Raw genomic sequence first — 57,671 nt, 5'->3', positions numbered from 1 at the left:
ATCGTGAGTTTTTACTTACTGAAAACCAGTCAACATTTATTCCTGCAGGTTCGACTCATATGCTGGAAAATCCAGGGAAGATAGCTCTTGAAATCCTTGAGATTCAGTCTGGTTCATATTTAGGTGAAGATGATATTGTTCGTCTAAAAGATCATTATGGAATTTGATTAAACGGGGAAAATGATGGAATTATTAACCTGCTTTAAAGCGTATGACATTCGCGGCAAGTTAGGCTCTGAACTTACGGAGGACATCGCATATCGTATTGGCCGTGCCTATGGTGAGTATCTTAAGCCTAAAAAAATGGTTGTTGGAGGCGATGTTAGACTAACTAGTGAATCCCTTAAACTTTCCCTTGCCAAAGGATTACAGGACGCTGGTACTGATGTTCTTGACATCGGATTATCAGGTACAGAGGAGATCTACTTTGCTACATCCTATCTCGGTGTTGATGGGGGAGTGGAGGTAACAGCCAGTCATAACCCAATTGATTATAATGGCATGAAACTCGTGCGTGAGAACTCAAAGCCAATCAGTGGTGATACTGGGCTAAGGGAGATCCAGCGTCTGGCCGAAGAGAATAATTTTGCTATAAACTCATCACAGCCTAAAGGTACTTATCAATCGATTTCAGTATTAGATGCATATATTGATAAATTATTGAGCTATATTAATCTTAATAATATTAATAGAACGCTAAAATTAGTTGTTAATTCTGGAAACGGCGCAGCTGGCCACGTTATAGATGCCCTCGAGAAGCGGTTTATAAAACAGAATGTTCCTGTTGAATTTATAAAGGTGCACCATGAGCCTGATGGTACCTTTCCAAATGGTATACCTAATCCATTATTACCAGAGTGCAGAAAAGATACCACTGACGCTGTCATAAAGAATAAAGCTGATATGGGGATTGCATTTGATGGTGATTTCGATCGATGCTTCCTATTCGATAATATGGGTAACTTTATTGAAGGATACTATATTGTTGGTCTTTTGGCTGACGCATTCCTTGAAAAGAATCCAGGATCTCGTATTATTCATGATCCGCGTTTAAGCTGGAATACAATTGATATTGTAAATAAGGCGGGCGGCATTCCCGTGATGTCCAAAACAGGTCATGCTTTCATTAAAGAACGTATGCGCGCAGAAGATGCGATATACGGTGGAGAAATGAGTGCCCACCATTATTTCCGCGATTTTGCCTATTGCGATAGCGGGATGATCCCATGGCTCCTTGTTGCCGAGTTGCTTTGTATCAAAGATAAAACGCTGAACCAATTAGTTAATACACGGATGCAAGCTTACCCAGCTTCTGGAGAAATCAACAGCTCCCTTAGCGATCCACAGTCTGCGATCAAACGGGTTCTTGAACGCTATCAGGGGGAAGCCCTTGATATCAACCATACTGATGGTATAAGCCTTGAGTTTGCGGAATGGCGCTTCAATCTACGTAGTTCTAACACTGAGCCTGTAGTTCGCCTAAATGTAGAGTCCAGAGGTGATGTTACTTTAATGGAAAACAAAACTGCAGAGATTTTGGCATTATTAAGGGCTTAAATTTTAAATTCCTAAAGGTGCTTTGCAATTATGGAGCACCTTATATATTTTGCATGTTGAATTATAAATATACGATGGGTTTTTATGCGCGATTTAAATGTTGGTATTGTTGCTGATTGGTTTATAACTTATGCTGGTTCAGAAAAAGTTGTAGCTGAACTTATTAAATCCTATCCAGAATCGCACTTGTATTCTGTTGTGGATTTTCTCTCCTCTGAAAATAAAAAACACTTTCAGAATAAAGAAATAACCACAACATTCATTCAACGCCTACCGAAAGCGAAGAAAAAATATCAAACATATCTTCCTTTGATGCCAATAGCAATTGAGCAACTTGATGTATCAAAGCACGATGTCATTCTTTCAAGCAGCCATGCTGTTGCTAAAGGGGTTTTAACTGGTCCTGATCAACTCCATATTAGTTATGTTCATTCCCCTATAAGATATGCTTGGGATCTTCAGCATCAGTATCTTCGAGAAGCAGGTTTAGATCATGGCTTAAAGGGAATAATTGCAAAATTGATTCTGCATAAAATGCGTATGTGGGATTATCGAACTGCAAATGGCGTTGATCATTTCATTGCTAACTCTCAATTCATCGCGCGCCGGATTAAAAAAGTTTATGGGCGTGAAGCTGATGTCATTTATCCGCCTGTTGACGTCAATCGCTTCCTTCTGAATGAAGATAAAGAAGATTATTTCTTTACAGCATCACGGCTTGTCCCTTATAAGCGTATTGATCTGATTGTTGAGGCTTTCAGTCACATGCCAGATCGTAAACTCGTCGTCGTTGGTGATGGCCCGGAGATGCAAAAGATAAAGTCTAAAGCCACGGCTAACATTGAAATTCTGGGTTATCAATCTAATGAGGTCATGCAAGAGCATATGAGGAATGCTAAAGCATTTGTTTTTGCTGCAGAAGAAGATTTTGGAATTACTCCAGTTGAAGCACAGTCTTGTGGGACGCCTGTAATTGCGTTTGGAAAAGGTGGTTCACTTGAAACAGTAAGACCATTTGGTGTAGACAATCCAACAGGTATCCTTTTTGACAAACAGGATGTAGCTTCAGTCATTGATGCTGTGCAAAAGTTTGAAACGATGCAAGATCAAATTCTTCCAAATGATTGCCGCGCGCATGCGTTAAAATTTTCTACCGAGCGCTTTAATCAGGAAATTGCTGAATACGTTAATTCTAAATATTCGGAGTTTATTGAAACTAAAAAAATCAATTATTAATAAATGCAGAAAAACTAAACAATTTCATATCGGTTGGCTTTTATTGCGTTAATGGTGCTGTATGTAAGAGTAGAATATCATAATTTTCAATGGGTTATGTTTTTTATTCTTCATTTGTTAACACTTTTACACTATACGTCATACAGGCTTTGAGCTAATATAAACATCACATTTAAACTGCGAACGTGTCGCAGTGACCACACCAGACAGGAGTAAGTAATGTCCAAGCAACAGATAGGGGTTGTTGGTATGGCGGTGATGGGCCGAAACCTTGCGCTCAACATCGAAAGTCGTGGCTATACCGTCTCTGTTTTCAACCGCTCCCGTGAAAAGACTGAAGAAGTTATTGCTGAAAATCCAGGCAAAAAATTAGTCCCTTATTTCACAGTGAAAGAGTTTGTTGAATCTCTGGAAACCCCTCGACGTATCCTGTTGATGGTTAAAGCCGGTGCCGGCACTGATAGTGCAATTGAATCGTTGAAGCCATACCTGGAAAAAGGTGATATCATAATTGATGGGGGTAATACATTCTTCCAGGATACTATCCGCCGTAATCGCGAACTCTCTGCTGAAGGGTTCAACTTTATCGGGACAGGTGTATCCGGCGGAGAAGAAGGGGCATTGAAAGGCCCTTCAATTATGCCTGGTGGTCAACAAGAAGCTTATGAACTGGTTGCGCCAATTCTTAAACAAATTGCGGCTGTAGCGGAAGACGGTGAGCCTTGCGTAACCTACATCGGGGCTGATGGCGCGGGCCATTATGTTAAGATGGTTCACAATGGTATCGAATACGGCGATATGCAACTAATCGCTGAAGCCTATGCATTGTTGAAGGGTGGTTTAAATCTTTCCAACCAGGAATTAGCGGAAACTTTCACCAAATGGAATGAAGGTGAATTAAGTAGTTATCTCATTGATATTACAAAAGATATCTTCACAAAGAAAGATGAGGCAGGTAACTATTTGGTTGATGTCATTCTTGACGAGGCCGCGAATAAAGGCACTGGTAAGTGGACAAGCCAGAGCTCTCTTGATTTAGGTGAACCATTGTCCCTTATTACGGAATCAGTTTTCGCTCGCTATATCTCGTCCCTTAAAGAGCAGCGTGTTGCAGCGTCTAAAGTATTGACGGGCCCACAAGCTAAACTTGCCGGTGATAAAACAGCATTTGTTGAGAAAGTCCGTAGAGCATTATATTTAGGTAAGATCGTTTCTTATGCTCAAGGTTTTTCTCAGTTGCGAGCAGCCTCGAATGAGTATCATTGGGATCTTAACTACGGAGAAATTGCTAAAATTTTCCGTGCAGGGTGCATCATCCGCGCTCAGTTCCTCCAGAAGATCACCGATGCATATAATCAGGATGCAAAAATTGCTAATCTGTTATTAGCTCCTTACTTCAAACAGATTGCTGATGATTATCAGCAGGCATTACGTGATGTTGTAGCTTATGCGGTGCAAAATGGTATCCCTGTTCCGACATTCTCAGCCGCCATCGCTTATTATGACAGTTATCGCTCTGCAGTATTGCCAGCAAATCTAATTCAGGCTCAGCGTGATTACTTCGGCGCACATACTTATAAGCGCATTGACAAAGACGGTGTGTTCCATACTGAATGGATTAACTAAGCCAGTAAAGTTTTACTTTCTAAGCCCTGTTTTTACAGGGCTTTTTTTTTACCTATGACTAATCAGTTATTACATTTTCTTCGAAAATGGTTTTTTTAAATTTATAATCCTGTCATAATAAGTTTCTTATAATAATAAACCTCAAGTAGGTCGCTAATGATTTATGTTAATGGTCGTTTTCTTACTCAAAAACTTACCGGTGTGCAGCGATTTGCTTATGAAATGAGTCTTAGGTTATCAAAATTGAGACATGATGTTGTGGTATTGGTGCCTGATATGTCAGCCATTGATAAAAGCTATAACATTTCAAATTTTAGTATTAAAGAAATCAAGGGGGGGAGAGGTCATTTTTGGGAACAATTTACATTACCGCTTTTTCTAAAAAAACAAAAAGATTGCGTGCTAGTCAATTTATGCAATAGTGGTCCTTTGTTTTTCAAAAGGCAGATTGTAACGCAACATGATATTACTTATATACGTTATCCTGAAAGTTTTTCATTCGGTTTCAGGCTGTTATACTCATTGTTCACTCCTGTTTTACTAAAGAATTCAAAATTAATAGTGACTGTCAGTGATTTTTCGAAAAGTGAGCTATTAAATTATTATAATTGTGATGCGAGTAAAATTCACATTATCCCGAATGCTGTAAGTAATGTTTTTTTTAAACCAGATGATAGTATGGTTAGGGACAATGAAATATGTGGAGGTGATTACTTTTTGACCGTATCTTCGGTTAATCATCATAAAAATATTCATGGTCTTATTGAAACTGTACTATCTGCAGATTTAAATATAAATTTGAAGATAATAGGTGACAGGAACACGGTATTTAATTGTGTAAATATCAAAACTGATGACCCAAGAATAGATTTTTTGGGGCGTGTACCTGATGAAGAATTAATTGCCTTATACAGAGGCGCAAAGGCTTTTATTTTTCCATCATATTATGAAGGGTTCGGTATACCTCCACTGGAAGCCCAGTCATGCTCTTGTCCGGTTATTTCCTCAAATAGAGCGTCTCTTCAAGAGACTTTGGGGGATAGTGTGTTGTACTTTGACCCAGACTCAAAATATGAGCTTATCAAAGCGATCATTAAATTAAATAATAACGCTGACGAACGCAACCTGTTGATTGATAAGGGTAAGTCTAATGTAGAGAGGTATTCATGGGAACGTTCTGCTGAAAAGCTGAATATACTTATTGCTAAAATTTATTAATTATACACTATGGTTCGTATCGAACTTAATTAACTGCCAACAAATTTATTTTACTCATGATAATGTTAATTGTTTTAGCTAATTAACATTTATTGTTAACTCCACTTGCTTTGACCTCAAACTGCCAGCATTTGCTAATCCTGCCCCTTTTTTTACTTTTACCACACCTGCTTTTGACGGTACCCTTAAAATTTCCGTTATTCTATCAACATCTATAATATCCTTGTTTTATGTAATGGTATCTGCCGTTGCTAATACACGTTTATCTTTTTGTCTTTTTACCTACTGAATTTAGTGGGGAGTGAGGCAGTGAGATTTTAATTCATACCTGCATAACTTATGGAAACTATTCGTAATTTATTTTTTTATTCTAGCGTGTTGACGGTGTGATTTTTTTAGACTTTTCTTATTAAGGGGAAGGTGCATCTATGCTGATGCAAACGCTTCCAATGAACTCCCAATAACTCTGGGCCTGGATTGCTCCTGATACGAAATTTTGAGGATTCTTAAATGGTTACTCAAGTGCTACTCACACAAAAAGCAGTTGCAGCTATACAATTTGCAATTCTTGGGAAAAACACCTATACGACGGCTTCCACCTATGATGCCGTAGCAGGCCAGTTTCGTACGGGGGCGATTAGCCAAGAACAATATATTTCTAACCTGTTAGCATCCACAGCGGGTCAGACTTTGTATTCTGGCAAAACCGATCTTGAGATAGTTAAACTTGTCTATGCGTCCATTTGGGGAAGTACCCCAGCAGATAGTGTCGCCCAAACTTTTTTAACAGGCTCAAATTTAAACGCGGCTCTTAATAATGTAATTAATGGTGTTCTGAATTATACAGGATTCGATTCTGCGACGCTAACGGCACAAAATAGCTTTGATAATGCGCTGAATAAAGTCATGTACAAAGACTATGGCTCAGCGAACTGGAATACATGGAGCGTCGCTCTAAGTAGTAAGGAGCAAGTCGAAGCTGCGTACATTTCTTTAGTGGGACGTTCAGTTGACATGGGCGGGCTTGGCGACTGGACTAATTATCTTGCCACCGGTGGTAATACATATAGTTCATTACTGACAAAATTAATTGCTTCTTCTGAGTTTCAAAGCAAAGGTTCTAATTTAACTGGCGATGCCTTTATCACGCATGTTTATCAGGGAATTTACGGCGTCGCCCCTAGTGCAGCGGTTTTAGCGCAATACAGCGCTCTCGGCACCAATAAGGCAACCATTACCCAGGCAATTATCAACGATTTACGCGGTTCTACGGCTACAGATGCGGCAACTGTAACCAATCAGCATGCCTTTGAATATCAGATTGGTACCGGGTTACTTTATAAAACTAGCGCTGTCCTCAGCGCCAGCGCTACAGGCGGCAACGCCACTGGTACAGTCAATACCAATGCTAGCCATCAGCTCACTAATGCTGAAACTGCGGTTCTGACTAACGCGCAACTCAATGCTAACGTGGCGAGCACCGTTAACCTCAAATTCGCCGATCATTTGGCAAATCTAGAAATTAATGGTTCAAGCGCAGCCACTGTTAACCTGTCCGATAATGGGGTGAACCCTGGGGTAGACATCGTTGTTAACAACGGTAGCGTGATCCTTAATGCCAGTTCCGGCGCTGATGATGTTCTTGTGAGTAACCTTGTTAATATGACCACCGCCACGGCTAAGTTTAACCTCGGAACGGGTAACGATACGCTGAAGTGGGCCGGTAACTCTACTGGCGGGGCAAATACGGTGAGCACATCTGTCACCGCTGATGGTGGAGCTGGGATTGATACCATTTCGGCTAACTTTATTACGAAAAATGTCGTTATGGGTGGGACTATTCTAAACAGAACTGCGGTCATCACTTCTAACTCCGCGCAATTTAGTAACTTCGAAAAGCTGGACCTTGCTGGCTATATAGGGCAAGCAACTGTTAGCGCTAGTTCTACCGCTCAAGCCCATACATTCGATTTTGGTGTATTAACGGGTAATGCATCCACCGAATCAAGCTTGACTACTCTTCCTTCTAACGTTACTCAGGCAGCAACCTCAACCGTCGGTTCACAGGGATTTGTTCTGTCAGGTCTGGCTAATAACGTCCATGTGATAAATGCGGCAGGTGGTAGTGCTGCGCAACTTGAAGTCACAGGTAACGCGACTGCGGCAAGTAGTGTCGATATTACGTTTCGTCCAGGTATCACCGATCATTTCAATGTTAACTTCACCGCAACCAGTAATAGCGATATCAACGCAGGCTCGCTGGCCCTAAACAGCAGTGGCGCCACTGCGTTGACAACCCTGAATGTCGGCTCGGGTGGTACCGGTAGTTTCGCTAACGCCATCAGCTTGGCGGGAACCGGTAGCCAACTACAAACTATCAATGTCACCGGCGATCATTTGCTTAATCTGACGGTAGGCACAGGTTACGGCAACCTGGAGACTATCAATGCTTCGGCAAATTCCGCAGGATTGAATCTGGATGCTAATGTGGGGGGAACTGGTAAAGGAATCCTTTATCAACTTCTGACTATTCTTCCTGCTGCTGGTGTGACAACAACGATTATTAATCTGTTGGGGTTAGGTGGTGGGCATAACTTATCGGTTCAAGGAACTAGCGTTGCGGATACCTTTAAGGTTCTCGGTAACACCATTGTTTCAGGTGGTGACGGTGCGAACCTTTACCAATTGAAAGCAAGCACCGTCAACTCTGGTGTGACCATTTCAGATTTTAATAGCGGTAAAGATAGCATTTTTGACACTGCTTCAGGTCTGACTATTAACAATGATGCCACGCATACCCAGGTAGCTGATTATGGTGTACGTACGACTGATGTTGTTGACGCGTTGTTAGGTACATTAGTTGGTGGTGTGGTTGGCGGCGTTGTCGGTCTGTTAGGGCAAATCCTTGGTATTGGTGGGAATGGGGATCTTACTGCTAAGGTGGGTGTAGCGTCGGTTATCTGGACTGATAACTCCCACGAGGCTAGTAACTACCTGATTGTTGATAACAACAACAACCATACTCTGGATGCGAACGATACAGTAGTGTATCTCAACGGGCAAACCCATCAGCAGTTGGTTGATACTTTGCACTACGCTTGAGTAGCGTGATGTGATGGCTGTTTTATAAAAAAAGGGGGAGGATGCTCTTCCCCCTTTTTATTGTGATCTCTGTCGTATTTTTATTAACATTAATTTTCGCATGGATTATGAAAAAATATTTTTTTGGTAGCTTGATATTTTAGTGTTTTCCTATCTATATATTATAAATATCTCCAGCCTGAGTTGTTGGGATCTGATTGCTCTACTGTCGGTAGAGGTGTGGCTGAAGGTACACAAAAATAAGGGAAAAAGCAGTGGAGCACTATTTACCGCGCAATGAAATTGCGGACGTAATACGCACTCGCAGTAAAATATTCTGGACAGTCGGTGTTTTTACCGCATTCATTAATATCTTAATGTTAGTACCTTCGATTTATATGCTCCAGGTTTATGACCGGGTGCTACCCTCTGGTAATGAAATCACTCTGCTGATGCTAACCCTTATCATGCTGGCCATGTTTGGTATGATGGCATTGCTGGAGTACGTCCGTAGCATGGTGGTCATACGGATTGGCGCGCAGCTAGATATGCGTTTAAATACACGTATTTATACCGCAGCATACGAAGATAATCTCAAAAATAAATCTGCTGATGCCGGGCAAATGCTTAACGATCTTACTAATATGCGTCAGTTTTTGACCGGCAGCGCGCTTTTTGCTTTTTTTGATGCACCCTGGTTCCCGATCTATTTGTTGGTCATTTTTCTGTTTAATCCCTGGTTAGGGTTGTTTGCATTAATTGGCTCATTAATATTGATAGCGCTGGCCGTGGTGAATGAAATAGTATCAAAAGAACCATTGGCTGAAGCGAGTAAGCTTGCGCTGCAATCAGGAAGTCTTGCCAGCACCAACTTGCGCAATGCGGAAGTTATAGAAGCGTTAGGAATGTTGCCAAATATCAAGGGACGATGGTTTAGTTTACATCAACGGTTTCTGAACAGTCAGCGAGTCGCGAGCGAACGAGCTTCTCGTATCAATTCTATTACGAAATTTGTTCGTCTATCCTTGCAATCTTTGGTGCTCGGGCTGGGGGGCTGGTTGGCTATTGATGGTCATATTACCCCGGGAATGATGATCGCAGGTTCTATTTTGATGGGGAGAACGCTTGCTCCGATAGAACAAGTGATTAACGTCTGGAAAAGCTGGAGCTCGGCAAAACTATCTTATGGCCGGCTGGTGAAGTTACTGGATAGTAATCCACCCCGTGGCACCGGGATGTCTCTGCCGAAACCTGAAGGGGTACTGAGCGTAGAAAATGTATCGGCGAAACCGCCTGGCGCGCAGGGTGAGCCGGTACTACACGCAGTGTCATTTAATTTACAGGCGGGTGATGTGCTTGGCATTATTGGCCCTAGTGCATCCGGAAAATCGACCCTGGCACGATTATTAGTTGGGATTTGGCCAGTAAGTGAAGGAATTGTTCGGTTGGATGGCGCTGATATTTATCAGTGGAATAAAGATGAACTGGGGCCGCATATTGGCTATTTACCTCAAGACATTGAATTGTTCGCTGGAACCATAGCGGAGAACATAGCGAGATTTAATGACGTCGATGCTGAGAAAGTGATTGCTGCCGCGAAACTGGCAGGGGTACACGAACTGATTTTACGTTTCCCACATGGCTATGACTCAGTGATTGGCAACGGCGGGAGCGGACTTTCTGGAGGTCAAAAGCAACGTATTGGGCTTGCAAGGGCCTTGTATGGCGATCCCTCGTTGATTGTTCTTGATGAACCGAATTCTAATCTGGATGACGCTGGCGAATTGGCCCTTAATAAGGCTATTGCCTTTCTTCGGGAGCGGCAAAAAACGGTGGTACTGATTACGCATCGAACGAATTTGCTTTCAATGACCAGTAAGTTGTTACTATTGGTCAATGGTAAGGTTAACGCGTTTGGTACCACCCAACAGGTACTTCAGGCTTTGAATAATGCTCAGAGGACTCAGGCAGCACAGCAACAGGCAATGCATGCAGTTAATAGTGAATCGCATGACGGCAACGGGGTTACCCCTAAAACACAAATAAACTAAATAACGGCTTGCCAGATAAAAGCTGCAACTATCTGTTGTTAAAGGGGGGAATATGTCTTCTCAAGTGAATCAGTCTTTTAGTGGCGATGTGCCATCAGATTCTACTGATGAGCGGAAATATACGCGTTTTGGTTGGTTGGTGATCGCGATTGGTTTATGCGGTTTCCTGTTATGGGCAGCTTTCGCTCCTCTGGATAAGGGCGTTGCCTCTCAAGGGTCGGTAACTGTTTCAGGAAACCGTAAAACTATTCAATCTCCAACCAGTGGTATTATCAGCAATATCGCGGTTAAAGAAGGGGATAAGGTCAAGACCGGGCAGGTACTGGTTCAAATGAGCCAGGTGCAGGCACAGGCGCAGGTGGACTCCCTGAAGATCCAATATTACACAACACTGGCAACAGAGGGGCGTTTGTTAGCTGAAAGAGATAATCTGGATGCAATTAAATTCTCTGACGTTTTCAATGCTATCAAAGATAAGCCTCGTGCAGCGGAAATAATTGCCTTGCAGCAACAGCTTTTTATTTCTCGCCGACAGGCATTACGTAGTGAAGTCGATGGTTTTAGGCAGTCAATTGACGGTATCCGTTTCCAGCTCAAGGGATTACAGGATTCCAGGGCGAACAAACAGATTCAACTAAACAGCATCCGTGAGCAGATGACAAGTATGAAACAGCTTTCTGCGGAAGGGTATTTGCCGCGCAACCGTTATCTGGAGGCTCAACGTCAGTTTGCAGAGATCAGTAGCAGCATCGATGAGACGATAGGCAGGATCGGACAGCTACAAAAGCAACTGTTGGAGTCGCAGCAGCGTATCGACCAGCGGTATGCGGACTATCAGCGTGAAGTGAGAACGCAGTTAGCGCAAACGCAAATGGATGTAAATGATTATAAAAACAAACTGGATATGGCTAATTTTGAGCTAGGGAATACCGAAATTATTTCGCCAGTTGATGGTACCGTTGTTGGACTGAATATATTTACCCAAGGCGGCGTGGTGGGGGCTGGAGATCACCTTATGGATGTGGTACCCAGTGAAGCTGCGCTGGTTGTTGATGCTCAATTGAAAGTACAACTAATCGATAAAGTATATACCGGGCTCCCCGTTGAGCTTATGTTTACTGCTTTTAACCAAAACAGGACGCCTAAAATACCTGGTACGGTGACGCTTGTTTCTGCCGACCGTTTAATCGATAAAGCAAATGGGGAAGCTTATTATCAGATGCAGGTAACGGTCACTCCGGAAGGAATCAAAATGCTCCAGGGTGAGGAAATCAAACCAGGGATGCCAGTTGAGGTGTTCGTAAGGACGGGGTCCCGTTCGCTGTTAAGTTATCTGTTTAAACCAATTTTGGATCGTGCGCGTACTTCATTGACCGAGGAATAATCGTGATTTTCATGAAAAGGAAGATGATTAATCTCACCCTTAGTTCGATAGTGTGGGTGGTATCCTCACCGGTGTATGCATTGGGCATTCTGGACGCCTATTCGCTAGCGCTGGAAAAAGACCCGACATTTCAGGCGGCGATTAAAGAAAAGGAAGCCGGGGATGAAGCAAAAAATATTGGACGAGCAGGGTTATTACCAAAAGTCTCTCTCAATTATCAGAATGCGCCACGTAATTGGCAGACTCAAAAATATCAGACGAGTGATATTTTTGGCAATGTTAGCGATGTGACTAAACGACAGCAGTACCGCAGTTATGCGGGTTCCGTGACCCTAACGCAACCTCTATTTGATTATGAGGCTTATGCGAAATATAAAACCGGAGTCGCACAAAGTTTGATGGCTGACGAAAAATATCGCAGTAAATACCTCGATCTTGCAGTCCGGGTCATTTCGGCTTACGTCAGTGTTGCATACGCCAAAGATCAAATTGCACTAGCTGAGGCGCAAAAGGCAGCCTATAAAGAACAACTTGCGTTGAATGATCGCCTGATGTCCGCTGGTGAGGGCACTGTGACGGACGTTGCTGAGACTCAGGCACGGTATAGTCTTGCTGAAGCTCAGGTCATCGAGGCTCGAGATGTCTTAGACTCAGCTCAGCGGGAGCTTGAAGTCATCATCGGAATTCCTCTCGATCAGTTAGATGCATTGCAGACGTTACGGCAGGGTAAATTCCAGGTCTCACCGCTACGTTTTACAGCATTCGATGATTGGCAAAAACTAGCCATGGAACGAAATCCACAACTAGCTTCATCACGTCATGGTGTGGATGCCGCGCGTTATGATGTTGAACGCAACCGGGCTGGTTTTATGCCACAAGTTCAGCTATATGCATCACACTCGGAAAATGATTCAAGCAGCGACAATACGGTAAATCAGAAATATCGAACCGACAGTGTTGGGGTTCAGGTATCAATGCCAATTTATTCTGGCGGGGGAGTTGCAGCCTCGACGAGGCAGGCTGCGGCGCGTTATGGGCAGGCTAAGTATGAACTGGACGCCCAGGTCGGTTCGATTATGAACGACCTTCGTAAACAGTTTAATCAGTGTATTAGTAGCCAGGCTAAGCTCAGGGCCTATGAATTGGCTGTAAAATCTGCGACGACGCAGGTAGAGGCTACACGGCAAAGTGTGCTCGCCGGGCAGAGGGTGAACGTTGATGTGCTTAATGCGGAGCAGCAACTCTATGCTGCACAGCGAGATTTAGCAGAAGCTAAATACACTTATATTAAGGCTTGGATTACGTTGCTTGGAGATTCGGGTACGCTGAGCGAAAAAGATATTATGCAAGTCGCGGGGTACTTCCATCGTTCTTGAGTGAAACTGTGAAGTTCGAAACAGAAAGAGTGTAAAATAGTTTGTTTTTTGCATCTCTGAAACCCGTATCGATACTACGCTTCAATCTGTATGCTCACATGAAGGGGACTTTTAAGACCCGTCCCCGTCTTGACTTCACTATTCGCAAAGAGTAAAACGCCAGCAGTATCCATCATTACTGTGGCGATTTGCCATCACCCGTTAACTGTAGAAGTGTTGCTCTATGAAAATTACTATTTCCGGTACAGGCTATGTTGGTTTATCGAATGGTGTTCTGATTGCCCAGAACCATGAAGTGGTCGCTTTGGATATCATTCAGGCCAAAGTAGATTTGCTTAACCAGAAAATTTCACCTATAGCAGATAATGAGATCCAACAATATTTAACGGAAAAAAAGCTTAATTTTCGTGCAACAACAGACAAACTCGATGCGTATCATGACGCTGATTACGTTATTATAGCTACGCCGACAGATTATGATCCCAAGACAAATTACTTCAATACGTCTTCTGTTGAGGCTGTCATCCGTGATGTGACTGCTATCAATCCGAAAGCTGTTATGGTTATAAAATCAACGGTCCCAGTTGGTTTCACTCGTGGCATAAAAGAGCGCCTTGGAATTGAGAATATCATTTTCTCGCCGGAGTTTCTCCGCGAGGGACGGGCTTTGTACGATAATTTATATCCATCGCGAATTGTCATTGGTGAGCGTTCTGCTCGTGCTGAGCGATTCGCAGACCTATTGAAAGAAGGTGCGATTAAGAAAGACATTCCGACCCTTTTTACTGATTCAACTGAAGCTGAAGCTATTAAGCTCTTTGCTAATACTTACTTAGCACTACGTGTTGCCTATTTTAATGAGTTAGACAGCTACGCTGAAAGCCAGGGGCTAAACAGTAAACAAATTATTGAGGGTGTATGTCTGGATCCGCGAATTGGTAATCATTACAACAATCCCTCTTTTGGCTATGGTGGGTACTGCTTACCGAAAGATACCAAACAGTTGCTGGCGAATTATGAGTCGGTACCCAATAATATTATTTCGGCAATTGTTGATGCAAATCGCACGCGGAAAGATTTTATTGCAGACTCCATCCTGGCGAAAAATCCGAAGGTTGTTGGTGTGTATCGGTTAATTATGAAGAGCGGCTCTGATAATTTCCGTGCTTCCTCTATTCAAGGTATAATGAAAAGAATAAAAGCGAAAGGTATACCTGTAATTATTTACGAGCCAGTGATGAAGGAAGATGAATTTTTTAACTCGCGTGTTATTCGCGACCTTGATGTTTTTAAGCAGGAGTCGGATGTAATTATCTCTAACCGCATGGCAGAAGAATTGGCGGATGTGAAAGATAAAGTGTATACGCGAGACCTGTTTGGTAACGATTAAATTTTAATAACGGCAGGTGGTTTGCAAAATTACCTGCCTTAATTTTTATGATGAGAAAAACGCAGCATCATTATGTGCTGAAATAAAATACTAATGCTACCGTGGCATTTACGAGACTATCTCTGTATTCTACATCGAAAGATATCCCTGTCGAATTAGAAGTATATAACGTTGAGGAAACTACTACTCTGATTACACTATGGGCTGTTAATATACCGCAATCGGTGGATTGCGGTAAAAACAGAAGATAAGAAATTATCAAATTGCGTAGTAGTCTTTATACCACTCCACGAAGTTTTTCACGCCTTGCTTGACCGTAGTTTGCGGCCTGAAACCAACCAGATCATACAGCGGTTGAGTTTCAGCGCTTGTTTCCAGAACATCGCCTGGCTGCATCGGCATCATGTTTTTCTTAGCTTCCATACCCATAGCTTCTTCAAGCGCGGTGATGTAGTCCATTAGTTCAACCGGCGAGCTATTGCCAATGTTATAGACCCGATAGGGGGCAGAACTGGTGGCCGGAGACCCGGTTTCTACCGTCCAGTCCGGATTTGGCTGCGGAATGACATCCTGAACACGAACAACAGCTTCAACTATATCGTCAATATAGGTGAAGTCTCTTTTCATTTTTCCGTAGTTGTATACGTCGATGCTTTGACCTTCGAGCATGGCTTTTGTGAACTTGAATAATGCCATATCCGGACGTCCCCATGGGCCATAGACGGTAAAAAACCGCAGACCGGTTGTTGGAATTCCATAGAGATGCGCATAAGTATGCGCCATCAATTCATTAGCTTTTTTGGTTGCCGCGTAAAGCGATACTGGGTGATCTACCGAATCATCGGTTGAGAACGGCATCTTACGATTTAAACCATAAACGGAACTGGATGACGCGTAGACCAGATGCTCGATTTTAGTATGGCGACACCCCTCAAGGATATTCAGGAACCCCATCAGGTTGGCGTCAGCATAAGCGTGCGGGTTTTCCAGTGAGTAGCGTACGCCGGCTTGCGCGGCAAGGTGGATTACGCGATTAAATTTCTCTCTAGAAAAAAGCTGCTCCATGTTAACCCGATCGGCGAGATCAATTTTGTGAAAACTGAACAAAGGCGTTTTCAGAAGATCCAGGCGGGCTTGTTTGAGGCTCACATCGTAGTAGTCATTCATGTTGTCGATCCCGACAACCTCATGACCAGCTTCCAGCAGGCGTTTACATACATGGAAGCCGATGAAGCCAGCAGCGCCAGTGACTAAAAATTTCATTTATATCCTCCAGGATCATGATGTCCCACTACTTATAGGCGCCTATTTTACACAGGGGGGAGGTAACGATCATCTTGTTTACTGGTTGGCTTGGAAAGGATGGGGAGAATAACATTTAAAGCTAAACCGCCCGGTAAAGCGCACGCCATGTCCAATTATGAGAGTGAAAATTATTCTCATTGGTGAGCAAGTTTTCTAAGTTGTAACAAACGTTTAAATGGCATTGTACTTACCTGGTGTATGTATCTTCTTTGCCAGTCAATCCTGCTTTTTCGCTTTTAATCTTATAGGCCGGGAGTATACTATGCTGCTGTTTCATTCATATGGTATTCGCTTGAGAAGCTCACATTGCAACTTTCTGATTTTATTACCATAATAGACAAGTATACCACTAACATTAATGATGCTGCCGAATGGGGCAACTCACTTAAAGTTAAGCATCTCCGTTGCCAGGTCCGTTGTCTGAAATGAGACTAACCTGATGGCAAGTTGCCTCTAAAGCAGAGAGAGTGACCGCTCTCAGATTGAGCTCAAGAATGATGCTTGAGATAGAGCGAGTTCATAGGCTCTTGCGGTAGCATTTAGATTGTAATGCATTGAAGTTTATGAAGATTTATAAAATTCTAGACTTGTTCTGCGCGCTTTGGTTGCGATAGCCAATGGCGGTAGCGTGTCTCTGATTGGTGAGATAGATGGCTGAAGCAGGTCAAAATGAGAAAGCTAATCATTTGTGGCCGTATAGTTCCCCCCGTAACATACTCTAAATGATGGTGTATAGTACGCTATTATGTGGAACTGCGTATGGTTGCTGAGAAGGGTTTATCCATACAGTGGGTTAAAAGGCAACGGCCGCTTTTGGTAACTATATAATAATTATGTTGATATTATAGCTATGCACTATTTCCTCCGAGGTAATAATGGTGAGTATGGTTGCGTGGTCGATTTCAAAAAAATGAGTGCAAATAATGAAGTTTAAATTAGGATATTTATTTGATCTACTTGTTGTGATAACTAATAAAGATTTAAAAGTTCGCTATAAAAGTAGCATCTTTGGATATTTATGGTCTATTGCAAACCCTTTATTATTTGCGATGATTTACTATTTTATTTTTAAAATGGTAATGAGAGTACAAATTCCAAATTATACCGTTTTTCTAATCACTGGATTGTTCCCATGGCAATGGTTTGCAAGTTCAGCAACCAATTCATTGTATTCATTTATCTCCAACGCGCAGATTATTAAGAAAACAGTATTTCCACGCTCGGTTATCCCTTTGAGCAATGTAATGATGGAAGGGTTACATTTCTTGTGTACAATTCCTGTAATTGCAGTATTTCTTTATATTTATGGTATGTCGCCATCGCTTAGTTGGTTCTGGGGCATTCCGCTACTGGCGATCGGTCAAATTATTTTTACATTTGGATTTGCTCTAATTTTCTCAACGCTAAATTTGTTTTTCCGTGACCTGGAGCGATTTGTCGCTTTAGGTATTATGTTGATGTTCTACTGTACCCCGATACTCTATAATTCCGATATGATCCCGCAACAATTTACCTGGATCATTGATTATAATCCACTGGCTAGCATGATTATGGCCTGGCGAGATCTGCTTATGAATGGCAACCTGGATTATGTGCATATCACTTATCTATACTCATCAGGCATGGTTGTATTGCTGCTAGGGGTGTGGGTCTTTAATAAATTAAAATATCGATTTGCAGAGATTTTGTGATGACAGCTGTTATTGAATTTTGCAATGTAACAAAAGAGTATCCTCTATATCATCATATTGGCTCTGGCATTAAAGATCTGTTTTTTCATCCGCGTCGGGCCTTTAATTTGCTAAAAGGTCGCAAATATCTGGCGATCGAAAACGTGTCATTCACCGTTAATAAGGGTGAATCAGTTGCATTGATTGGACGCAATGGCGCAGGCAAAAGTACTACCCTTGGTCTCGTTGCTGGTGTGCTAAAGCCAAGTAAGGGCGAGGTTAAAGTTGTCGGACGCGTGGCTTCGATGCTGGAGTTGGGAGGCGGTTTTCATCCGGAACTGACCGGGCGCGAAAATATCAAACTTAATGCCACCTTACTGGGGTTACGCAGAGCAGAAGTAAACAAGCGGCTTGATAAAATTATCGAGTTCTCAGAGCTAGGCGAGTTTATTGATGAGCCTATTCGCGTATACTCTAGTGGCATGCTGGCGAAACTAGGCTTTTCAGTAATTAGTCAGGTTGATCCAGATGTATTGATTATCGACGAAGTCCTTGCGGTTGGTGATATCGCATTTCAACGCAAATGCATTGAAACAATCAATGAGTTCAGAAAACGTGGGGTAACAATCCTGTTTGTTAGCCACAGCATGAAAGATGTCATGCAGATTTGCGATAAAGTTGTGTGGGTTGAAAATCATCGGTTGAAAGCGATCGGTGAGGCAAGCTCAATTGTTGATGAATATGTAGCCTCAATGGCTTGATGGAAAAACTAATGCAGAAGAATGTACTTATTGTCGGCGCAGGATTTTCAGGCGCGGTTATTGGTCGCTTATTGGCTGAAGCTGGTCATCAGGTGACGATTATTGACAGCCGGCCGCATGTTGCTGGTAACTGCTATAGTGAGCGAGATAGTGAAACCAATGTTATGGTTCATACTTATGGCCCTCATATTTTCCATACTGACAATGCTGAAGTTTGGGAGTACATCAACCAATACACGGAAATGATGCCGTATGTGAACCGGGTGAAGACGACGGTCAATGGGCAAGTCTTTTCCTTACCAATCAACTTACACACAATTAATCAGTTCTTCCATACTACGTGCTCCCCAACCGAAGCGCGTAAATTAATTGATGAGAAGAGTGATAAAACGATAGAAGAACCTGCAACATTTGAAGAGCAGGCACTGCGTTTTGTCGGCAAAGAACTATATGAAGCCTTTTTTAAAGGTTACACCATCAAACAGTGGGGAATGTCTCCGTCGGAGCTCCCGGCTTCAATTCTTAAGCGTCTGCCTGTACGATTCAATTATGATGATAACTACTTTAATCATAAATATCAGGGAATGCCAAAAGACGGCTATACGGTAATCGTTGATAAGATATTAGATCACAAAAATATTACTGTGGCTTTAAACACCCAGTATGATGAGACCACTCGTGGCGAATATGATCATGTATTTTATAGTGGCGCGCTGGATGGTTTTTATAAATACGATATGGGGCGCTTGGGCTATCGTACCCTGGATTTCGATGCTTTCCGAACCGAAGGTGATTATCAGGGATGTGCGGTAATGAATTATGGTGAGCAAAAAGTGCCTTACACTCGTATTACTGAGCATAAATACTTTGCTCCATGGGAGAGTCACGAGAAATCAATCTGCTACCGCGAATTTAGTCGAGCATGTGAGCCTGAGGATATTCCATACTACCCAATTCGACAGGTAGGTGAGATGGCCATGCTGCAAAATTACCTCGATCGCGCTGAAAAAGAAGCAAATATTACCTTTGTTGGTCGTCTGGGGACATACCGCTATCTTGATATGGACGTAACTATTGCTGAAGCTCTGGAAACGGGAAGAACTTATCTTAAGTCATTAGAACAGAATTCAGTGATGCCTGTATTTACGGTTAAAGTCAGATGAATGTAGCTGCTCTAATCGTCACTTATAATCGGTTAGAAAAGTTAAAAACAACAATTGAGGCAACGCTGGCGTTGCCTTTTCAGTATATAGTTGTGGTTAACAATGCATCAACCGATGATACTCAAGCCTATCTTGATTCTGTTTGCGATGAGCGAGTTAAAGTTTTACATCGAGAGGTGAATGATGGCGGGGCTGGCGGTTTTAAATACGGAGCGCAATGGATAACGCAAAATTTGAACACTGATTGGGTTCTGTTTTACGATGACGATGCATATCCGAATCATAATTTTGGCGTTGCGTTTCAGGCCCTTGACCTATCAATTGAAAATGTTTATGTCTGCACGGTGGTGGATACTTCAGGCAATTACTGCAAAATGAATATACCCTGGAAGAAAATTCCTAATGGCATTTTGGGTAATATAGCTTACAGAGCTAATTCTGCACGTTTTATTCCTGACGGCCATAAACAAGAGACCGTGGTGAGTGTTTCATTTGTAGGGATGTTGATTAGTCAGGAAACACTAAAGAAATCTATATCGTTTATATATGATGAGCTTTTTATCTATTATGACGATGTTTACTTTGGTCATCATCTGGTTCTACAGCATACACCTATTATATACCTTCCTGAATTATGTATTGTCCATGATATTGATACTACGAATAAATTAATTGCGCCATGGAAATTATATTATTTAAGCAGAAACCTTATCTTGTCCCGTAAAATATTCCAGGATGATTCGCCTTTCACCTTGTTTGATGTTTCATTAAGATTATTGAAGTATATATTCACAGCATTGAAACATGACAAGCGGAAAGAATGTATGATTAATGTCTATAATGGAATCAAGGATGGTTTCTGGAAGCCAAAAGGTAGAGGTGCATAATCCGCTATGAAGAAGAAGTTATGCTATTTTGTAAACTCTGCCTGGTATTTTGAGCTTCATTGGCTAGAAAGAGGAATTGCTGCTTTAGATAATGGATATGATGTCTATGTTATTGCTAATTTTTTAGATGATGCAATTTCAGATAGACTTTCTGCATTAGGATTTCACTGTATCAATAGTCAAATTAATGAGAAAAGCATCAATCCATTTGCTTTTATCAAAGGCTTTTTAAATGCCTCGAAGATATTGAAAACGATTAATCCTGACATCCTTCATTGTATTACGATTAAACCCGGCATTATAAGTTGCCTGTGGGCAAAATATCATAAAACTAAACTTGTTTATAGTTTTGTAGGTTTAGGGCGGGTATTTGAAAGTGAGCAACTCATTTTTAAAATATTGCGTTGGCTGGTGCTTAGATTGTATCGATACTTGTTCTCAAATGTCGATTGTAAAATCATATTTGAACACCGAGAAGATAAAAGAAAAATACTTTCTCTGCTAGGAGTCAAAGAGGAGAAGGCAAAGGTCATTGACGGCGCAGGTGTTAATACCAGTTATTTTTCTTACCAGCAAGAGCCGAAATTGACACATGGAACAATACTTTTTGCCAGCCGCATGCTACACAGTAAAGGATTACTTGACCTCATTAAGGCGAAAAGAATCCTAAAGTTAGAAGGGATAGATTGTACCATCCACGTAGCAGGTATTCTCGTTGAGAATGACGACGATGGAATTACCTTGGGGCAAATAGAAAAATGGCACGCAGCGGGAGATATTGTCTGGTTAGGTACTCGAGATGATATTAGAGAATTGATTGCTGGGGCAAATATTGTTGCTCTTCCTTCTGTATATCCCGAAGGTGTACCACGAATTCTGCTTGAGGCTGGTGCCGTAGGTAGAGCTTGTGTTGTCTATGATAATGGTGGGTGTAACTCACTAATTAAAGACGGCTATAATGGTTATATAGTTGAACGCAAAAATGTCAAAGAACTGGCCGCGAGAATTAAAGCATTGATAAATGAAGATGATGACAGACAGAAAATGGGTATCAATGCCAGGGAAAATATTGTCAATCATTATACATCAGAAATTGTTATTGATAAAACATTACAAGTATATGAAGAACTGTTCCAGCGCTGAAAAATAATGATACGGTTAGGTCTATGAATAATAGTATTTCGTTACAGTCATCAGTATTCCCTGATATACACCACCGTGAAATTAGCGCTCTGTATTTTTTATCTGATAATGTATCTACATGCGTTAATGATGCAGGGTACGTTAGGGTATTTAAGAATCAAGAAGTTTGTTTTGATACTTTTTATAATTCATTTGATCTCCAAAAATGGTCTAAATACACAACGGTTAATCAGCTTGGTTTTAAAATTGATGTTGTTGGTAGAGGTATTGCCACTATTTTCTTCAAAAACCATGATGTATTAAAGAAAGTCTTTCAGCGCGAAGTTGAAGGGGCAGTTACAATAGATAATCTAGAATTAAGTGAATGTCTTGACGGTAGGCTTTATTTTTACTGGTCGTCAATTGATGATAGTGAAATCAGGAGTTTTTCTTTTACTACATATGGGGCAGTAGAGAATTTTGGTAAGTTAGCGATTGTCATCACTACTTATAATCGACAGGCAGCATTATTATCGACATTGTCGAGATTTGAGGAGAACTTATTTGCCGATAGTGTCGGTCAGTCAAAATTTAATGTATATGTTATAGATAATGGGTGCAATTTAGATTTAGAGCCAGGACCTAATGTTACCTATATAAAAAATAAAAACATGGGGGGGGCCGGTGGTTTCACCCGCGGTTTATTTGAGGTGAAAAAGAACAATAAAGAAACTTATTGTATCTTTATGGATGATGACGCATCCTGTGAAATTGAAAGTATCAAAAGAGCATATTGGTTCATGTGTTTTTCAAAAAACGATGAACAGATGATTGCAGGCAGTATGCTATATGAGGATAAACCTCAGACAGTATACGAGGCCGGCGCTATTTATCCTTACAAGCAGATACGAATGCGGCCCTTAAAAAACGGTGTTGATGTTTCAACACCAGGCGGGCTTGATGTGTTTAATCAAGAGGACGGACAGGCCAATTATGCCGCATGGTGGTTCTGCGCTTTTAAAGTATCAGCGGCAAAACACTATGCTTTTCCGTTCTTTGTCCGTGGCGATGACATTTTATTCGGAGTAATGCACGCCTACCCGATCGTGACTCTCAATGGCATTGCATCGTGGCAGATGAATTTTAATCAAAAATATAGTGCATTAGTTGAATATTTAAGCGTCAGAGGGTTGCTGGTCCCGGCGTTTGTATACCCGTCGCCAAAGAAAAGAAGACAGATAGCTTTTTGGATATTAGCAAAAGTGCTTTTACTATGCTTTTCCTACCGATATTCTTCGGCCGAGGCTATCATCGAAGCTTATTTAGATGTGATGAAAGGTGGTGATTTTTGGATTGACGATCCTGATGCTGAAAAAGCTCGTAGACGGATTAGTGAGTTGTCGAAAGATGAACGCCCAGGAGAAGTAGCGGATGGCAAGGCCGTGAAAAAAACGGACCGTAATGGACCTGAGCCTAAATGGGCTAAGATACTCAGGCTGTTTCTTCTCAATGGTCATTTGGTTCCTAAGTTTATCACGTCTGGAAATAGTGTACGAATACCGAACACGGAAATTCATCCGACAAAACAGGTTTTTTTGAATACTGAAGTTTACTATGAAACTACTGACGGTAGTTTTATCGTACTGAAACAAAATAAATTACGCTGTGCTAGATTGATAATTAAAACACTATGGGTCATTAGCAAAGGGTACTTTACTTATAATGCTGTTGCAGAAGAGTATGGAAATAAGATTTCATACTTTACATCTGAGACTTTTTGGAAAAAATACTTTATTTAAATATTGACTGCTTTGGTCTTTATTCTTAATGATAATGTTGTTACAGTTAATTATTTCTTCTTACGGGTAAGAATCAGAGTTATATTTATACGAAAGATATAAATTTTGATTTGGTTAGGTTATAAAATCTAGCCTGAAGTTAAATATATTCATACAAGAGACAGTAATGAGCGACATGATAGTTTGTGATACTCGACAATCGAAGGTTATACCAAAATTGTCTATTATTGTACCAGTCTATAATACCTCTGGTTTTGTGGAGAAGACTTTATCTTCATTTGATAAAAATGGTAATGATCAAGTAGAAATTATCATTGTAAATGATGGTAGTACTGACAATAGTGTCGAAGTTGTTCAGCAGTGGCTTGATACCTATAAAGGTAATGCAGTTTTCATATCCCAGGAAAATAAAGGACTATCCGAGGCCAGAAACACGGCCTTACGCTATGCGAATGGCCAATATATTTCTTTCTGCGATAGCGATGATTGGTTAAATGAAAAAGCTGTTCTGGATTCGCTGAAGTTTGCTAAGTCTGACGATCTTGATATTGTATTATATCGTTCATACGTGTATGACAACCAAACTAAAGATTCCTACCCATTCTATGATGCGGCGACGTGGGATTATATTTTAGGCGGTGAACTTAAGAAGACTGTTAATATTGCAGCATATCCGCAAATTCTCAGCCTTGAACCAAATACGAACAACCGTATCCTTAAGAAAGAGTTTTTTGACAAGTATATAACTATCTTCCCAGTGGGTATTCATTTTGAAGATGTTACCCCGCATATTGTAAGTCTGGTTAACGCAACAAAAATTGGTATGATAGATACTGTCGGCTATTTTTACCGAGTTAATCGCGAAGGGAAGATTACAGATCAAAAAAGCGAAAAGCGATTTGATATCATTAAGACAGCGAAAGAGTTATTGCAAAAGCCTGAAGTTACGGGCCTCAATGCTTATCAGCAATATTGTGTGATGTCGCTAATATTCAAAATGATTTTCTGGTGTGGACGATATACAACTCTGAGCGACAGACGGCGTTACTTCCAGCAAGGTGTGGATCTATTTTCGGCATCGAATCCGGTTGTGCGTTCGCGTTTAAAAACATCCTTAGGCTTTGCGGAACGTAACAGAGAGTTCATTCTCATGTTGGCGTTTTTCAATGGTGCTACGGATTTCCTCACTGAGTACAGTACTGGTAAGCAAACGCTGTCAACAAAATTTAAATTGTTGAAGGCTATTTCAACTGCAAACATTGATGTCAATAAATTGATCTTCAAAAAAGCTTTGCGTTTTGCAAAAAACAAGTTCGGAAAACGGGTAGTGGGTTAACAAAATGATCAATAGAACACAATTGAATGCATATCTAAATAAACTACCTTCAGCAATTAGCCATGATGAGCTGGCACAACATAAGCATATTATCGAGCGCAGTTTTTTTGGCGTAGATTTGTTTTCTTGCGAAAGTGATGTTTTGGCTTTTGTGGGGACTTATACCGGTCTTGAAATTCTGGTCGCATTCTATAACAGCAAGCCGCGCGCGATTATTGTTGTTGAATCTAATGCAAGCAAATTTAAGCGTATTCAGGAACTATTAAACAAAAACCCTGAACTGAAAGATCGTGTCTATCTGTTTGATAATTTCTCGAACCCCGAAATTAATGAATTGATTGGAGAGCGGCACGTTAGTGTACGTATTTCTCTTCCGGCATTTAGTCGGGCAGCTTTGGAATATGTCACTGCGCAGTGGAAACTTGACCATATTTGTGGTGAATTCAACCAATATGATATTGACCCATTGATTGTTTATCGCCAATGCGCGCGTGCGGCGAATACTTTTTACTGGCGTATCCAGGATCAACACCAACCTCTTACGGGTAGCCGCCAGAAGTATGAGTATGAAGTTTCAGTCGTCGTACCTGCATATAATATCAGCGCCTATATCGACCAGTGCATAGAGTCACTGGCTAATCAGTCCATTGAGAATATTGAGATTTTAGTCGTCGATGATGGTACGCCGGATGATTCCGGTGAGAAAGCTGACGCTTGGGCGGCGAAATACCCAGGTAGAGTGAAAGTCATCCATAAAGTAAACGGTGGTTGCGCGACAGCGCGAAATGCCGGCGTTAGCCAGGCCAAAGGCCAATATATTGGTTTTGTTGACGGCGATGATTGGTGCGATCTTCAGATGTATGAAGATTTGTTCCGTGCAGCGGTGATGAAAAATGCTGATATTTCCCAGTGTGGCTATAAAGAAGCTTACGAGACTGGTGAAATAGTCAAGTTCCCACTGGACATCAATCTCACTCGCCTAGATTTGTTACGCGAACGCCCAACGATGTGGCGTCGTATTTACTCTGCCGACATGCTGAAAAACAAAGGCATTTCTTTCCCTGAGCATATTCGCCGGTTTGATGATTTACCTTTCCAGTTTGAGACTTTTTTAAACGCTAAGATTATTGCTAATATACCTTTTGATTATTACTATTATCGTCAAGGGCGCTTAGGTCAGGATATTTCTGTGCGGGATGACCGACTTTATGTTCATTTCCCTATTTTTGATTGGATCTACAGTCGTAACTCAGATACGTTCAACTATGATGAAGAACGTAAATTATTTGAGTTAGAACTCGATGTCCATTTCTGGGCGTGGAGTGTGATTGAAGCCAAATTCAAGGATGAGTATTTTAAACAGGTCCTGGCACAAATTTTCGTATCCAAAAAGATTCTGTCAAAATTTGATATGCTGGTAATAGCCAAAAATAAAGGAAGAGAAAGATTTATGTTTTATTTAAAGCTATTAAAAGCTAAAACATTTTAACTTTTCTGTGTTACTAAAAGCCGCGAAAGATTTCTTTCGCGGCTTTTTTTTACAATTCGCTGGCTCTCATATTCAACTTGTCGCCAACTAAGGATGCGATTTTGGTTGAAGGTTTATCAACAAATGTATAGCCCAGCCATGAGATAAGCACGCAACATAATAAACTGACTAATGTGCTTATTATACTAGAAAATTGGTTAGTAATACCTGCATCATGCAAATAAACAAATAAAGCCGTTCCAATACTCATGATAATAGGGATATGAAACACATATAAGGAAAATGAGATCTTACCCAGAAAAGTAAACACAGGTCTGGACAGGTAATTTGAAAGTTTTGATGATGTATTCGCTATTAATAATAAAACTACTGCTGCGATTGAATGACAGAATGTGGCTAAACCTTCTTTACTAAAACCTGTGAGTTCATTTAAGAAGTTAATTTCAATTGTCCAAGGATTTTCTGTTGCAAGTACAATTGTTAATATACTGGCTGGAAGAAAAAACTTAGGTTCAAGCTTTATGTTATATACCAAAATAGTACCGCCAATGATAAATAGTATCAAATAGCAGCCAAGTGTCGGTTCAATCAGATAGATAAGTATTGCTGATATAATGATGTGGGCACCTTTTTTTTTGACAAAAAATAATGCGGCATAGAGATACAGAAAGAGTGATCCCATTAACTCTATTTTAATCGTCCAGAGGGGTCCATTATAGGATGTATCACCTATGTAAGCAGAATACAGACCATTGTATATAGCGCCAGTTAGTGTGAGTTCTGATTGATAGTTAGATTTTAACCACTCGTGTCCACCTACGATGGCCGCCATGTCGACATTATGGAAGCCAATCGTATTTTGTAAAACAACAGCCAGAATGACTGAAGCGAGTACCAGTGGGGTAAGTCTAAAGTATCTTTTTATAAAACTTTCTTTAAGATAAGAAATGTCGTTTTGCCGCTTATAAAAGCCAATGAGCAACACATAGCCACTCATCACGAAAAATAGACAAACTGAGAAGTTTCCATCCAATATTCTTCGATATATCTGCCACCATACTGAGTTTTGCGAATATAATCCATTTGGCGATACCAGCACCCCCATAAATACATCCATATGGTAAAGAACGACGACAAGCGACGCGACTCCGCGGAGTCCGTCGAGATGTTTATAATGTTGCAAGTGAGACCCCGTAGCCTGTTTGGCTTTATTTTTGTTGTGATTCCATAATCAACGCGTCAAGTAGGAGAACCTGACGGTATTTGTTTATATTACCACACTGATGTTAACTGATAGTTATTTTTTTGTTGTTGTGATCGGTTTCACGATTGTGGATTTAACATTAAATTTGCTTAAGTATGTGAAATTAAGCCCGGAGTGCAGCTCTCATCATGCCGAATAAATTATTTTTAAACGCTTTCATTATCCAGGATCAATGGAGTGATATTTGTCAGTGAGATTCAGTGTGTTAAAATAGCAACATTACAATGCACAATAATAAGTTGCTTTATTTCGGAGTTTGCATGAGTGCTTTTTTTAGATGTTTAGAGTATTTAAAAACCAGACGTTTTTTATATTTTATACTGTTTTTTCTGTCCCTTGTGTTGTGTTGGTTTGAACCTACAAACATATTTTTTACCACTTTTTTCTCTGTCTTTATTTTCTTACGTTTGATTTTTTGTATTCGTAATAAAATAATTAGAAATAGTCTGGTTGTTTTTGTTTCATTGATCACATTTCTGACTTATTTTATCTATCAAAAATATGGTGGACTATCTACCAGTATGGTTATGTCAACCTTCGGGGTAGGCCTATCCGTTTCATTAGGTACAGTGCAAACGTTTGGTCTCAAATTCCTTGTGGGTTTCCTTTTCATACTTTTTGCGCTCTCACTGTTATCGATTAAAATACCGAAGGCACGCTACTCCGTTAAAGAGCGCGTTGTTTTGACTATTAGTCTTATTCTTATTCTTTCAAAGCCCGTGATCGATGGTGTTAGTTTTTGGGGTACAAAATTCTTTATTAACAATCTCGAATATTCACCAACTTTTATTTCTCAGCCATACATCGATCAGTACAAGATTTTTTTTGGACCTCTTGTTTCCTCAGTGTCGATTATCGCTGAAAATATAGTTGATGATGTTAAATACAAAAAGATAGAGCATACAGAATATCCTGCTTATATTAAAAAAGAGACTGAAGGTAGCAAGAACATTATTTATGTCATCGGCGAATCATCGAACCCTGGACGCTATGGCATTTATGGCTATGGAAAAGATACTACGCCAAACTTATCGCAGATGGATAGAGATGGACAAATATGTGTCGTTAATAACGTTCACTCACCGGCTGCGCAAACACGACTTGCAGTACCGATGCTGGTTTCTTTTGAAACGCCCTTGCAGCGTGGCAACTTGTTTAAATTTAAGAATCTTATCGAGATGGCACAATTGCAGGGCTACCACACGTACTGGTTCGACTCTCAGATGCAAAACAACATGTGGAACAAGCCTTTCGGTTATCTGGCAAAATATGCTGAAGTACTGCAAACTCCGGAAGATAATAATACCCGTTTCCCAGTTAACGAGGGGCAGGATGAAAAGTTATTACCGGCAATCAAGCATTATTTTAAGCAATCGCAAGAGAGAAATTTTTACGTCATTCATTTGATGGGTAACCATTTGCCTTATTCTGACCGTAGAGGGGAAGCGGACAACCCAATGGTTGATGATTATGATGCGTCTATTTATAGCGTCGATGATACCTTAAAGAGTATTTTTACCCTTGCTGATACCTATCTTAAAGATTACAAGTTAGTTTATGTATCAGACCATGGGGAAGTTGTTGGTCAGGGGCATGGTTTCCCATCCAGCGATAATGAGATGTATAAAATTCCATTGCTGATGAATGATACCTCCTGGTGTGCGAAGGCTGAAAAATTGCGCAACAACAACCACTACTTCTCATCTGATTTAACCAAATTTCTGGTGTTAGAAATGATGGGCTATGCTGTTTCTGATGAGCATATGAAAGACGCGGTAAAAAATTCTGATTTCGTGCTGAATGAAAAAGAAGACGCTATTCGTTTCTCTGAATTAAGGGATGTGCCCTTACCGCAACATCCTTAATAGACGGTTAAAACATTGACTCTGGTTTAAATGGTCATCACATTAAACCAGAGTCAATTTTATGCAGGTAATGTTTTACTAATGTCGAGACTTAAGATTATCGATCACTTCCCCTAAATTCAGTCCCTGATCCTGCAGCAGCACCAGCAGGTGATACATCAGGTCAGAAGCCTCATTCTTCAGCTCAAACGTATCATGTACCGTTGCTGCAAGCGCGGTCTCCACGCCTTCTTCACCTACTTTTTGCGCAATACGTTTGGTGCCGCTGGCATACAGTTTCGCGGTGTATGAGCTCTCCGGGTCAGCATGTTTGCGTTCGGCCAGCAGTTGTTCCAGTTGATAGAGGAACAGCCATTGGTGTCCGGTTTCCCCAAAGCAGCTTGAAGTCCCTTTGTGGCAGGTCGGGCCTATCGGCTTGACCAACACTAACAGGGTATCGTTATCGCAATCGGGGGTGATGCTGACCACATTAAGAAAGTTGCCGGAGGTTTCACCCTTTGTCCACAGGCGCTGTTTGGTGCGCGAGTAGAAGGTCACTTTGCCGCTTTCTTGCGTTTTCGCCAGCGCGTCTTCATTCATATATCCCAGCATTAACACTTCGCCAGATTCAGCGTGCTGTATGATGGCCGGCATCATGCCGTCGGTTTTTTGCCAATCGAGCTGTTCACTCAACATACCCTGATCTCCACGCCCTGGGCTGCCAGGAACGTTTTTAATTCGCCAATATTAATAATCTGTTTATGGAACACGGAAGCGGCGAGGGCGCCATCGACGTTGGCGTCGCGGAAGGCCTCAAGGAAGTGCTCCATGGTTCCGGCGCCGCCGGAGGCAATTAACGGAACGTTACATACTTCACGGACCTTTCTGAGCTGATCCAGATCGTAACCGTTGCGCACGCCGTCCTGGTTCATCATGTTGAGGACGATTTCTCCTGCTCCGCGCTTTTGTACTTCCTGCACCCAATCCAGCGTCTCCCATTGGGTGACGCGAGTTCGACTCTCATCGCCGGTGTACTGATTAACGTGATATTTACCGGTTTGTTCATCTAACCAGGTATCGATACCTACCACGATGCACTGCACGCCAAAGCGATCGGCGAGGCGGGTGATTAACGTTGGATCCGCAAGCGCAGGCGAGTTAATTGAAATTTTGTCGGCGCCGAAGGAGAGGATCTGCGCTGCGTCTTCCAGAGACTTAATCCCGCCCGCGACGCAGAATGGAATATCAATCACTTCCGCCACGCGCGAAACCCAACTTTTATCGACTACCCGGCCATCGCTGGAGGCGGTGATATCGTAGAACACCAGTTCATCCGCGCCTTCATCGGCATAGCGTTTTGCCAGCGGCACAATATCACCGATAATTTCGTGATTGCGGAACTGTACGCCTTTCACTACCTGGCCGTCGCGGACGTCGAGGCAGGGGATTATCCGTTTTGCCAGCATTGGATAGCCTCCGTTACGTTGAATTTACCTTCCAGCAGCGCGCGGCCGACGATCACGCCGCGAACGCCGGTTCCGCGCAGCGCGGCAATATCGTTGAGACCGCCGATCCCGCCGGAAGACTGGAACGCCACCTGCGGATAACGCGCGCAGACTTCTTCATACAGTGAGACGTTGGAACCCGCGAGAGTGCCATCGCGGGAGATATCGGTACACAGCACATGTTGCAAGCCGACCGGCAGATAGCTTTCCACCAGCTCTTCCAGAGTGACGCCAGAGTTTTCCTGCCAGCCGCTCACCGCCACCTGTTTATTGCCATCGGCATCAATGCGTACGTCCAGCGCCAGCACCAGATGTTCCGGGCCAAAGCGTTTAAACCAGGCTTTGACCACTTCCGGCGATTTCACCGCCGTTGAACCGACCACTACGCGCGCCACGCCGGCGTCAAGCAGTGCGGCAACGTCTTCTTCCGTACGTACGCCGCCGCCGACCTGCACCGGTACCGTAACACCGGCGACCAGGGTCTTAAGCAGCGGAATCTGACGTTTTGCCGGGTCTTTTGCCCCGGTCAGATCAACCAGGTGCAATACTTCCGCGCCCTGGTCTGCATAGGATTGCAGGCGTGGTAACGGATCGTTGCCATAGTCGCGCTGCTGGCCGTAGTCGCCCTGATGCAGGCGTACCACGGTACCGTCAATTAAATCTAAAGCTGGAATGATCATTACATCTCCAGGAAATTTTTCAGCAGCTGCGCACCGGCGCTACCTGAGCGCTCAGGGTGGAACTGTACGCCAAAGAAGTTATCTTTCTGTACCGCCGCGGTGAAGGCCTCGCCGTAGTTGCATTGGGCGATAGTGTACGGATTGACCGGCATGGCGTAGCTATGTACGAAATAGAAATAGGCGCCTTCTTCAATGCCGCGAAACAGACGATCGCCGGCTTTGGCATACACCCGGTTCCATCCCATATGCGGCAGCGGCAATCCGTGGTCGGTCATTTTCGGCACGTCTTCATCAATAATGCCCAGTAACTCAACGCCGTTATTCTCTTCGCTGCGCGCACCGAGTAACTGCATGCCGAGACAGATCCCCAGCACCGGCTGGGTACAGGCTTTAATCAAGTCAATGAGCTCGCGTTCGCGCAGCTGATCCATCGCAGCCTGCGCGGTGCCGACGCCGGGCAGAAAAAGTTTATCGGCGCGCAGAACAACATCCGGCTCGCGGCTGACCACTGGCTCATAGCCGTGGCGGCTCACCGCAGATTTCACCGAGTTGAGGTTGGCGCACCCGGTATCGAGGATCACCACGTTCATCACAATACCCCTTTTGAAGATGGCAAGGTGTCGCCCTGAACCCGAATGGCCTGGCGCAGCGTACGACCGAAGGCTTTGAACAGGCTCTCAACGCGGTGATGGTCGTTTTTACCTTTGGTTTTCAGGTGCAGCGTCACCGCCATGGTATAGGAGAGCGAGCGGAAGAAGTGTTCGACCATCTCGGTGCTCAGGTCGCCGACGCGCTGATAGGTGAAGTCAGCTTTATATTCGAGGTGCGGACGGCCAGAGATATCCAGCGCGCAGCGCGCCAGACACTCATCCATCGGCAACACGAAGCCAAAGCGGTTGATACCGCGCTTATCACCCAGCGCCAGCTTCAGCGCTTCGCCTAACGCCAGGCCGGTATCTTCTACGGTGTGGTGATCGTCGATGTAAAGATCGCCGCCGACGTTAATCTCCAGGCGAAAGCCGCCGTGGGTGGCAATCTGATCGAGCATGTGGTCGAAGAAACCAACGCCGGTGTGGATCTTGCTGCCGCCTTCACGGTCCAGCCAGACTTTAACGTCAACCTGGGTCTCTTTGGTGATACGTTCAACGTGAGCGTAGCGATCGCGACGGGTCAGCTGTTCGCAGATGGTCGGCCAGTTTAGCGTTTCACTGTTATAGCGCAGGCCGGTGATGCCCATGTTATCCGCTAACTCTATATCAGTGGCGCGATCGCCGATGACGTAACTGTGGGCTTTATCCATCACGCCGTCTTCCAGCCACGGCAATACCAGCTGGGTCTTCGGCTTGCGGCAGTCGCAGTTATCGCCAGGCATGTGCGGGCAGATCAGGACGGATTCAAAGTTAACGCCCTGCGAGGAGAAGACCTGCATCATCAGGTTGTGCGGGCCGTCGAACTCATTTTGCGGCAGGCTATCGGTACCAAGCCCGTCCTGGTTGGTGATCATCACCAGCTTGTAGCCTTCCTGCTGCAGCTTAAGCAGCGCCGGGATCACCTGCGGCTCGAAGGCCAGTTTTTCAAACCGGTCTACCTGAAAATCAACCGGCGGTTCGGAGATAAGCGTACCGTCACGGTCAATAAAGAGAAACTTCTGGGTCATACATTCTCCGCAGTCAAAGCGTCAATCACGCGCTGGCTCTCTGCACGGGTACCGATAGTGATACGCAAACAGCCGCTTAATGAGGGTTGTTTATTTTGGTCACGTAAGATAATGCCCTGATCCCACAAAGATTTAAACACCGCGCTGGAGGCGGTTATCCGCGCCAGCAGGTAGTTGGTCTCGGAATCGAACACCTGCTCGATGCAGGCGATGCCACGCAGCGCATTGACCAGGTAAGCGCGCTCATTAAGGATCTGCGCCACACGCGCGCGCATGGCGGCAATTCCTGCCGGGCTCAACGCCTGGGCGGCGATATCGGCGACCGGCGTCGAAAGCGGATAAGGCGCGATGACTTTCAGCAGGACATTAATCACCTCTGCATTCGCCAGCGTAAAACCGCAGCGCAGCCCGGCCAGCGCAAAAGCCTTCGATAAGGTGCGCAGGATAACCAGGTTCGGGTATTCATTTAGCCAACCGGCGAGCGACGCCTGCGGACAGAACTCAATATAGGCTTCATCCGCTACCACGATCGCTTTACCGCGCGTCATTTCCAACAGGGCGCGGAAATCTTGTGGATTGATTATCTGCCCGGTTGGATTATTTGGGCTGCAGACAAACACCACTTTCACGCCGGTGAGATTCGCTTCGATAGCAGGCAAATCGAGCTGCCAGTCGGCGAGCGTCGGCACCGTGCGGCACTCAACGCCGATAGTTTCGGCGCTGACGCTATACATGCCGTAGGTAGGCGGGCAATAAAGGACCGCGTCTTCGCCGGGTTCGCAAAAAGCGCGGATTAATAACTCGATACCTTCGTCAGCACCGCGGCTCACCAGTACCTGCTCTGGTTTTACGCCAGCATATTGCGCGTAGTTTTCGATAACCGCTTTCGGCTGTGGTTCCGGGTAGCGGTTTAACGTCTGTTCGGTCAACTGGAATTCCACAGCGGTGGGGAATTCGTTGGCGTTCAGCCACACGTCGCCTTTTCCCCCAAGACGGCGGGCGGATTGATACGGCGTCAGCGCGCGAATATTGGCGCGGGCTAAGTCTTCAATGCTCATGCTTGCTCCTTAAGGGCGGCCACGCGTAGCGTCACGGCGTTTTTGTGGGCGGTCAGCAGTTCGGCTGCAGCCAGGATCTCGATAGTCGGGGCGAGGGCGGCAAAGCCTTCACGCGTCAGTTCCTGTACGGTCATTCGTTTCTGGAAATCCGCCAGACCGAGGCTGGAACAGGTCGCGGTGTACCCATAAGTTGGCAGCACGTGGTTGGTGCCGGAGGCGTAATCACCTGCCGATTCTGGCGACCAGTCGCCGAGGAATACCGAACCGGCGCTGGTGATACCGTCAACCAGTTCACGGGCGTTGCGGGTCTGGATAATCAGGTGCTCCGGCCCGTACTGATTTGAGATCTCTACACATTGCGCGAGATCGCGGGCGACAATGATACGGCTGGCGGAAAGCGCTTCACGTGCGGTTTCGGCACGCGGCAGGGCAGCTAGCTGACGTTCAACCGCTGCGGCGACCCGGGAGCCCATGTCGGCGTCAGGGGTCAGCAAGATAACCTGGGAATCCGGGCCATGTTCCGCCTGGGAGAGTAAATCGGAGGCGACGAAATCCGGCGTCGCGCCGCCGTCGGCGATCACCAGAACTTCCGACGGGCCGGCAGGCATATCGATGGCCGCGCCGTCGAGGCGCTGGCTGACCTGGCGTTTGGCCTCGGTGACGAAGGCGTTGCCGGGGCCAAAGATTTTAGCGACTTTTGCCACCGATTCGGTACCGAAGGCCATTGCCGCGATAGCCTGCGCGCCGCCGACGTTAAAGATATTACGCACGCCGCACAGGTGCGCCGCATAAAGGATTTCATCGGCAATCGGCGGCGGCGAACACAGTACCACTTCCTGACAGCCGGCAATGCGCGCTGGCGTTGCCAGCATCAGCACCGTTGAAAACAGCGGCGCCGAGCCGCCCGGAATATATAAGCCGACAGAGGCGATAGGGCGGGTAAGCTGCTGGCAGCGTACGCCGGGCTGGGTTTCAACATCGACAACCTGCAACTGCTGCGCGTTATGAAAGGTCTCGATATTGTTGACCGCTACCGCCATCGCTTGTTTGAGTTCGTCGCTGAGGCGCGCGCCGGCAGCGGCAATTTCTTCGTCAGACACTTTCAGCGCCGTGACGGTGGTTTTATCGAATTTGGCGCTATATTCGCGTAAAGCGGCATCGCCATTCTCTTTAACGTTGCCGAGGATCCCGGCTACCGTTTTGCTGATGCTCTCGGAAGCTGAAATCGCCGGGCGCATTAATAGTTGTTGCTGTTGTGCGGCGCTGCAGCTATTCCAGTCGATAATGGTATTGAAGCTCATGGTCATTTCCCCTGTTTGTCCCGTATGCGGATTGCTGGATTACTCCATCATCTTCTCGATCGGCAGCACCAGGATGGAGCTGGCGCCCAGCGCTTTCAGTTTTTCCATGGTTTCCCAAAACAGGGTTTCGCTGCTGACCATGTGCATCGCTACCCGCTGTTTGTCGCCCGCCAGCGGCAGAATAGTTGGCCGCTCGGCGCCCGGCAGCAGTGCCACCACTTCTTCCAGCCGTTCGGTCGGCGCGTGCATCATGATGTATTTCGATTCGCGGGCCTGGATAACCCCCTGAATACGGGTCAGCAGACGGTCGATCAGCTGCTGTTTCGCATCGTCCATCTCACCGTCGCGCTGGATCAGGCAGGCTTTGGAACGATAAATAACTTCAACTTCGCGCAGACCGTTGGCTTCAAGGGTTGCGCCGGTAGAAACGAGATCGCAGATGGCATCGGCAAGGCCAGCGCGCGGCGCGACTTCGACAGAACCGTTCAGCAGACAGGATTTAAAGGAGATACCTTTCTGATCGAGATAGCGTTTTAACAGGTGCGGGTAAGAGGTGGCGATGCGTTTGCCGTCCAGCGCCGCCGGGCCATTCCAGTTTTCATCCACCGGTGTCGCCAGCGACAGGCGGCATCCGCCAAAATCGAGACGGCGCAGGGTGAAATAGCGCGGGTCTTCGCCCTGCGCGCGGCGGCTCAGCAGCTCTTCTTCCAGCACGTTCTCGCCGATAATGCCAAGGTCGACAACGCCGTCCATCACCAACCCCGGAATATCGTCATCGCGAACGCGCAGAATATCGATCGGCATGTTTTCCGCAAGGGCGATCAGACGCTGGGTGTGCAGGTTGACTTTAATGCCGCAGCGGCCGAGCAGTTCGCGTGAATCCTCACTCAAACGGCCGGATTTCTGAATAGCTATGCGTAAACGGGTGTTGTCTAACATTGTTGTTTTCCTCTGAATACCTGTCTGAATCTGTCCGAATTCGGTCCAAAAAAAAAGCCCCCGGAAGTGAATCTTCCGGGGGCTCTCTTTGCGTTCATGCACCACTGGAAGATCCAAACGTCTTCCAGCACACATCGCCTGAAAGACTAGTCAGGATGATGGTGATGGTGGTGGTTTTTAAATTGAACGCTGTTCATAAAATTCTCTTTGAATGACTATGCATTTGATGTCTTTTAACCTAAACCAGTTGCGGCGCATAAAGCAAGCCCTTTTTTCCATCATTAATTCATTTCATATTCGCCGAACAAATTGTCAGGTCTCGCAGGCTAGCGTAGCCTAGTATCAGCACAGCGAATGAGTCAGGAGCCAGGGTATGAAAAAGGTCGCGATTGTCGGGTTAGGATGGCTGGGCATGCCGCTTGCGTTGTCATTGCGGGCGCGCGGTTGGCATGTCACCGGCAGTAAAACGACGCAGGACGGCGTAGAGGCGGCGCGGATGTGCGGAATAGAAGGGTATCCGCTGCGCCTTGAACCCCAGTTGATCTGTGATGCAGAGGATCTGGACGCGATGATGAACGTCGATGCGCTGGTCATCACGTTACCTGCGCGGCGCACGGGGCCCGGGGAAGATTTTTATCTACAGGCGGTGCAGGAGATTGTCGATACCGCGCTCTCGCGGCATATTCCACGCATTATTTTTACCAGTTCGACTTCGGTTTATGGCAATACCGAAGGGACGATGAAGGAAAATTCGCCACGCAATCCACAAACCGCCAGCGGCAGGGTTCTGAAAGAGCTGGAGGACTGGCTGCATGCGTTGCCGGGGACCTCGGTGGATATTCTGCGTCTTGCCGGACTGGTTGGACCATCGCGCCATCCGGGCCGTTTCTTTGCCGGTAAATCGGCCCCGGATGGCCAGCACGGGGTCAATCTGGTGCATCTGCAGGACGTTATTGCCGCGATTGAGTTATTGCTTCAGGCTCCGAAAGGCGGACACATCTATAATATATGTGCGCCGCAGCATCCGGCGCGCGGCGTCTTTTATCCGCAGATGGCCCGTGAACTTGGGCTGCCGTTACCGGTATTTACCGATAACCCGGAGGGGGGTAAAGGCAAAATCATTGATGGCAACCGGATATGCTATGAGTTTGGCTTTGAATACCAGTACCCCGATCCGCTGGTGATGCCGATGGAGTAACCGCCAGCAGACGATCGCGTACCGTAAGGGGGGGCGATGAAACCACTGCTGGATGTTCTCGTTATTCTTGATGCCTTAGATAAAGAGGGGAGCTTTGCCGCGGCCTCGGCAAAGCTCTATAAAACCCCCTCGGCGCTGAGCTATACCATCCATAAATTAGAAAGCGATCTGAATATCCAACTGCTGGATCGCAGCGGTCATCGGGCGCGCTTTACTTGCACCGGGCAGATGCTGCTGGAGAAGGGGCGTGAGCTACTCCATACCGCTCGCGAACTTGAGCTGCAGGCCATCAGGCTACATCAGGGCTGGGAAAATACTCTGACCATCAGTGTCGATATGACTTTCCCTTTCTCGCTTTTATCTTCCTTGATGGAACAGTTTTATCAACAGCACAACGTGACCCGTTTGCAGTTCACCGCTGCTGGCGGTTGGGATGCTCTGGCGGCAGGCGAGGTCGACATGGTGCTGGGCGCGCTTAACGAGCCGCCAACGCTGGTGGGTTATGGTTTTCGTCTGCTTGGCGAACTGGATCTGTGTTTTGTAGTCGAGGTTAATCATCCGTTGGCGCAGGCTAAGGAACCGTTGAGTTTGCGAGTGTTACAGCGATACCGGACGATTATTTGCGCTGCCGCTTTACCGCCGGGCGAAAAGCAGGAGACGGTGACGGTTTTTGATATGAACGGCCTGTTGGAGCTGGTATGCGCCGGCCTGGGCTGGGCCTACCTGCCGCGTTATCTGGCTGAGCCCTGGCTTGAGAAGGGAAAATTGGTCGAGAAACGCATTACCACACCCGCGCGGTTGCATCGGGCATGGATTGGCTGGAATGAAGACGTTTTTGGCCTTGCCGCGCAATGGTGGTTACAAGCGATATTAGCAAATAGTGCTATTCGTCAGATCTACAATACTAAAATAGTATGAATATTAGTCGGTTAGAATTCTTAGCCTATTAATAAACCCTACAACATCTTGTCATTAAGCCAGAAGTTGTTGCAAAATACGCAGCCTGAAAACCAGAGACTAGCCGACGCTTTTTTTAAAGTGTCGGTTATTTTTTTGGTCGAAAGACACATCATTCAATACCAAGAGGCCGGGCTTCGTACCGGATAGATATTTACTAAAAACCGACAGTCGTTGTCGCTGAGGAATAGAAAGAAATGGGGCAATTTTTTGCTTACGCGCTGGCCTTCACCGTAAAAGGGGATAACTATGTCGCATAACGCTACTCCAAATACCTCTCGCGTGGAATTACGTAAAACGCTTACGTTAGTTCCGGTTGTAATGATGGGCCTGGCCTATATGCAGCCGATGACGCTGTTCGATACGTTTGGTATCGTCTCTGGTATGACCGACGGTCACGTGCCGACGGCCTACGCCTTTGCGTTAATCGCTATTCTTTTTACTGCGCTGAGCTACGGGAAGCTGGTACGCCGTTATCCTTCCGCGGGTTCCGCGTATACCTACGCCCAGAAATCCATTAGCCCGACCGTAGGCTTCATGGTGGGTTGGTCCTCTCTGCTCGACTACCTGTTCGCGCCGATGATCAACATCCTGCTGGCGAAAATCTACTTTGAAGCGCTGGTGCCTTCGATTCCATCGTGGGTGTTTGTTATCGCGCTGGTCGCGTTCATGACCGCCTTCAACCTGCGCAGCATCAAGTCCGTCGCCAACTTCAATACCGTTATCGTGGTGTTGCAGGTGGTGCTGATTGCCGTGATCCTCGGCATGGTGGTGTATGGCGTATTTGAAGGCGAGGGCGCCGGTACGCTGGCCAGCAGCCGTCCGTTCTGGTCCGGCGATGCGCACGTTATCCCGATGATTACCGGGGCGACGATACTCTGCTTCTCATTTACCGGTTTTGACGGTATCAGCAATCTGTCTGAAGAGACCAAAGATGCTGAACGCGTTATTCCGCGCGCTATCTTCCTGACTGCGCTGATTGGCGGCCTGATCTTCATTTTTGCCACCTACTTCCTGCAGCTGTACTTCCCGGATATCTCGCGCTTTAAGGATCCGGATGCCTCACAGCCTGAAATTATGCTGTATGTGGCAGGTAAAGCCTTCCAGGTGGGCGCGCTGATCTTCTCCACCATCACCGTGCTGGCTTCCGGTATGGCGGCGCATGCTGGCGTTGCGCGTCTGATGTACGTGATGGGCCGTGATGGCGTATTCCCGAAAAGCTTCTTCGGCTACGTTCACCCGACCTGGCGCACCCCGGCGATGAACATCATCCTGGTTGGCGCGATCGCGCTGCTGGCGATTAACTTTGACCTGGTGATGGCGACTGCGCTGATTAACTTTGGTGCGCTGGTGGCGTTTACCTTCGTTAACCTGTCGGTTATCTCCCAGTTCTGGATCCGCGAGAAACGCAACAAGACGCTGAAGGACCACTTCCAGTATCTGTTCCTGCCGATGTGCGGCGCTCTGACCGTTGGCGCGCTGTGGGTTAACCTGGAAGAGAGCTCGATGATCCTGGGTCTGATCTGGGCCGGTATCGGTCTGATTTACCTGGCGTGCGTAACCAAAAGCTTCCGCAACCCGGTACCACAGTACGAAGACGTTGCGTAATTACGCTTTATGATAAGAAAAGCCGGAGGAAGACCTCCGGCTTTTTTGTTTCTGGCGTCCGCTGGTTTTCCCCCCCGCTGGCGGCTGTCGCCTTACCGGGGGGACAGGGATGGCTTACTTCTCCTGTCGCATCACATTAAGCAGTGTATCCAACAGTCCTGGAAAACGGGCATCCAAATCGTCGCGGCGTAGCGAAATGAGATTTTCACGCCCCTGTGGCCGCTGCCAGATCACGCCGCTGTCGCGCAGCACCCGCCAGTGGTGAGTCATGGTGGATTTAGCGATATCTTCTTTGCGCAGCGCGTTACAGCTCTGCTCGCTGCCGTCGGAGAGCGTGCGAATGATTTCCAGCCGCAAGGGGTTGCCGAGGGCAAAAAGAACATTTTCGAGGCGAATTTGTTCACGTTCGGGGTGATTGGCGATCATAATATTCCTGTGTCGGCGGTTGTGCTGTTCACGCGAACAGCAACCCGTATTGGCGGCTGGCGGCTACTATACCCAAACTCCTTTTCTTGCGCCACGCACGCCGTCGCAAGCTGACCGATAGCAGTGATAGTGAAAATAGTTCGAGTATACTCGTACAATTGTACTATTATAGATGCCGTAAACCTAACCGCGGCAGATTTAGCCGCTCATTGATAGTCAAAATGACTAAGGACGCATCATGCCCCGACCCATCCCCCTCGAACGTTATCGCAACATCGGTATCTCCGCGCATATCGATGCCGGCAAAACCACCACCACTGAGCGCATTCTGTTTTACACCGGGATGAGCCATAAGCTGGGTGAAGTACACGATGGCGCGGCAATTACCGACTGGATGGCGCAGGAGCAGGAGCGTGGGATTACCATTACTTCCGCAGCGGTAAGCTGCTTCTGGCCCGGGATGGACCGCAGCTTTGAGCCCCATCGTATCAATATCATTGATACCCCGGGGCACGTGGACTTTACCATCGAAGTAGAACGCTCGATGCGCGTGCTGGACGGCGCGGTGATGGTCTATGACTCGGTCGGCGGCGTACAGCCGCAGTCAGAGACCGTCTGGCGGCAGGCCAACAAGTATCACGTTCCGCGACTGGCGTTCGTGAACAAAATGGACCGCCCGGGCGCCGATTTCTTCCGCGTGGTGCAAATGATGATCGATCGCCTGAAGGCCAATCCGGTGCCGATTGTTATCCCCATTGGCGCCGAAGAGCATTTCACCGGCGTCGTTGACCTGATAAAGATGCGGGCCATTCTGTGGGATGATGCCACGCAGGGGATGACGTTCAGCTATGCGCCTGTGCCTGATGACCTGCTGGCACAGGCCCGGCAGTGGCGGGAAAAAATGGTTTCGGCCTCGGCGGAAGCCAGTGATGAACTGATGGATAAATATCTCGAAAGCGGCGAACTGAGCGAAGCGGAAATTGTGGCCGGGCTACGTAAACGCACGGTCGACGGCGAAATCCAGCCGGTGCTCTGCGGCAGCGCCTTTAAAAATAAAGGCGTGCAGCGGATGCTCGATGCGGTCGTTGAGTTAATGCCGTCGCCGCTAGATATTCCGGCGATTCAGGGCATTGATGACAAGGGGCAACCGGCGGAACGTCACCCGAGCGACGATGAGCCGCTGTCGGCGCTGGCGTTTAAACTCATGACCGATCCCTACGTCGGCCAGTTGACCTTTATTCGCGTCTATTCCGGAACGTTGAAAAAAGGCGATGCGCTCTTTAACCCGGTGAAGGGCAAGAAAGAGCGTATCGGGCGCATCGTGCTGATGCATGCCAACGATCGCCACGAAGTCGACGAGCTGCATGCCGGTGATATTGCCGCCTGTGTTGGTCTAAAAGATGTCACGACGGGCGATACGCTGTGCGATCCGGATGCGGTCATCACTCTTGAGCGTATGGAGTTCCCGGAACCGGTCATTTCGCTGGCGATTGAACCGAAGACCAAGGCCGACCAGGAGAAAATGGGCATTGCGCTACAGCGGTTGGCTTCCGAGGATCCGTCGTTCCGCTTGCATACCGATGAAGAGTCCGGGCAGACGATTATCTCCGGGATGGGGGAGTTGCATCTGGAGATTATCGTCGACCGCATGAAACGCGAGTTCGGCGTTGAGGCGAATATTGGCCGTCCGCAGGTTACCTATCGGGAAACCATCCGTAAAACGGTGAAGGATGTGGAAGGCAAATTTGTGCGGCAGTCCGGCGGTAAGGGGCAGTATGGGCACGTCGTGCTGACCCTGGAGCCACTGGCTGCGGGTAGCGGCTTTGTGTTTGAAGATGCCACCAAAGGCGGGGTGGTACCGCGTGAATACATCCCTTCTGTGGAAAAAGGGCTGCGTGAAGCGATGGGCGCCGGTGTGCTGGCGGGCTATCCGGTTGTCGACGTCAAAGCGACTCTGACGTTTGGTTCGTATCATGACGTTGATTCATCCGAGATGGCTTTCCGTATGGCGGCGATTTTTGGCTTTAAGGAAGGGGCGCGAAAAGCGGACCCGGTGATCCTGGAGCCGGTGATGCACGTCGAAGTGGAGACGCCGGAAGAGTACGCCGGCAATATTATGGGCGATCTCTCTTCCCGTCGCGGAATGGTGCAGGGGATGGAGGAGCGTTTCGGTAGCCAGATTATTCGTGCCGATGTGCCGCTGGCCGAAATGTTCGGTTATTCCACCACGCTGCGCTCGATGTCGCAGGGCCGCGCGACCTATAGCATGGAGTTCCATCATTACGCGGAAGCGCCGCGTAATGTGGCCGACGACATCATCGCCAGCCGCGCGAAAAGTTAAGTCAGTACTCCCGGGCTACGGTACGGCCTGGCCCGGGTTAAACGATTTCCTGCGCATATTGCCACAGCGCCTTCAACAGGGCTTGTTTTTCACTATCGTCAGCATACTGTTGATACATCACCTGCAGTTCATCGGCATAGGCCTGCAAAAATTCCGGCGTAAAGACGTTACGGCGGTGCTCTAACCAGCGCTGCTGTTCGTTTTCATCAAGCGTACCGGGGAAGTTACGCGCGCGGTAGTTAAACAGCAGGCGTTCAATGCGTTTATCAGCAAAGGTAATATCCAGCGCCGGCAGATTACGGGGTTCGGTTTCCAGCACAATCTTCATCGCCGCGCGATCGGCATCGCTAAAGAATCCGTTGTACAGTTGGCCGTCAACATTATCCGATGGCACGAACGGCTCGGCTTCGGCATACAGGGCCACCACTTTCTCACGAACCTGCGGATTTGCGCGCAGCAGTTGGGCGTTCTCCAGGCAGCGCTGAATATTGATACCTAAACGGTCGGCATCCTGCGGGCGTAACGTATTGGCCTGCGCCAGCACCGGGCATTTATTTAAATGAACGAGCTTAATCGGCACTGCCGGTAAATCGCCGAGTTCGTCTTTCGGGGTGTACAAACGCTCGCGCAGAGTATCAGCCTCAAGCTCCAGTAGCGGTGACATATCCCCCGCCAGATCAACCATTATCACCGCATTGCGGTTATCCGGATGCCAGGCCAGCGGCGCGACCAGACTGGTGTTGCCGCGGGCGGCGCCGAACATCCCGGAAACGTGGACCAGTGGTTTCAACTGCGGCACGTCAATCAACGTCGCCAGCTTGCGTTTATTACGATGACTGTACAGATATTCAAACAGGCGCGGCTGATGGGCCTTCACCAGTTTCGCCATCGCGATAGTGGCGTACACATCGGCCATTGCATCATGGGCATTGCTATGCTCAATGCCATTCGCGACGGTCAGATGCTCAAGGCGGAAGCTTGGCAGACCGTCTTCATTTTCCGGCCAGTTGATACCTTCCGGGCGCAGGGCATAGCAGGCGCGCATCACATCCAGCAGGTCCCAGCGCGAATTATCATGCTGCCAGCTCCAGGCGTACGGATCGTAGAAGTTGCGGTAAAAAATATTACGGCTGACTTCATCATCAAAGCGGACATTGTTGTAGCCGACGATACAGGTTTTCGGCACCGTGAACAGATCGTTGATGCGGCGGGCGAAAGCGGCCTCGTTGTCACCTTTGGCCAGCGCTTCCTGTGGCGTAATACCGGTAATCATCACCGCCTGCGGTTGCGGCAGATAGTCGTCGGCAGGCTTGCAGTAGAAGACTTCCGGTTCGCCAGTGACATTCAGATCGCTATCGGTGCGGATGGCGGCGAACTGCGCCGGCCGGTCGAGCGAAGGACTGGTACCGAAGGTTTCGTAGTCGTGGAAGAGGAAAGATTGTTGTTCGCCGTCAGCCATAATTGAAATGTAATCGCTTTGATAATCTATTTGATAGGCTAATTTTCTCCTATTAGCATTGAAGGCGCAACTAAAGTTTGTATTGGATTTTAATGTCGTGGCGATATTATTTTAAGATAATATCGCCACGTACTCTCTTTGGCTATAGGTATTGTTTAAGCCGTTTCGTTAACCTTAATGCTATTAGGTTTTATAATTTTACGCCCCAATGCAATGCCTCTTTTTTCAATGTATTTGTATAGGTTTATAGCAATGATATAAGTTATTGGTAAAATTATCACTGCAGCAATAACAAAACGGATCAATGCAGGAAGTTGCACATAGGTCTGATGTTGAACAAGCCATCCGATCAACGGAATAACAATCATTAAATGCAACAGATATACCGAATAAGATACGTCGCCGAGGAACTGGCTGAAGCGGGCGGAAAGTAACTTTCTGCCCAGGAAGACAATACCTTTTAGAGGCGATTTCTCACTATGTGGCATCAGAAGAGTCGACATCCCAAGGATTATCATAATCTCAATGATCATCCTGATAGGTGAAGTAAAGTAACCCATTAAAAATGCAGCGAGTGGGGAAAGCAATGCAACCATAACATAAATCTTACTGTTCTCTGCTACGGCTTTATAGAGCAACATTCCTGATATAAATAAAGGTAGTTTGAATAAAATCATTGAGGGCATAGGGAATGCGGCGAAATATCCAGGAAAAATAAATGCTGCCATTACGCACATTACAATCACTGCCAGGCAAGTCCTAATGAAACCAATCCCCAAAACCAGCATCATGATAAACGGGAACAGGGCATAGTATTGCATTTCAAGCCCAATACTCCAGTCAGGAAGAACTGTCCTGAATGAATAATAAGGAAGGAAACCAAAGGTGAATGAGATGTGCGTTAACACGTTCGCCATTGAAGAGTCGGTATATCTCGCGGTCTCCGTTTGCGTTTCAGGCCATGCCAGCGCGATAGCATCCCGGTAATGGCCAAAGGTTTCACCGAAAATAAATGCCACAATTAGAAGGACATAGTAAAGCGGGGCGATTCGGAAAAAGCGCCTTGTCCAAAATGAAGTTACCGTTTTCACGGACGTCCAGGGTTCGACATGCTGCCTCTCTATGTAATTCTTGGCCATCAGGTAGCCGGACAGCAAAATGAAAAGATCGACACCAAAATCCGGGTTACTCAGGATAGGGATGTTGCATCGTGTCAAAATACAAATGTGACCGAGCAGGACCCACAAGGAAGCATAGCCTCGCAAGCCATCAAGCTCAGGAGACCAGTTTTTATTTTGATGCATTTTTCCACCATCATTGAGTAATAACATGTAAAAGATCTTCCAATACCTACTATAATATGAAACAAATGTCTAACGCCAGTATGGCTTGTACATGATTTTAGGAGTTCACTGAGTAATGGTTGTGCTCCAAAATTTTAGTAGGTAATACATTCGTACTTCTTTCCGATTTCTTTCATGAAAGCTTTTTATTCAATAAAAAGACAATAATTTATCCTTATTGATTGCATGGTGATTGTTGGCGCTTTATTGCTCTATTAACAACAATAGAGACTAGCTTCTGTGCATGGCGTCTTTGAATAACATTAGATAAAAAGATCATGTCATATTTTCTTGCAATTTAACCCTGATCTCTCAGGCGAACTTCCGTAAAAAGGACGGCGAATCTGTAAATCTTGAGGATATGCCGTTGAAAGGCCGTTTTTTATTTGCTGTAACTTTGCTCGCTTCGAGCGTTTCCTGCGCATTTGCTGCCGCTGATTTGCCCGTCACCGTGACGCCGCCTTCGATCCAGGCCGGTTCCTGGGTGCTGATGGACTACACTACCGGTCAAATCCTGACCGCCGGTAACGAACACCAACAGCGTAACCCCGCCAGCCTGACCAAACTGATGACCGGTTACGTTGTCGACCGCGCCATAGACAGCCATCGCATTACCTTTGATGATATGGTCACCGTCGGTAAGGATGCCTGGGCCAAGGGCAATCCCGTGTTTAACGGTTCTTCGCTGATGTTCCTTAAAGCGGGCGATCGGGTTAGCGTTCGCGATCTTAGCCGCGGGCTGATCGTCGATTCCGGTAATGACGCCTGCGTCGCGCTCGCTGACTATGTTGCTGGCGGCCAACCGCAATTTGTCGCGTTGATGAATAGCTACGTTGAAAAATTGCATTTGAAAGATACCCATTTTGAAACCGTTCATGGACTCGACGCGCCAGGCCAGCATAGCTCCGCCTATGATTTAGCGGTGTTGTCGCGGGCCATCATTCACGGCGAGCCGGATGTCTATCATATGTATAGCGAAAAAAGCCTGACGTGGAACGGCATTACCCAGCAGAACCGTAACGGTTTGCTGTGGGACAAAACCATGAATGTCGATGGTCTGAAAACCGGCCATACCTCCGGAGCTGGCTTCAACCTTATTGCCTCGGCGGTCGATGGCCAGCGTCGTTTGATTGCCGTGGTGATGGGGGCCGATAGTCCAAAAGGGCGGGAAGAGCAGGCGGCTAAGCTGCTGCACTGGGGTCAACAGAACTTTGACACCGTGCAGGTGTTGCAAAAAGGTAAGCAGGTCGGCGTCGAACATATCTGGTATGGCGACAAAGAGCAGATCAAGCTCGGCACCGATCGGGACTTCTGGCTCGCGATCCCGAAATCAGAAGTTCCGCGTATCAAAGCAAAATATGTACTGGATACTAAGGATCTGGAAGCGCCGCTCGCCGCTAACCAACGCGTGGGCGAAATCTCGCTTTACGATGGCGACAAAGTGGTCGGGCATTGGCCGCTGGTGACCCTGGAAAGCGTAGGCAAGGGCGGGATGTTTTCCCGCCTGAGCGATTATCTACATCACGGCATTTAATCTCGTTACCCTCTGGCCCGCCGCACTCTGCGGCGGGCTTCATTCATTTCGCGCTTGTGGCGACTCTGTGAATCCGCGCACATACTGTTGTTCAGCCGGCTGCTAAATTTAGTGTATATTTATACAGTATTTTATCAACACTGGAGGCGCTATGAACTACAGCATTCAATCTCTCTCTCCCCGCAAGATTGCCGGGTTTCATATGGTTGGCCCCTGGGAGCAGACCGTAAAACAGGGGTTTGAACAACTGGCGGCGTGGGTCAGTCACCACCAGGTGCCGGCGCAGGAGTGGGTCGCGGTTTATTACGATAATCCGCAGCAGGTACCGGCGGAAAAACTGCGTTGTGACACCGTTGTTACCGTGGCGGATGATTACGTCATCCCGCCTAATAGTGAAGGGGTGATCCTCACCGCAATTGCCGGTGGCGATTACGCCTGCGCCAGCGCGCGGGTCATTAACCATGACTTCTCCACGCCCTGGCTGCAGTTCTTTGACAGCCTGCTGCAGAGCAGCGAGTTCGAAATCGCGGATAAGCCCTGTTTTGAAATTTATCTTAACGATGGCAACCAGGATGGTCACTGGGATATTGAGATGTATGTGGCGGTGAACCGTATCGGCTCGTAAGTCGTTATCCCTTATCTTGACAAGGTTTTTTACATTAGCGCAGTGCGCTTGCGAAAAAAGCGGCTACAATTGGCCTTTTCTGTTTGCCGGAGCAGGCCGTGCGCGCTGATAAATCACTTAAGCCATTTGAGATCCGTCTGTATCGTCATTACCGAATTGTGCACGGTATCCGCATCGCGCTGGCTTTTGTCCTGACCTTCCTGCTGGTGCGTCTGTTGAACGTGCCGGAGGGCACCTGGCCTCTGATCACCCTGGTGGTGGTGATGGGGCCTATCTCTTTCTGGGGCAATGTGGTGCCGCGGGCCTTCGAACGTATTGGCGGCACTATCCTCGGTTCGGTACTGGGGCTGGTGGCGCTCAAACTCGAACTTATCTCACTGCCAATCATGGTGCTGTGGTGCGCGGTGGCGATGTTCCTTTGCGGCTGGCTGGCGCTCGGCAAGCGGCCCTACCAGGCGCTGCTGATTGGCATTACGCTGGCGGTGGTGGTCGGCGCGCCGCCGGGTGATATGAACACCGCGCTGTGGCGAAGCGGCGATGTCATTTTCGGCTCACTGTTGGCGATGCTGTTTACCGGTATCTGGCCGCAGCGGGCGTTTTTGCACTGGCGCATCCAGATGGCGAATTACGTCACAACGTTTAATCGGCTGTATCAGGCCGGTTTTTCGCCGAATCTGGTTGAGCGCCCGCGGTTGGAAAAACATCTTCAGAAAGCGCTCAATGACGTGGTGAAAATGCGCGGGTTGATAACCCCGGCCAGCAAAGAAACGCATATTCAGAAAGCAATCTTCGAAGCCATTCAGACCGTCAGCCGTAATCTGGTATGCATGCTGGAACTGCAAATCAACGCTTATTGGGCCTCGCGTCAGGGCCATTTTGTGATGCTCAACGCCCAGACTTTGCGCGAAACCCAACGGATGACCCAGCAAACGTTGCTGACTATCGCCCATGCCCTGTATGAGGGAAACCCGCAGCCGGTACGCGCCAACACCGAGAAGCTCAACGAGATTGTGGTCGAGTTGCGACAGCTTATCAAAGAGCATCAGGGCGATAATCTGTCGGAAACGCCGATTCACGGCTATGTTTGGCTGACCATTGAGCTGGCGCGCCAGCTTGAGCTGCTGTCGCACCTTATTTGCCGCGCGCTGCGCAAATAAAAGACAGATACGTGCGCGAAGTGAACAGGTTGCTTCGATTCAGCAGCATTTAGGGTTATGATAAACGCAAAGGAAAAAACATTGTCATCAGCGACTGCTAGCAGTTATGTTAGCCCTATAGGGCAGTCGCTTTAGCGAATCCGAATCTCAAATATTAGGGGTGTAAAAATGGAAACAACTAAGCCTTCTTTCCAGGACGTTCTGGAGTTTGTTCGTCTGTTCCGTCGTAAGAACAAGCTGCAGCGTGAAATTCAGGACGTTGAGAAAAAGATCCGTGATAACCAGAAGCGTGTCCTGCTGCTGGACAACCTCAGCGACTACATCAAGCCGGGTATGAGCGTTGAAGCCATTCAGGGTATCATCGCCAGCATGAAAACCGATTATGAAGACCGCGTTGACGATTACATCATCAAAAACGCCGAGCTGTCGAAAGAGCGTCGCGACATCTCTAAAAAACTCAAAGTGATGGGTGAAGCCAAAGTCGGCGAATAAACCACTCATTAGTTCCGGCGGCATTGCTGGCCGCCGGGCTTTTCCGTCTTCCTGCCTTAAACCTCCGTATAAGCATCGCCCTTTAAGCCGACAGTTTGTTATACTGCCGCCGTGAACTTATTGATACCGGAAGGGTTTATCACATGCTGTCCCAGATTCAGGTACCGCCGCGATGATACTGATTACCGGCGGCGCGCGTAGCGGCAAAAGCCGTCACGCCGAATCTTTACTCCAATCCTGCATGTCGGTGCTCTATATCGCCACTTCAGCCGTTATTGACGATGAAATGGCCGCACGCATTCAACATCACCGCAATAGCCGACCGCCGCACTGGCGTACAGCGGAGCGCAGCCGTGACCTGACGCCACTCATTACCCCCGATAACGCACCCGATGAAGCTATTTTGCTTGAGTGCGTCACTACACTGGTCACCAATATTCTGTTCGCTGAAGGTGGGGAAACAGATCCTGATGAATGGGATTACGCTGCGTTGGAAAGGATAGTCACGCAAGAAATCACTCAGCTGATTGCTGCCTGCCGTGCCTGCCCGTCGCCGGTGCTGCTGGTCACCAATGAGGTGGGGCTGGGAATCGTGCCGGACAACCGGCTGGCGCGGCATTTTCGCGATATTGCCGGGCGTGTGAATCAGATGCTGGCCGCGGCTGCCGATGAGGTGTGGCTGGTTGTTTCAGGGATAGGAGTCAAAATCAAATGATTAAATCGTTCTTTGCCACGCTTTCCTTTATGAGCCGCATACCGGTTCCGGCCCGCTGGTCGCAGGGGCTGGAAATCGATCAATATGAGCGCGGGATCGTGACTTTCCCACTGGTGGGGTTACTACTTGGCGCGATTGCCGGGCTGGTGATGCTGGCGCTTCATGCCTGGTGCGGCCTGCCGTTGGCCGCGCTGTTCGCCGTACTGGCGCTGGCGCTGCTGACCGGCGGTTTTCATCTTGATGGCCTGGCGGATACCTGCGATGGGATCTTCTCAGCCCGTCGCCGCGAGCGGATGCTGGAGATCATGCGTGATAGTCGGCTGGGGACGCACGGCGGGCTGGCGCTGATCTTTGTGCTGGTGGCAAAGGTATTGGTCATTAGCGAACTGGCGCTGCGCGGTACCTCGATGCTAGCGGCGCTGGCTGCCGCCTGCGCTGTGGCGCGTGGGATGTCGGTGCTGCTAATGTACCGCCAGCGTTATGCCCGGGAGCAGGGGCTTGGTAACGTATTTATTGGCAAGGTGACTTTCCGGCAGACCGTCATTACCCTGGCGCTATCCTTGGCGCTGGCAACGCTGCTGCTGGGCGTGCAGGGCCTGCTGGCTGCGGTTATAACGCTGCTGGTGGTGTCGGCGCTTGGTCAGGCGCTGAAGCGCACGCTGGGCGGGCAAACCGGCGATACGCTGGGAGCGGCCATTGAACTGGGCGAAGTTATCTTTTTACTGGCGTTGCTATAGAGCACACACCGCGCTGACAGGAAGCATATGGATACAATAAGTGAATGGTTAGCGGCCATCCCGCGGCCGGACGAAAGCGCGATGTCGCGGGCTCGTCAGCATATTGACGGCTTGTTGAAACCGCCCGGCAGCCTGGGGCGTCTGGAATCGCTGGCGATTCAGTTAGCCGGTATGCCGGGGCTACAGGGCGCATTACGTTTTCCACGCAAAACTATCGTGGTCATGTGCGCCGACCACGGCGTCTGGCATGAAGGTGTTACCGTCTCGCCACAGGCGGTGACCGCGATTCAGGCGGTCAATATGACCCGTAAGAATACCGGCGTTTGCGTGCTGGCAGCTCAGGCCGGGGCTGATGTTCAGGTAGTTGACATCGGTATTGACGCCGAACCGATCCCTGGGCTGGTAAATATGAAAGTGGCGCGCGGCAGCGGTAATATTGCCTGTACCGCGGCGATGAGTCGCGAGCAGGCTGAAACGCTGCTGCTGGCGAGCATGCGCTACACCCGTCAGCTTGCGGAGCAGGGCGTGCGTCTGTTCGGCGTGGGCGAATTAGGAATGGCTAACACGACCCCCGCTGCGGCAGTAGTCAGCGTGCTGACCGATCATGATGCCGGCGATGTTGTGGGCATCGGCGCGAACCTTCCAATATCGCAGCTGGCGCACAAGGCGGAAGTGGTACGCCGGGCGATAGCGGTCAACCAGCCTTCACCCGAAGATGGCCTCGACGTGCTGGCAAAAGTGGGCGGTTTTGACTTGCTCGGGATGGCCGGGGTCATGCTGGGCGCCGCTTCCTGCGGATTGCCGGTAATACTCGATGGCTTTTTATCGTACGCGTCGGCACTGGCGGCCTGCCGGATCGCGCCACAGTTGCATCCGTACCTGATTCCGTCGCATCTGTCGGCGGAGAAGGGGGCACGTATTGCGCTGGAGCACCTGCAGTTGCAACCTTATCTGGAGATGGGCATGCGCTTAGGCGAGGGCAGCGGCGCGGCATTAGCCATGCATCTGGTGGAGGCGGCAGGAGCGATGTTCAACGACATGGGGACGCTGGCTGAGAGCAATATCGTGCTGCCGGAAAACCGTTAACCGGCTTCGGGGCGCCGACCGGCCCCCCGAAAGAGTGCTTACAGCGCCTGCTGCCACACGCTTTGCGGCAGCAGATAAACATCCGCTTTAGCCTGCATACCGTCGGTAACGATATGACGAATGCCGCTGGCCATCACCGCAAGGGTGACATCAAACGCATTCAGGCTATCGCCAAAACCGGCGGTAAGGTTGAGCATTGAGCCATCGGCCATCAGATAGATTGTTTTCCCCGGCATCCGATAAGCGTTGATATAGGGCATAACCTCTTCATGCGGGAACTGGCGCAGGTGTTCGCAATCAATCTCTTCCGCCACGTGTCCGACGTTGAGAATAAACACGCCATCTTTAGCGCTATCCAGCGCCAGGCTGTTGACCACTTTCTTGCCGCCGGTGGCGGTGGCGACGACATCGGCTGATGCGATTGCATCCTGTAAATCTACGACATGCCAGCCGTCATAAGCGGCCTGTAAACGGCGCGCCGGATCGATTTCCGCCACCATAACCTGGCCGCCGAAGGCTTTTGCCGCCGCGGCAACGCCTTGCCCGACCAGACCGTAGCCGATCACCAGTACTTTTTTCTCATGTAGGGTAAGGTGAGTGGTCTGGAAGAAAGTGTGCCAGGCCGTCAGGCCGACCATATGGCGGTTATGTAGACCTTCTTTGACCGGCAGATCATCCCAGTTAAAGATAGGGTAGCCGGGGCGAATATCACCGAGGCGATTGACGCCGGAGCCGGTGGCTTCAAGGCCGGCGACGACATTGCCGAACTCGCCGCGCTGGTGGAGCAGGGTGGTAATATCCGCGCCCATCTCGCACAGGTGGGTTGGTTGCCAGGCGATGGCTTTTTCCCATGATTGTTGCCAGTCAGCGTCACTCATATTGCGCCAGGCGCAGGCTTCCGCGCCGCGCTCCACCAGCCAGGAGACAACCTCATCCTGCACGGTGGTTGGATTACAGGTGGTCAAAAAGACTTTCGCCCCTTTCTCAAGGAGCCCCTGCACCAGCGGGATCATTTTCATATCGAGATGCATACAGCAGGCCAGGCGCACTTCGCTGAGGTCGGGAAGGGCCGCCACCTGACGCAGGGTACGCGGCATATTCTGGCTAGCCCATGCCACTTCTTTCGTTAAATTTGTCTTATTATTCACCGTATTGTGACCTTTAATCCGTAGAGTGGGTTTAACCCCAGTGGGGAAGATGATTCTAACGCAGGGTGTATAAATCACATAACCCACACTGCCCGGTAAAGTTGCAAATAATAGGCATCATAAATACATGGTTGTTAATGAATGGTTAAATAAAGACAATGAAACATCATTTATTCCTATGATGTGAGCGATTCGTTCGATGTTACGCGTTTTACAGCGCCCGCTATTTTCCCGCGCGCGTATTTTTCTCGGCCGTTTAAAACCTCATGCCTTACCCGTTGCTAAAAAGCATATTTTATTGGGCTCAATCGGCGCCGGAACGGGACTTGCGGTGACCAGTATGTTCAGCCACTGGCTGCTGGGCGAGGTGAATCTGTGGTTTATTGCGCCGATGGGGGCCTCGGCGGTATTGCTATTCGGCGTGCCCAGCAGCCCGCTTGCTCAACCCTGGTCTATCGTTGGCGGCAACGTGCTTTCGGCGCTGATCGGCGTCACTGTCGGACTGTTGGTGCCGGATACGGCAATCGCCTGCGGCCTGGCGGCGGCGCTGGCGATTGCCGGGATGTACTTTTTGCGTTGTCTGCATCCACCTGGCGGCGCGGTGGCGCTCACGGCCATTCTTGGCGGCGCCGGCGTACACAGTGAAGGCTACCAGTTTGTGCTGACGCCGGTATTATTGAACTCCATGATGTTGGCGCTGCTGGCGATCGTCTTCAACAATCTGGTCGGGCGCCGCTATCCGCATCCGCTGGCGGCGGAAGAGGTGAAGCCGAATGTAGTGCCGATGGGGATTGCAGTCACTCGCGAAGATATTCACGCCGCGCTGATGGAAGGGCAGTTCCTTGATATCGGCGAGGACGATGTGCAGGAACTACTGGAGAATATTGAACAGCAGGCCCGGCTGCGTCTCGCCGTCGGTCAAAAAGCGCGCCAGTGATGCTATTAAGGCACCCGTTGCAATGCCTTAGCTAGCGCCAGCCTGAATCGCTCGATGAGGTCGGGTTCACCGGGCAATAATTCGGCGAGCGTAATCGTTTTGTCCGCGCGGTAGACCTTACCGCTGCCGAGCAGCGCCTCAATATCATTGGCCGCCTGATGTGCGGCCTGCAGGTCGGCATCCAGTAATATCACGGCGTGAGCCAGGACGATGTGCCCCTGGCTGTCGGCTATGGGCCGCCAGTATTGAGCGGTACCGGCAATCTTGCGGGCGTTTTCCCCCTCGCCGCAGGCGAGGTTATAGCGCCCGTCGCAGAAAGAACCGCTGACGGCCTGAAAATGGCTTTCGACGCCGAGGGTCGCCAGCGTGCGTTGCAATATTCCACACAGCAACAGATAGATAGGTTCGGCGGCTTCGCCTAACGGCTGGGTTACCGGCCAGGCAAGACTCAGGTTGAGGATCCCCGGCCCCTGCGGCACCAGCCCACCGCCGGAGCGACGCATCCACACCGGCCAGCCGCGGGCGGCAAAGGATTCACTGACGGCGGCCAGATTGGCGAATTTCCGGTAACTGCCGGGCACCACGAACCCTTGCGGCGCCTGCCAGAGCTGAGCGACGGCTTCACCTCGGCGCGCGCGCTCGAACAGAGGCAGTTCGGCAAGCGTGGGATCATCGCAGCGGACAATCGGTAATTCGTCGGCGTTGAACCCGGCAGGCCAGCAGTCTGTGTTCTGTTGTGTTATCACGAAGCCTCCCTTGTTATGTCGGATGGCGGTTTTTCATCAACATCGCCGTGACGGCAGAGATCAGGCAGCCGACCGTCAGATAAATCGCCACGCTGTGCCACGACCCGCCAGAGAAGGTGACCAGCGCGGCGGCGATAAATGGCGTAAAACCGCCGCCGACCACGCTGGCCACCTGGTATCCGACGCCAGCGCCGCTGTAGCGATAGCTGGCGCCAAACATTTCGGTAAACATCGGTTGCTGCACGCAAACCACCATATCATGGGCGATGTTGGCCAGCATCAGGGCAAAAAATAGGATCCAGAACAGCGAGTGCTGCTCCAGCGCCATAAAGAAGGGGAAGCCGCTTAATGTTCCGATCAGCGCCCCGGTAATATAGATACGTCGGCGGCCAAACCTATCCGCCAGCCACGCAAAGCAGGGAATGGTAAAACAGCTAATGCCGCCCACCAGCAACCCAATATTGAGGAACAGCTCACGCGGCAGGCCGAGGTTTTGTGTCGAGTAGTTGAGGGCGAATGCGGTCACGATATACATCGTTAACAGTTCACACAGGCGCAGAGCGATGATTAATAAGAAGGCACCCGGATGGCGTACCAATGCTTCCAGTACCGGCAGGCGTTTTTTCTCCGCGGCGGGCGTTTTCTGCACCTGCTGCTCAAACTCTGCCGACTCGGCCATGCCGTTGCGGATCCACAATGCCGCCAGTACCAGCACTACGCTAAACAGGAACGGCAGGCGCCAGCCCCAGCTAAGGAACTGCTCATCGGTGGTGAAACTGCTGATAAGCGATACCAGCCCAGTAGAGAGCAGCAGCCCGACGCCGTAACCCACCTGCACGCCGCTGCTATAGAACGCTTTTTTGTTTTTCGGCGCGCTTTCAACCGACAGCAACGCCGCGCCGCCCCATTCGCCGCCGACGGCGAAGCCCTGTACTGCGCGCAAAATCACCAGCAAAACCGGCGCCCACCAGCCAATCTGGTTAAAGGAAGGCAGGAGCCCGATACAGGCGGTGGCGATCCCCATCATCCACACGGTCATCATCAGCATGCGCTTACGACCTAAGCGGTCGCCGAAATGGCCGAAGATCACGCCGCCGAGCGGGCGGAAGAGGAAGCCGACGCCGAAGGTCGCGAAGGCTGCCAGCGTGCCCATTGCCGGGCCAATTTGTGGGAAAAATTCGCGGTTGAACACCAGTGCGGCGGTAATGCCGTACAGCAGAAAATCGTACCAGTCGACGACGGCGCCGGCAAAGCTGCCCCATGCCGCACGACGAGCGCGATGAAGAGAGGCGACCCCGTTGCCGGAGTCGGGAGAAATAAGCGTTGAGTCCATGCCTGTCCTGTTTGTTGCTAATTTGTTATTATTTGAATGAGACGCTTTCTTATCTACGCGCCGTTAGGGAGATTACCGCGCATAAGCGCAACTGAAAAGTTTTTTACCTGCCGGAAAGACAATAAAGTAAAAAATGTCTAAATCGAACATTTAATTTTCACCACTGGCGTGGGTTAACTGTTGACCATTACTGCTATTTTATTTTTGTTGCCCCATTGGGACGGCTTTTAAGAATTCACGTAAATGGTTTACAATTACTATCTCCAACGCTGGATATGGTGGGTGATATGCGTCTAATTTTTGCAGTTTTATTTTATGTTTTAGTTTTACCTAATGCTTTCGCAGAAAAACTGCCTGCGCCAACGGGCAAACCCGTTTTAACCATTTCAGGAAAGATTACCAATACAAACGAAGGCGATACTGCCGTATTTGACGTCGCCGCGTTAGAAAAGTTGGGCAATGAGACAGTGATCACAACCACTCCCTGGTATTCAGGAAAAGTGCGCTTTGATGGTATTTCACTTAGCAAACTTATGGACTTAGTGGGTGCGCAAGGTAAGACGGCGAAGGTGATGGCCCTTAACGATTATACGACCGAGGTGCCGGTGGATGATTTTCATAAATTCCCGGTGATCCTCGCGCTGAAGATGAATGGTGAATATATGCGCATTCGTGACAAAGGGCCCCTTTTTATTGTTTATCCCTACGATAGTAGCGCGGAGTTACAGAACCAAATCTATTATTCCCGCTCGGCATGGCAGGTTTCAAAGATTATAATTGAGTAAGGCTCTGATCTTGAATCGAATACTCACTGCCATTATTTTGTCGCTTTTTATCGTCACCGGATACATTACCTATCTGGTGCATGAGCGGCAGAGTGAGCTGCAAAAATTAACACGTTATACCGACTCGTGGTCTGTGTCCCAGATGGTCTCTGAATACATGCGTCTGGAGGCTCGTTTAAGCGCCCTGGCGCTGAACGTGAAGGGGACCGACCGCGATGAGGTACGCCTGCGCCTGGAAATAATGATGAGCCAGATTGAATTGCTGCAGCAGGGCGATCTTGGTCAGTTCATCAGAAAAAGCGAGCAGCGGCAGGCGACGGTCACCAGTCTGATTCAGATCCTCGA

51 protein-coding genes and 1 other annotated feature (2 of these 52 only partly in view) are annotated in these 57,671 nt (G+C 47.7%); of the genes, 34 read left to right on the top strand and 17 right to left on the bottom strand.

Features of this window, described 5'->3' with window-relative positions; genetic code table 11:
* The 10 genes from PGR10_RS07835 to ugd form a co-directional block, all read left to right on the top strand.
* Nucleotides 1-167, top strand: partial view of a mannose-1-phosphate guanylyltransferase/mannose-6-phosphate isomerase gene (locus tag PGR10_RS07835; RefSeq protein WP_113373495.1) — the final stretch only. Its footprint begins 1,252 nt before the window's first position; the window shows 167 of its 1,419 coding nt (coding positions 1,253-1,419); its start codon lies off the left edge, out of view; its stop codon occupies nucleotides 165-167.
* A gap of 16 nt (nucleotides 168-183) precedes the next feature.
* Nucleotides 184-1,557: a phosphomannomutase CpsG gene (gene cpsG / locus PGR10_RS07830; protein ID WP_411325143.1), complete on the top strand. Its 1,374-nt coding sequence runs from the start codon at nucleotides 184-186 to the stop codon at nucleotides 1,555-1,557.
* A gap of 84 nt (nucleotides 1,558-1,641) precedes the next feature.
* On the top strand, nucleotides 1,642-2,793 hold the full coding sequence (locus PGR10_RS07825; protein WP_430923297.1) for a glycosyltransferase family 4 protein: 1,152 nt from the start codon (nucleotides 1,642-1,644) through the stop codon (nucleotides 2,791-2,793).
* A 219-nt stretch (nucleotides 2,794-3,012) separates the two neighbouring features.
* Entirely contained in the window at nucleotides 3,013-4,419 is a 1,407-nt protein-coding gene (gndA, locus tag PGR10_RS07820; RefSeq protein WP_316424206.1) for an NADP-dependent phosphogluconate dehydrogenase, read from the top strand.
* Between the two features lie 156 nt (nucleotides 4,420-4,575).
* Nucleotides 4,576-5,637, top strand: coding sequence for a glycosyltransferase family 4 protein (locus PGR10_RS07815; protein WP_411325142.1), 1,062 nt, complete (start codon nucleotides 4,576-4,578; stop codon nucleotides 5,635-5,637).
* A 510-nt stretch (nucleotides 5,638-6,147) separates the two neighbouring features.
* Nucleotides 6,148-8,739 carry a beta strand repeat-containing protein gene (locus PGR10_RS07810; RefSeq protein ID WP_430923296.1) on the top strand — a complete coding sequence of 864 codons (2,592 nt, stop codon included), beginning with the start codon at nucleotides 6,148-6,150 and terminating at the stop codon, nucleotides 8,737-8,739.
* A 254-nt stretch (nucleotides 8,740-8,993) separates the two neighbouring features.
* The gene (locus tag PGR10_RS07805; RefSeq protein WP_430918316.1) at nucleotides 8,994-10,769 is read left to right on the top strand and encodes a type I secretion system permease/ATPase; all 1,776 of its coding nucleotides are present in this window, start codon (nucleotides 8,994-8,996) and stop codon (nucleotides 10,767-10,769) included.
* Nucleotides 10,770-10,821: 52 nt separating this feature from the next.
* Nucleotides 10,822-12,153, top strand: a complete 1,332-nt coding sequence (locus tag PGR10_RS07800; protein WP_430923295.1) for an HlyD family type I secretion periplasmic adaptor subunit — start codon at nucleotides 10,822-10,824, stop codon at nucleotides 12,151-12,153.
* A gap of 23 nt (nucleotides 12,154-12,176) precedes the next feature.
* Nucleotides 12,177-13,529 carry a TolC family outer membrane protein gene (locus PGR10_RS07795; protein ID WP_228302325.1) on the top strand — a complete coding sequence of 451 codons (1,353 nt, stop codon included), beginning with the start codon at nucleotides 12,177-12,179 and terminating at the stop codon, nucleotides 13,527-13,529.
* 223 nt (nucleotides 13,530-13,752) lie between these two features.
* Complete coding sequence (ugd, locus tag PGR10_RS07790; protein WP_113373500.1) at nucleotides 13,753-14,919, top strand: UDP-glucose 6-dehydrogenase; 1,167 nt, start codon at nucleotides 13,753-13,755, stop codon at nucleotides 14,917-14,919.
* A gap of 258 nt (nucleotides 14,920-15,177) precedes the next feature.
* On the opposite strand, the gene PGR10_RS07785 is transcribed toward ugd, so the two are convergent.
* A complete protein-coding gene (locus tag PGR10_RS07785; protein WP_087860463.1) occupies nucleotides 15,178-16,182 on the bottom strand; it encodes an NAD-dependent epimerase in 1,005 nt (334 codons plus the stop codon).
* A gap of 965 nt (nucleotides 16,183-17,147) precedes the next feature.
* On the opposite strand from PGR10_RS07785, the gene PGR10_RS07780 reads away from it, so the two are divergent.
* The 8 genes from PGR10_RS07780 (at nucleotide 17,148) to PGR10_RS07745 (ending at nucleotide 26,451) form a co-directional block, all read left to right on the top strand.
* Nucleotides 17,148-17,915: an ABC transporter permease gene (locus tag PGR10_RS07780; RefSeq protein WP_087860464.1), complete on the top strand. Its 768-nt coding sequence runs from the start codon at nucleotides 17,148-17,150 to the stop codon at nucleotides 17,913-17,915.
* Nucleotides 17,915-18,655: an ABC transporter ATP-binding protein gene (locus tag PGR10_RS07775; protein ID WP_045391802.1), complete on the top strand. Its 741-nt coding sequence runs from the start codon at nucleotides 17,915-17,917 to the stop codon at nucleotides 18,653-18,655. Before PGR10_RS07780 ends, PGR10_RS07775 begins: the two co-directional genes overlap by 1 nt.
* An 11-nt stretch (nucleotides 18,656-18,666) precedes the next feature.
* Nucleotides 18,667-19,818 (top strand): UDP-galactopyranose mutase, encoded by a 1,152-nt coding sequence (gene glf, locus PGR10_RS07770; RefSeq protein WP_113373501.1) that lies wholly within the window; start codon nucleotides 18,667-18,669, stop codon nucleotides 19,816-19,818.
* Nucleotides 19,815-20,705 carry a glycosyltransferase gene (locus tag PGR10_RS07765; protein ID WP_430923294.1) on the top strand — a complete coding sequence of 297 codons (891 nt, stop codon included), beginning with the start codon at nucleotides 19,815-19,817 and terminating at the stop codon, nucleotides 20,703-20,705. Before glf ends, PGR10_RS07765 begins: the two co-directional genes overlap by 4 nt.
* A 6-nt stretch (nucleotides 20,706-20,711) precedes the next feature.
* Nucleotides 20,712-21,848 (top strand): glycosyltransferase family 4 protein, encoded by a 1,137-nt coding sequence (locus tag PGR10_RS07760; protein ID WP_430923293.1) that lies wholly within the window; start codon nucleotides 20,712-20,714, stop codon nucleotides 21,846-21,848.
* Between the two features lie 23 nt (nucleotides 21,849-21,871).
* Nucleotides 21,872-23,626 carry a glycosyltransferase family 2 protein gene (locus tag PGR10_RS07755; RefSeq protein WP_430923292.1) on the top strand — a complete coding sequence of 585 codons (1,755 nt, stop codon included), beginning with the start codon at nucleotides 21,872-21,874 and terminating at the stop codon, nucleotides 23,624-23,626.
* Between the two features lie 166 nt (nucleotides 23,627-23,792).
* Entirely contained in the window at nucleotides 23,793-24,962 is a 1,170-nt protein-coding gene (locus PGR10_RS07750) for a glycosyltransferase family 2 protein (RefSeq protein ID WP_430923291.1), read from the top strand.
* Between the two features lie 4 nt (nucleotides 24,963-24,966).
* Complete coding sequence (locus tag PGR10_RS07745) at nucleotides 24,967-26,451, top strand: glycosyltransferase (RefSeq protein ID WP_430923290.1); 1,485 nt, start codon at nucleotides 24,967-24,969, stop codon at nucleotides 26,449-26,451.
* A gap of 49 nt (nucleotides 26,452-26,500) precedes the next feature.
* Here PGR10_RS07745 and PGR10_RS07740 read toward each other — a convergent pair whose 3' ends face one another.
* On the bottom strand, nucleotides 26,501-27,634 hold the full coding sequence (locus tag PGR10_RS07740; protein ID WP_430923289.1) for an acyltransferase family protein: 1,134 nt from the start codon (nucleotides 27,632-27,634) through the stop codon (nucleotides 26,501-26,503).
* 341 nt (nucleotides 27,635-27,975) lie between these two features.
* Here PGR10_RS07740 and PGR10_RS07735 point away from each other — a divergent pair, with 341 nt between their 5' ends.
* Complete coding sequence (locus tag PGR10_RS07735; RefSeq protein WP_430923288.1) at nucleotides 27,976-29,580, top strand: phosphoethanolamine transferase; 1,605 nt, start codon at nucleotides 27,976-27,978, stop codon at nucleotides 29,578-29,580.
* A gap of 78 nt (nucleotides 29,581-29,658) precedes the next feature.
* Here PGR10_RS07735 and hisIE read toward each other — a convergent pair whose 3' ends face one another.
* The 9 genes from hisIE to hisL form a co-directional block, all read right to left on the bottom strand.
* Entirely contained in the window at nucleotides 29,659-30,255 is a 597-nt protein-coding gene (gene hisIE, locus PGR10_RS07730) for a bifunctional phosphoribosyl-AMP cyclohydrolase/phosphoribosyl-ATP diphosphatase HisIE (protein ID WP_430923286.1), read from the bottom strand.
* Nucleotides 30,249-31,025 carry an imidazole glycerol phosphate synthase subunit HisF gene (gene hisF / locus PGR10_RS07725; RefSeq protein ID WP_430923285.1) on the bottom strand — a complete coding sequence of 259 codons (777 nt, stop codon included), beginning with the start codon at nucleotides 31,023-31,025 and terminating at the stop codon, nucleotides 30,249-30,251. Before hisF ends, hisIE begins: the two co-directional genes overlap by 7 nt.
* Entirely contained in the window at nucleotides 31,007-31,744 is a 738-nt protein-coding gene (hisA, locus tag PGR10_RS07720; RefSeq protein ID WP_015365819.1) for a 1-(5-phosphoribosyl)-5-[(5-phosphoribosylamino)methylideneamino]imidazole-4-carboxamide isomerase, read from the bottom strand. The genes hisF and hisA overlap by 19 nt, the downstream gene beginning before the upstream one ends.
* On the bottom strand, nucleotides 31,744-32,334 hold the full coding sequence (gene hisH / locus PGR10_RS07715; RefSeq protein WP_087860475.1) for an imidazole glycerol phosphate synthase subunit HisH: 591 nt from the start codon (nucleotides 32,332-32,334) through the stop codon (nucleotides 31,744-31,746). Before hisH ends, hisA begins: the two co-directional genes overlap by 1 nt.
* The gene (hisB, locus tag PGR10_RS07710) at nucleotides 32,334-33,401 is read right to left on the bottom strand and encodes a bifunctional histidinol-phosphatase/imidazoleglycerol-phosphate dehydratase HisB (RefSeq protein WP_087860476.1); all 1,068 of its coding nucleotides are present in this window, start codon (nucleotides 33,399-33,401) and stop codon (nucleotides 32,334-32,336) included. Before hisB ends, hisH begins: the two co-directional genes overlap by 1 nt.
* Entirely contained in the window at nucleotides 33,398-34,459 is a 1,062-nt protein-coding gene (gene hisC, locus PGR10_RS07705; RefSeq protein WP_430923284.1) for a histidinol-phosphate transaminase, read from the bottom strand. Before hisC ends, hisB begins: the two co-directional genes overlap by 4 nt.
* Entirely contained in the window at nucleotides 34,456-35,760 is a 1,305-nt protein-coding gene (gene hisD, locus PGR10_RS07700) for a histidinol dehydrogenase (RefSeq protein WP_430921113.1), read from the bottom strand. Before hisD ends, hisC begins: the two co-directional genes overlap by 4 nt.
* Nucleotides 35,761-35,799: 39 nt before the next feature.
* Nucleotides 35,800-36,699: an ATP phosphoribosyltransferase gene (gene hisG, locus PGR10_RS07695; RefSeq protein ID WP_045379285.1), complete on the bottom strand. Its 900-nt coding sequence runs from the start codon at nucleotides 36,697-36,699 to the stop codon at nucleotides 35,800-35,802.
* A gap of 48 nt (nucleotides 36,700-36,747) precedes the next feature.
* Nucleotides 36,748-36,870, bottom strand: a sequence feature (His leader region).
* Nucleotides 36,846-36,896: a his operon leader peptide gene (gene hisL / locus PGR10_RS07690; RefSeq protein WP_009654477.1), complete on the bottom strand. Its 51-nt coding sequence runs from the start codon at nucleotides 36,894-36,896 to the stop codon at nucleotides 36,846-36,848. Its footprint overlaps the feature before it by 25 nt.
* A 176-nt stretch (nucleotides 36,897-37,072) precedes the next feature.
* Between hisL and PGR10_RS07685 the strand changes: the two genes are divergently transcribed.
* The 4 genes from PGR10_RS07685 (at nucleotide 37,073) to plaP (ending at nucleotide 40,462) form a co-directional block, all read left to right on the top strand.
* Nucleotides 37,073-37,897 (top strand): SDR family oxidoreductase, encoded by an 825-nt coding sequence (locus PGR10_RS07685; RefSeq protein WP_430923283.1) that lies wholly within the window; start codon nucleotides 37,073-37,075, stop codon nucleotides 37,895-37,897.
* Nucleotides 37,898-37,933: 36 nt separating this feature from the next.
* A complete protein-coding gene (locus PGR10_RS07680) occupies nucleotides 37,934-38,815 on the top strand; it encodes a LysR family transcriptional regulator (protein WP_430923281.1) in 882 nt (293 codons plus the stop codon).
* Nucleotides 38,816-39,051: 236 nt separating this feature from the next.
* Nucleotides 39,052-39,114 (top strand): membrane protein YoeI, encoded by a 63-nt coding sequence (gene yoeI, locus PGR10_RS07675; RefSeq protein WP_096335043.1) that lies wholly within the window; start codon nucleotides 39,052-39,054, stop codon nucleotides 39,112-39,114.
* Nucleotides 39,104-40,462, top strand: coding sequence for a putrescine/proton symporter PlaP (gene plaP, locus PGR10_RS07670; protein WP_015365827.1), 1,359 nt, complete (start codon nucleotides 39,104-39,106; stop codon nucleotides 40,460-40,462). Before yoeI ends, plaP begins: the two co-directional genes overlap by 11 nt.
* Nucleotides 40,463-40,576: 114 nt before the next feature.
* Here the strand turns inward: plaP and PGR10_RS07665 are convergent, their stop codons facing one another.
* Complete coding sequence (locus tag PGR10_RS07665; RefSeq protein WP_015365828.1) at nucleotides 40,577-40,888, bottom strand: ArsR/SmtB family transcription factor; 312 nt, start codon at nucleotides 40,886-40,888, stop codon at nucleotides 40,577-40,579.
* 238 nt (nucleotides 40,889-41,126) lie between these two features.
* Here PGR10_RS07665 and fusA point away from each other — a divergent pair, with 238 nt between their 5' ends.
* Nucleotides 41,127-43,229, top strand: a complete 2,103-nt coding sequence (gene fusA / locus PGR10_RS07660; protein WP_430923280.1) for an elongation factor G — start codon at nucleotides 41,127-41,129, stop codon at nucleotides 43,227-43,229.
* Nucleotides 43,230-43,266: 37 nt separating this feature from the next.
* On the opposite strand, the gene sbcB is transcribed toward fusA, so the two are convergent.
* Together sbcB and PGR10_RS07650 are read right to left on the bottom strand one after the other, a co-directional pair.
* Entirely contained in the window at nucleotides 43,267-44,688 is a 1,422-nt protein-coding gene (gene sbcB, locus PGR10_RS07655) for an exodeoxyribonuclease I (protein ID WP_430923279.1), read from the bottom strand.
* A 155-nt stretch (nucleotides 44,689-44,843) separates the two neighbouring features.
* The gene (locus PGR10_RS07650) at nucleotides 44,844-45,992 is read right to left on the bottom strand and encodes an acyltransferase family protein (protein ID WP_316424341.1); all 1,149 of its coding nucleotides are present in this window, start codon (nucleotides 45,990-45,992) and stop codon (nucleotides 44,844-44,846) included.
* Between the two features lie 406 nt (nucleotides 45,993-46,398).
* On the opposite strand from PGR10_RS07650, the gene dacD reads away from it, so the two are divergent.
* The 7 genes from dacD to cobT all read left to right on the top strand — a co-directional run bounded on the left by dacD (nucleotide 46,399) and on the right by cobT (nucleotide 52,377).
* Nucleotides 46,399-47,565, top strand: coding sequence for a serine-type D-Ala-D-Ala carboxypeptidase DacD (gene dacD, locus PGR10_RS07645; protein WP_213316842.1), 1,167 nt, complete (start codon nucleotides 46,399-46,401; stop codon nucleotides 47,563-47,565).
* 151 nt (nucleotides 47,566-47,716) lie between these two features.
* On the top strand, nucleotides 47,717-48,190 hold the full coding sequence (gene sbmC / locus PGR10_RS07640) for a DNA gyrase inhibitor SbmC (protein WP_113373519.1): 474 nt from the start codon (nucleotides 47,717-47,719) through the stop codon (nucleotides 48,188-48,190).
* A gap of 98 nt (nucleotides 48,191-48,288) precedes the next feature.
* Nucleotides 48,289-49,347 (top strand): FUSC family protein, encoded by a 1,059-nt coding sequence (locus PGR10_RS07635; RefSeq protein WP_113373700.1) that lies wholly within the window; start codon nucleotides 48,289-48,291, stop codon nucleotides 49,345-49,347.
* A gap of 168 nt (nucleotides 49,348-49,515) precedes the next feature.
* Nucleotides 49,516-49,839 (top strand): DUF496 family protein, encoded by a 324-nt coding sequence (locus tag PGR10_RS07630; RefSeq protein ID WP_015365834.1) that lies wholly within the window; start codon nucleotides 49,516-49,518, stop codon nucleotides 49,837-49,839.
* A gap of 172 nt (nucleotides 49,840-50,011) precedes the next feature.
* A complete protein-coding gene (gene cobU / locus PGR10_RS07625) occupies nucleotides 50,012-50,554 on the top strand; it encodes a bifunctional adenosylcobinamide kinase/adenosylcobinamide-phosphate guanylyltransferase (RefSeq protein WP_430923278.1) in 543 nt (180 codons plus the stop codon).
* Nucleotides 50,551-51,291 carry an adenosylcobinamide-GDP ribazoletransferase gene (gene cobS / locus PGR10_RS07620; protein WP_113373520.1) on the top strand — a complete coding sequence of 247 codons (741 nt, stop codon included), beginning with the start codon at nucleotides 50,551-50,553 and terminating at the stop codon, nucleotides 51,289-51,291. Before cobU ends, cobS begins: the two co-directional genes overlap by 4 nt.
* Nucleotides 51,292-51,318: 27 nt before the next feature.
* Nucleotides 51,319-52,377 (top strand): nicotinate-nucleotide--dimethylbenzimidazole phosphoribosyltransferase, encoded by a 1,059-nt coding sequence (gene cobT, locus PGR10_RS07615; protein WP_316424189.1) that lies wholly within the window; start codon nucleotides 51,319-51,321, stop codon nucleotides 52,375-52,377.
* A 38-nt stretch (nucleotides 52,378-52,415) separates the two neighbouring features.
* Here cobT and PGR10_RS07610 read toward each other — a convergent pair whose 3' ends face one another.
* Nucleotides 52,416-53,525, bottom strand: coding sequence for an adenosylhomocysteinase (locus tag PGR10_RS07610; RefSeq protein ID WP_087860485.1), 1,110 nt, complete (start codon nucleotides 53,523-53,525; stop codon nucleotides 52,416-52,418).
* Between the two features lie 199 nt (nucleotides 53,526-53,724).
* Between PGR10_RS07610 and PGR10_RS07605 the strand changes: the two genes are divergently transcribed.
* On the top strand, nucleotides 53,725-54,462 hold the full coding sequence (locus tag PGR10_RS07605; protein WP_213794502.1) for an HPP family protein: 738 nt from the start codon (nucleotides 53,725-53,727) through the stop codon (nucleotides 54,460-54,462).
* Between the two features lie 5 nt (nucleotides 54,463-54,467).
* Here PGR10_RS07605 and PGR10_RS07600 read toward each other — a convergent pair whose 3' ends face one another.
* Nucleotides 54,468-55,208: a lipoyl protein ligase domain-containing protein gene (locus tag PGR10_RS07600; RefSeq protein ID WP_308958548.1), complete on the bottom strand. Its 741-nt coding sequence runs from the start codon at nucleotides 55,206-55,208 to the stop codon at nucleotides 54,468-54,470.
* Nucleotides 55,209-55,221: 13 nt separating this feature from the next.
* Nucleotides 55,222-56,541, bottom strand: a complete 1,320-nt coding sequence (shiA, locus tag PGR10_RS07595) for a shikimate transporter (protein ID WP_087860487.1) — start codon at nucleotides 56,539-56,541, stop codon at nucleotides 55,222-55,224.
* A 287-nt stretch (nucleotides 56,542-56,828) separates the two neighbouring features.
* On the opposite strand from shiA, the gene PGR10_RS07590 reads away from it, so the two are divergent.
* Nucleotides 56,829-57,326 (top strand): molybdopterin-dependent oxidoreductase, encoded by a 498-nt coding sequence (locus PGR10_RS07590; RefSeq protein WP_087860488.1) that lies wholly within the window; start codon nucleotides 56,829-56,831, stop codon nucleotides 57,324-57,326.
* 10 nt (nucleotides 57,327-57,336) lie between these two features.
* On the top strand, nucleotides 57,337-57,671 hold the start of the coding sequence (locus PGR10_RS07585; RefSeq protein ID WP_113373525.1) for a putative bifunctional diguanylate cyclase/phosphodiesterase. Its footprint extends 1,582 nt past the window's final position; 335 of the gene's 1,917 nt are visible here — the first part of the coding sequence; it begins with the start codon at nucleotides 57,337-57,339; its stop codon lies off the right edge, out of view.

Origin of the sequence: Klebsiella sp. 141198, assembly GCF_050600785.1 — a bacterium.
Taxonomy (GTDB): domain Bacteria; phylum Pseudomonadota; class Gammaproteobacteria; order Enterobacterales; family Enterobacteriaceae; genus Klebsiella; species Klebsiella aerogenes.
This window is presented reverse-complemented; position numbering and strand designations above follow the sequence as displayed.

What these genes read in the sequence shown, in the direction of transcription:
- PGR10_RS07795 (WP_228302325.1), top strand. Translation starts at nt 12,177, where the DNA reads ATGATTAATCTCACCCTTAGTTCGATAGTGTGGGTGGTATCCTCACCG.
- PGR10_RS07815 (WP_411325142.1), top strand. Translation starts at nt 4,576, where the DNA reads ATGATTTATGTTAATGGTCGTTTTCTTACTCAAAAACTTACCGGTGTG.
- PGR10_RS07665 (WP_015365828.1), bottom strand. Translation starts at nt 40,888, where the DNA reads ATGATCGCCAATCACCCCGAACGTGAACAAATTCGCCTCGAAAATGTT.
- cobS (WP_113373520.1), top strand. Translation starts at nt 50,551, where the DNA reads ATGATTAAATCGTTCTTTGCCACGCTTTCCTTTATGAGCCGCATACCG.
- sbmC (WP_113373519.1), top strand. Translation starts at nt 47,717, where the DNA reads ATGAACTACAGCATTCAATCTCTCTCTCCCCGCAAGATTGCCGGGTTT.
- shiA (WP_087860487.1), bottom strand. Translation starts at nt 56,541, where the DNA reads ATGGACTCAACGCTTATTTCTCCCGACTCCGGCAACGGGGTCGCCTCT.
- PGR10_RS07780 (WP_087860464.1), top strand. Translation starts at nt 17,148, where the DNA reads ATGAAGTTTAAATTAGGATATTTATTTGATCTACTTGTTGTGATAACT.
- hisIE (WP_430923286.1), bottom strand. Translation starts at nt 30,255, where the DNA reads ATGTTGAGTGAACAGCTCGATTGGCAAAAAACCGACGGCATGATGCCG.
- PGR10_RS07735 (WP_430923288.1), top strand. Translation starts at nt 27,976, where the DNA reads ATGAGTGCTTTTTTTAGATGTTTAGAGTATTTAAAAACCAGACGTTTT.
- cpsG (WP_411325143.1), top strand. Translation starts at nt 184, where the DNA reads ATGGAATTATTAACCTGCTTTAAAGCGTATGACATTCGCGGCAAGTTA.
- PGR10_RS07775 (WP_045391802.1), top strand. Translation starts at nt 17,915, where the DNA reads ATGACAGCTGTTATTGAATTTTGCAATGTAACAAAAGAGTATCCTCTA.
- gndA (WP_316424206.1), top strand. Translation starts at nt 3,013, where the DNA reads ATGTCCAAGCAACAGATAGGGGTTGTTGGTATGGCGGTGATGGGCCGA.
- hisD (WP_430921113.1), bottom strand. Translation starts at nt 35,760, where the DNA reads ATGAGCTTCAATACCATTATCGACTGGAATAGCTGCAGCGCCGCACAA.
- PGR10_RS07685 (WP_430923283.1), top strand. Translation starts at nt 37,073, where the DNA reads ATGAAAAAGGTCGCGATTGTCGGGTTAGGATGGCTGGGCATGCCGCTT.
- cobU (WP_430923278.1), top strand. Translation starts at nt 50,012, where the DNA reads ATGATACTGATTACCGGCGGCGCGCGTAGCGGCAAAAGCCGTCACGCC.
- PGR10_RS07630 (WP_015365834.1), top strand. Translation starts at nt 49,516, where the DNA reads ATGGAAACAACTAAGCCTTCTTTCCAGGACGTTCTGGAGTTTGTTCGT.
- PGR10_RS07650 (WP_316424341.1), bottom strand. Translation starts at nt 45,992, where the DNA reads ATGCATCAAAATAAAAACTGGTCTCCTGAGCTTGATGGCTTGCGAGGC.
- PGR10_RS07745 (WP_430923290.1), top strand. Translation starts at nt 24,967, where the DNA reads ATGATCAATAGAACACAATTGAATGCATATCTAAATAAACTACCTTCA.
- ugd (WP_113373500.1), top strand. Translation starts at nt 13,753, where the DNA reads ATGAAAATTACTATTTCCGGTACAGGCTATGTTGGTTTATCGAATGGT.
- hisF (WP_430923285.1), bottom strand. Translation starts at nt 31,025, where the DNA reads ATGCTGGCAAAACGGATAATCCCCTGCCTCGACGTCCGCGACGGCCAG.
- cobT (WP_316424189.1), top strand. Translation starts at nt 51,319, where the DNA reads ATGGATACAATAAGTGAATGGTTAGCGGCCATCCCGCGGCCGGACGAA.
- hisG (WP_045379285.1), bottom strand. Translation starts at nt 36,699, where the DNA reads ATGTTAGACAACACCCGTTTACGCATAGCTATTCAGAAATCCGGCCGT.
- plaP (WP_015365827.1), top strand. Translation starts at nt 39,104, where the DNA reads ATGTCGCATAACGCTACTCCAAATACCTCTCGCGTGGAATTACGTAAA.
- PGR10_RS07810 (WP_430923296.1), top strand. Translation starts at nt 6,148, where the DNA reads ATGGTTACTCAAGTGCTACTCACACAAAAAGCAGTTGCAGCTATACAA.
- sbcB (WP_430923279.1), bottom strand. Translation starts at nt 44,688, where the DNA reads ATGGCTGACGGCGAACAACAATCTTTCCTCTTCCACGACTACGAAACC.
- PGR10_RS07760 (WP_430923293.1), top strand. Translation starts at nt 20,712, where the DNA reads ATGAAGAAGAAGTTATGCTATTTTGTAAACTCTGCCTGGTATTTTGAG.
- hisH (WP_087860475.1), bottom strand. Translation starts at nt 32,334, where the DNA reads ATGAACGTGGTGATCCTCGATACCGGGTGCGCCAACCTCAACTCGGTG.
- PGR10_RS07605 (WP_213794502.1), top strand. Translation starts at nt 53,725, where the DNA reads ATGTTACGCGTTTTACAGCGCCCGCTATTTTCCCGCGCGCGTATTTTT.
- glf (WP_113373501.1), top strand. Translation starts at nt 18,667, where the DNA reads ATGCAGAAGAATGTACTTATTGTCGGCGCAGGATTTTCAGGCGCGGTT.
- PGR10_RS07800 (WP_430923295.1), top strand. Translation starts at nt 10,822, where the DNA reads ATGTCTTCTCAAGTGAATCAGTCTTTTAGTGGCGATGTGCCATCAGAT.
- PGR10_RS07680 (WP_430923281.1), top strand. Translation starts at nt 37,934, where the DNA reads ATGAAACCACTGCTGGATGTTCTCGTTATTCTTGATGCCTTAGATAAA.
- hisB (WP_087860476.1), bottom strand. Translation starts at nt 33,401, where the DNA reads ATGACCCAGAAGTTTCTCTTTATTGACCGTGACGGTACGCTTATCTCC.
- PGR10_RS07785 (WP_087860463.1), bottom strand. Translation starts at nt 16,182, where the DNA reads ATGAAATTTTTAGTCACTGGCGCTGCTGGCTTCATCGGCTTCCATGTA.
- PGR10_RS07755 (WP_430923292.1), top strand. Translation starts at nt 21,872, where the DNA reads ATGAATAATAGTATTTCGTTACAGTCATCAGTATTCCCTGATATACAC.
- fusA (WP_430923280.1), top strand. Translation starts at nt 41,127, where the DNA reads ATGCCCCGACCCATCCCCCTCGAACGTTATCGCAACATCGGTATCTCC.
- PGR10_RS07825 (WP_430923297.1), top strand. Translation starts at nt 1,642, where the DNA reads ATGCGCGATTTAAATGTTGGTATTGTTGCTGATTGGTTTATAACTTAT.
- PGR10_RS07765 (WP_430923294.1), top strand. Translation starts at nt 19,815, where the DNA reads ATGAATGTAGCTGCTCTAATCGTCACTTATAATCGGTTAGAAAAGTTA.
- hisA (WP_015365819.1), bottom strand. Translation starts at nt 31,744, where the DNA reads ATGATCATTCCAGCTTTAGATTTAATTGACGGTACCGTGGTACGCCTG.
- PGR10_RS07590 (WP_087860488.1), top strand. Translation starts at nt 56,829, where the DNA reads ATGCGTCTAATTTTTGCAGTTTTATTTTATGTTTTAGTTTTACCTAAT.
- PGR10_RS07750 (WP_430923291.1), top strand. Translation starts at nt 23,793, where the DNA reads ATGAGCGACATGATAGTTTGTGATACTCGACAATCGAAGGTTATACCA.
- hisC (WP_430923284.1), bottom strand. Translation starts at nt 34,459, where the DNA reads ATGAGCATTGAAGACTTAGCCCGCGCCAATATTCGCGCGCTGACGCCG.